The sequence below is a fragment of the Sphingopyxis sp. genome (genome assembly GCF_035944815.1).
In the GTDB taxonomy this organism is placed as follows: domain Bacteria; phylum Pseudomonadota; class Alphaproteobacteria; order Sphingomonadales; family Sphingomonadaceae; genus Sphingopyxis.
The window spans coordinates 1-53778 of the sequence record NZ_DASZAU010000001.1 but is presented as its reverse complement, the minus strand read 5'-3'; the positions used below and the strand labels follow the sequence as shown (position 1 = coordinate 53778).

The 53778-nt window shown below is 63.1% G+C and carries 62 protein-coding genes (1 of these 62 only partly in view); 31 read left to right on the top strand and 31 right to left on the bottom strand.

Features of this window, described 5'->3' with window-relative positions; translation table 11 throughout:
* Positions 1 to 1027: the 5' portion of a glutamate-5-semialdehyde dehydrogenase gene (locus tag VGU00_RS00305; protein WP_327464329.1), read on the bottom strand. 260 nt of this gene lie to the left of the window's left edge; 1027 of the gene's 1287 nt are visible here — the first part of the coding sequence; its start codon is at positions 1025 to 1027; the stop codon falls past the left edge of the window.
* Positions 1028 to 1106: 79 nt separating this feature from the next.
* On the opposite strand from VGU00_RS00305, the gene VGU00_RS00300 reads away from it, so the two are divergent.
* Together VGU00_RS00300 and VGU00_RS00295 are read left to right on the top strand one after the other, a co-directional pair.
* Positions 1107 to 2243 (top strand): DUF3667 domain-containing protein, encoded by a 1137-nt coding sequence (locus VGU00_RS00300; RefSeq protein ID WP_327464327.1) that lies wholly within the window; start codon positions 1107 to 1109, stop codon positions 2241 to 2243.
* Between the two features lie 54 nt (positions 2244 to 2297).
* The gene (locus VGU00_RS00295) at positions 2298 to 3929 is read left to right on the top strand and encodes an alkaline phosphatase D family protein (protein WP_327464324.1); all 1632 of its coding nucleotides are present in this window, start codon (positions 2298 to 2300) and stop codon (positions 3927 to 3929) included.
* Here VGU00_RS00295 and VGU00_RS00290 read toward each other — a convergent pair.
* Entirely contained in the window at positions 3914 to 4816 is a 903-nt protein-coding gene (locus VGU00_RS00290) for a hypothetical protein (RefSeq protein ID WP_327464322.1), read from the bottom strand. The two genes, VGU00_RS00295 and VGU00_RS00290, sit on opposite strands and share 16 nt — an antisense overlap.
* 114 nt (positions 4817 to 4930) lie before the next feature.
* Between VGU00_RS00290 and VGU00_RS00285 the strand changes: the two genes are divergently transcribed.
* Positions 4931 to 5350 carry an Lrp/AsnC family transcriptional regulator gene (locus tag VGU00_RS00285; protein WP_327464321.1) on the top strand — a complete coding sequence of 140 codons (420 nt, stop codon included), beginning with the start codon at positions 4931 to 4933 and terminating at the stop codon, positions 5348 to 5350.
* 7 nt (positions 5351 to 5357) lie between these two features.
* Here VGU00_RS00285 and VGU00_RS00280 read toward each other — a convergent pair whose 3' ends face one another.
* Entirely contained in the window at positions 5358 to 5726 is a 369-nt protein-coding gene (locus VGU00_RS00280; RefSeq protein ID WP_327464319.1) for a RidA family protein, read from the bottom strand.
* A 234-nt stretch (positions 5727 to 5960) separates the two neighbouring features.
* Here VGU00_RS00280 and VGU00_RS00275 point away from each other — a divergent pair, with 234 nt between their 5' ends.
* The 3 genes from VGU00_RS00275 to VGU00_RS00265 are packed head-to-tail and all read left to right on the top strand — an operon-like array spanning position 5961 to position 6943.
* Entirely contained in the window at positions 5961 to 6287 is a 327-nt protein-coding gene (locus tag VGU00_RS00275; RefSeq protein WP_327464317.1) for a metalloregulator ArsR/SmtB family transcription factor, read from the top strand.
* Positions 6284 to 6706, top strand: a complete 423-nt coding sequence (locus VGU00_RS00270) for an SRPBCC domain-containing protein (RefSeq protein WP_327464315.1) — start codon at positions 6284 to 6286, stop codon at positions 6704 to 6706. The genes VGU00_RS00275 and VGU00_RS00270 overlap by 4 nt, the downstream gene beginning before the upstream one ends.
* A 21-nt stretch (positions 6707 to 6727) precedes the next feature.
* Positions 6728 to 6943 carry a hypothetical protein gene (locus VGU00_RS00265; RefSeq protein ID WP_327464313.1) on the top strand — a complete coding sequence of 72 codons (216 nt, stop codon included), beginning with the start codon at positions 6728 to 6730 and terminating at the stop codon, positions 6941 to 6943.
* A 4-nt stretch (positions 6944 to 6947) separates the two neighbouring features.
* On the opposite strand, the gene VGU00_RS00260 is transcribed toward VGU00_RS00265, so the two are convergent.
* Complete coding sequence (locus VGU00_RS00260; RefSeq protein WP_327464311.1) at positions 6948 to 7871, bottom strand: crotonase/enoyl-CoA hydratase family protein; 924 nt, start codon at positions 7869 to 7871, stop codon at positions 6948 to 6950.
* A 210-nt stretch (positions 7872 to 8081) separates the two neighbouring features.
* Here VGU00_RS00260 and purC point away from each other — a divergent pair, with 210 nt between their 5' ends.
* Entirely contained in the window at positions 8082 to 8861 is a 780-nt protein-coding gene (gene purC / locus VGU00_RS00255) for a phosphoribosylaminoimidazolesuccinocarboxamide synthase (protein WP_062177026.1), read from the top strand.
* A gap of 84 nt (positions 8862 to 8945) precedes the next feature.
* Here the strand turns inward: purC and VGU00_RS00250 are convergent, their stop codons facing one another.
* Positions 8946 to 10937: a lipoxygenase family protein gene (locus VGU00_RS00250; protein WP_327464307.1), complete on the bottom strand. Its 1992-nt coding sequence runs from the start codon at positions 10935 to 10937 to the stop codon at positions 8946 to 8948.
* Positions 10938 to 11095: 158 nt separating this feature from the next.
* Here VGU00_RS00250 and VGU00_RS00245 point away from each other — a divergent pair, with 158 nt between their 5' ends.
* Genes VGU00_RS00245 through VGU00_RS00235 form a run of 3 tightly spaced genes read left to right on the top strand, consistent with a single transcriptional unit; the run spans position 11096 to position 15714 of the window.
* On the top strand, positions 11096 to 12241 hold the full coding sequence (locus tag VGU00_RS00245) for a diguanylate cyclase domain-containing protein (RefSeq protein ID WP_327464305.1): 1146 nt from the start codon (positions 11096 to 11098) through the stop codon (positions 12239 to 12241).
* A gap of 42 nt (positions 12242 to 12283) precedes the next feature.
* Entirely contained in the window at positions 12284 to 15178 is a 2895-nt protein-coding gene (locus tag VGU00_RS00240; RefSeq protein ID WP_327464303.1) for a M16 family metallopeptidase, read from the top strand.
* A gap of 17 nt (positions 15179 to 15195) precedes the next feature.
* Complete coding sequence (locus tag VGU00_RS00235; RefSeq protein ID WP_327464301.1) at positions 15196 to 15714, top strand: Slp family lipoprotein; 519 nt, start codon at positions 15196 to 15198, stop codon at positions 15712 to 15714.
* Positions 15715 to 15781: 67 nt separating this feature from the next.
* Here the strand turns inward: VGU00_RS00235 and VGU00_RS00230 are convergent, their stop codons facing one another.
* Positions 15782 to 16732, bottom strand: a complete 951-nt coding sequence (locus VGU00_RS00230; protein ID WP_327464299.1) for a YncE family protein — start codon at positions 16730 to 16732, stop codon at positions 15782 to 15784.
* Between the two features lie 174 nt (positions 16733 to 16906).
* Between VGU00_RS00230 and VGU00_RS00225 the strand changes: the two genes are divergently transcribed.
* Entirely contained in the window at positions 16907 to 17053 is a 147-nt protein-coding gene (locus tag VGU00_RS00225) for a hypothetical protein (RefSeq protein ID WP_327464297.1), read from the top strand.
* Positions 17054 to 17106: 53 nt separating this feature from the next.
* The gene (locus tag VGU00_RS00220) at positions 17107 to 18567 is read left to right on the top strand and encodes a hypothetical protein (protein ID WP_327464295.1); all 1461 of its coding nucleotides are present in this window, start codon (positions 17107 to 17109) and stop codon (positions 18565 to 18567) included.
* Positions 18568 to 18571: 4 nt separating this feature from the next.
* Here VGU00_RS00220 and VGU00_RS00215 read toward each other — a convergent pair whose 3' ends face one another.
* From VGU00_RS00215 to VGU00_RS00195, 5 genes are all read right to left on the bottom strand, one after another.
* A complete protein-coding gene (locus tag VGU00_RS00215) occupies positions 18572 to 18775 on the bottom strand; it encodes a hypothetical protein (RefSeq protein ID WP_327464293.1) in 204 nt (67 codons plus the stop codon).
* 88 nt (positions 18776 to 18863) lie between these two features.
* Complete coding sequence (locus VGU00_RS00210; RefSeq protein ID WP_327464291.1) at positions 18864 to 19106, bottom strand: hypothetical protein; 243 nt, start codon at positions 19104 to 19106, stop codon at positions 18864 to 18866.
* A gap of 10 nt (positions 19107 to 19116) precedes the next feature.
* Entirely contained in the window at positions 19117 to 19563 is a 447-nt protein-coding gene (locus tag VGU00_RS00205) for a hypothetical protein (RefSeq protein ID WP_327464289.1), read from the bottom strand.
* 43 nt (positions 19564 to 19606) lie between these two features.
* Positions 19607 to 19972, bottom strand: coding sequence for a hypothetical protein (locus tag VGU00_RS00200; protein ID WP_327464287.1), 366 nt, complete (start codon positions 19970 to 19972; stop codon positions 19607 to 19609).
* A 43-nt stretch (positions 19973 to 20015) separates the two neighbouring features.
* Positions 20016 to 20570, bottom strand: a complete 555-nt coding sequence (locus tag VGU00_RS00195) for a helix-turn-helix transcriptional regulator (RefSeq protein WP_327464285.1) — start codon at positions 20568 to 20570, stop codon at positions 20016 to 20018.
* Between the two features lie 456 nt (positions 20571 to 21026).
* Between VGU00_RS00195 and lepA the strand changes: the two genes are divergently transcribed.
* Both lepA and VGU00_RS00185 read left to right on the top strand, forming a co-directional pair.
* Entirely contained in the window at positions 21027 to 22850 is a 1824-nt protein-coding gene (gene lepA, locus VGU00_RS00190; protein ID WP_327464283.1) for a translation elongation factor 4, read from the top strand.
* Between the two features lie 268 nt (positions 22851 to 23118).
* Positions 23119 to 23796: a GNAT family N-acetyltransferase gene (locus VGU00_RS00185; protein WP_327464281.1), complete on the top strand. Its 678-nt coding sequence runs from the start codon at positions 23119 to 23121 to the stop codon at positions 23794 to 23796.
* Between the two features lie 240 nt (positions 23797 to 24036).
* Here the strand turns inward: VGU00_RS00185 and VGU00_RS00180 are convergent, their stop codons facing one another.
* From VGU00_RS00180 to VGU00_RS00170, 3 genes are all read right to left on the bottom strand, one after another.
* Positions 24037 to 24330 carry a hypothetical protein gene (locus VGU00_RS00180; protein WP_327464279.1) on the bottom strand — a complete coding sequence of 98 codons (294 nt, stop codon included), beginning with the start codon at positions 24328 to 24330 and terminating at the stop codon, positions 24037 to 24039.
* Positions 24331 to 24525: 195 nt separating this feature from the next.
* Positions 24526 to 24825 carry a DUF1153 domain-containing protein gene (locus VGU00_RS00175; protein ID WP_327464277.1) on the bottom strand — a complete coding sequence of 100 codons (300 nt, stop codon included), beginning with the start codon at positions 24823 to 24825 and terminating at the stop codon, positions 24526 to 24528.
* A complete protein-coding gene (locus VGU00_RS00170; protein ID WP_327464275.1) occupies positions 24822 to 25208 on the bottom strand; it encodes a hypothetical protein in 387 nt (128 codons plus the stop codon). The genes VGU00_RS00175 and VGU00_RS00170 overlap by 4 nt, the downstream gene beginning before the upstream one ends.
* Positions 25209 to 25352: 144 nt before the next feature.
* Here VGU00_RS00170 and mnmA point away from each other — a divergent pair, with 144 nt between their 5' ends.
* From mnmA to VGU00_RS00135, 7 genes are all read left to right on the top strand, one after another.
* Positions 25353 to 26495 (top strand): tRNA 2-thiouridine(34) synthase MnmA, encoded by a 1143-nt coding sequence (gene mnmA, locus VGU00_RS00165; protein ID WP_327464273.1) that lies wholly within the window; start codon positions 25353 to 25355, stop codon positions 26493 to 26495.
* 60 nt (positions 26496 to 26555) lie between these two features.
* The gene (locus tag VGU00_RS00160) at positions 26556 to 26981 is read left to right on the top strand and encodes a hypothetical protein (protein WP_327464271.1); all 426 of its coding nucleotides are present in this window, start codon (positions 26556 to 26558) and stop codon (positions 26979 to 26981) included.
* A gap of 174 nt (positions 26982 to 27155) precedes the next feature.
* Complete coding sequence (locus VGU00_RS00155) at positions 27156 to 27914, top strand: hypothetical protein (RefSeq protein ID WP_327464269.1); 759 nt, start codon at positions 27156 to 27158, stop codon at positions 27912 to 27914.
* 143 nt (positions 27915 to 28057) lie between these two features.
* Positions 28058 to 28198, top strand: coding sequence for a hypothetical protein (locus tag VGU00_RS00150; RefSeq protein WP_327464267.1), 141 nt, complete (start codon positions 28058 to 28060; stop codon positions 28196 to 28198).
* Between the two features lie 32 nt (positions 28199 to 28230).
* Positions 28231 to 28923 (top strand): DsbA family oxidoreductase, encoded by a 693-nt coding sequence (locus VGU00_RS00145; RefSeq protein WP_327464265.1) that lies wholly within the window; start codon positions 28231 to 28233, stop codon positions 28921 to 28923.
* 56 nt (positions 28924 to 28979) lie between these two features.
* A complete protein-coding gene (locus VGU00_RS00140; protein ID WP_327464263.1) occupies positions 28980 to 29291 on the top strand; it encodes a hypothetical protein in 312 nt (103 codons plus the stop codon).
* 221 nt (positions 29292 to 29512) lie between these two features.
* A complete protein-coding gene (locus VGU00_RS00135; protein ID WP_327464261.1) occupies positions 29513 to 30010 on the top strand; it encodes a thermonuclease family protein in 498 nt (165 codons plus the stop codon).
* Between the two features lie 10 nt (positions 30011 to 30020).
* On the opposite strand, the gene VGU00_RS00130 is transcribed toward VGU00_RS00135, so the two are convergent.
* Positions 30021 to 30812, bottom strand: a complete 792-nt coding sequence (locus tag VGU00_RS00130) for a hypothetical protein (RefSeq protein ID WP_327464259.1) — start codon at positions 30810 to 30812, stop codon at positions 30021 to 30023.
* Positions 30813 to 30950: 138 nt separating this feature from the next.
* Here VGU00_RS00130 and VGU00_RS00125 point away from each other — a divergent pair, with 138 nt between their 5' ends.
* Together VGU00_RS00125 and VGU00_RS00120 are read left to right on the top strand one after the other, a co-directional pair.
* Positions 30951 to 31190, top strand: a complete 240-nt coding sequence (locus VGU00_RS00125; protein WP_327464257.1) for a DUF2171 domain-containing protein — start codon at positions 30951 to 30953, stop codon at positions 31188 to 31190.
* 166 nt (positions 31191 to 31356) lie between these two features.
* Positions 31357 to 32922 carry a sulfatase-like hydrolase/transferase gene (locus VGU00_RS00120; protein ID WP_327464255.1) on the top strand — a complete coding sequence of 522 codons (1566 nt, stop codon included), beginning with the start codon at positions 31357 to 31359 and terminating at the stop codon, positions 32920 to 32922.
* Positions 32923 to 33078: 156 nt separating this feature from the next.
* On the opposite strand, the gene VGU00_RS00115 is transcribed toward VGU00_RS00120, so the two are convergent.
* The 5 genes from VGU00_RS00115 to VGU00_RS00095 form a co-directional block, all read right to left on the bottom strand.
* Positions 33079 to 33459: a hypothetical protein gene (locus VGU00_RS00115; protein ID WP_327464253.1), complete on the bottom strand. Its 381-nt coding sequence runs from the start codon at positions 33457 to 33459 to the stop codon at positions 33079 to 33081.
* Positions 33460 to 33604: 145 nt separating this feature from the next.
* Positions 33605 to 33760, bottom strand: a complete 156-nt coding sequence (locus VGU00_RS00110; RefSeq protein WP_327464251.1) for a hypothetical protein — start codon at positions 33758 to 33760, stop codon at positions 33605 to 33607.
* A gap of 75 nt (positions 33761 to 33835) precedes the next feature.
* On the bottom strand, positions 33836 to 34447 hold the full coding sequence (locus VGU00_RS00105) for a hypothetical protein (protein WP_327464249.1): 612 nt from the start codon (positions 34445 to 34447) through the stop codon (positions 33836 to 33838).
* Between the two features lie 71 nt (positions 34448 to 34518).
* Positions 34519 to 34752: a hypothetical protein gene (locus tag VGU00_RS00100; RefSeq protein ID WP_327464247.1), complete on the bottom strand. Its 234-nt coding sequence runs from the start codon at positions 34750 to 34752 to the stop codon at positions 34519 to 34521.
* Positions 34753 to 34986: 234 nt separating this feature from the next.
* The gene (locus VGU00_RS00095; RefSeq protein ID WP_327464245.1) at positions 34987 to 35547 is read right to left on the bottom strand and encodes a DUF4440 domain-containing protein; all 561 of its coding nucleotides are present in this window, start codon (positions 35545 to 35547) and stop codon (positions 34987 to 34989) included.
* A 118-nt stretch (positions 35548 to 35665) separates the two neighbouring features.
* Between VGU00_RS00095 and VGU00_RS00090 the strand changes: the two genes are divergently transcribed.
* The gene (locus VGU00_RS00090; RefSeq protein ID WP_327464243.1) at positions 35666 to 36163 is read left to right on the top strand and encodes a hypothetical protein; all 498 of its coding nucleotides are present in this window, start codon (positions 35666 to 35668) and stop codon (positions 36161 to 36163) included.
* A 35-nt stretch (positions 36164 to 36198) separates the two neighbouring features.
* Here VGU00_RS00090 and VGU00_RS00085 read toward each other — a convergent pair whose 3' ends face one another.
* The 9 genes from VGU00_RS00085 to VGU00_RS00045 form a co-directional block, all read right to left on the bottom strand.
* Complete coding sequence (locus tag VGU00_RS00085) at positions 36199 to 36858, bottom strand: hypothetical protein (protein ID WP_327464241.1); 660 nt, start codon at positions 36856 to 36858, stop codon at positions 36199 to 36201.
* On the bottom strand, positions 36859 to 37914 hold the full coding sequence (locus tag VGU00_RS00080; protein ID WP_327464239.1) for a ParA family protein: 1056 nt from the start codon (positions 37912 to 37914) through the stop codon (positions 36859 to 36861). It lies immediately after the preceding gene.
* A gap of 67 nt (positions 37915 to 37981) precedes the next feature.
* Positions 37982 to 38206 carry a hypothetical protein gene (locus VGU00_RS00075; protein WP_327464237.1) on the bottom strand — a complete coding sequence of 75 codons (225 nt, stop codon included), beginning with the start codon at positions 38204 to 38206 and terminating at the stop codon, positions 37982 to 37984.
* 66 nt (positions 38207 to 38272) lie between these two features.
* The gene (locus VGU00_RS00070) at positions 38273 to 38503 is read right to left on the bottom strand and encodes a hypothetical protein (RefSeq protein ID WP_327464235.1); all 231 of its coding nucleotides are present in this window, start codon (positions 38501 to 38503) and stop codon (positions 38273 to 38275) included.
* A gap of 125 nt (positions 38504 to 38628) precedes the next feature.
* Positions 38629 to 39693 carry a ribonucleotide-diphosphate reductase subunit beta gene (locus tag VGU00_RS00065; RefSeq protein WP_327464233.1) on the bottom strand — a complete coding sequence of 355 codons (1065 nt, stop codon included), beginning with the start codon at positions 39691 to 39693 and terminating at the stop codon, positions 38629 to 38631.
* A 28-nt stretch (positions 39694 to 39721) separates the two neighbouring features.
* On the bottom strand, positions 39722 to 39994 hold the full coding sequence (locus VGU00_RS00060) for a hypothetical protein (RefSeq protein WP_327464231.1): 273 nt from the start codon (positions 39992 to 39994) through the stop codon (positions 39722 to 39724).
* A gap of 1191 nt (positions 39995 to 41185) precedes the next feature.
* On the bottom strand, positions 41186 to 42931 hold the full coding sequence (locus VGU00_RS00055) for a DUF6119 family protein (RefSeq protein ID WP_327464229.1): 1746 nt from the start codon (positions 42929 to 42931) through the stop codon (positions 41186 to 41188).
* A 24-nt stretch (positions 42932 to 42955) separates the two neighbouring features.
* Positions 42956 to 43666 (bottom strand): adenylate/guanylate cyclase domain-containing protein, encoded by a 711-nt coding sequence (locus tag VGU00_RS00050; protein WP_327464227.1) that lies wholly within the window; start codon positions 43664 to 43666, stop codon positions 42956 to 42958.
* 5 nt (positions 43667 to 43671) lie between these two features.
* Positions 43672 to 44175 carry a Pycsar system effector family protein gene (locus tag VGU00_RS00045; RefSeq protein WP_327464225.1) on the bottom strand — a complete coding sequence of 168 codons (504 nt, stop codon included), beginning with the start codon at positions 44173 to 44175 and terminating at the stop codon, positions 43672 to 43674.
* 305 nt (positions 44176 to 44480) lie between these two features.
* Here VGU00_RS00045 and VGU00_RS00040 point away from each other — a divergent pair, with 305 nt between their 5' ends.
* From VGU00_RS00040 to VGU00_RS20080, 3 genes are all read left to right on the top strand, one after another.
* On the top strand, positions 44481 to 45407 hold the full coding sequence (locus tag VGU00_RS00040; RefSeq protein WP_327464223.1) for a TIR domain-containing protein: 927 nt from the start codon (positions 44481 to 44483) through the stop codon (positions 45405 to 45407).
* A gap of 128 nt (positions 45408 to 45535) precedes the next feature.
* Entirely contained in the window at positions 45536 to 47125 is a 1590-nt protein-coding gene (locus VGU00_RS00035) for an adenylate/guanylate cyclase domain-containing protein (protein WP_327464222.1), read from the top strand.
* Positions 47122 to 47895 carry an E2 domain-containing protein gene (locus tag VGU00_RS20080; RefSeq protein ID WP_414713466.1) on the top strand — a complete coding sequence of 258 codons (774 nt, stop codon included), beginning with the start codon at positions 47122 to 47124 and terminating at the stop codon, positions 47893 to 47895. Before VGU00_RS00035 ends, VGU00_RS20080 begins: the two co-directional genes overlap by 4 nt.
* A gap of 12 nt (positions 47896 to 47907) precedes the next feature.
* On the opposite strand, the gene VGU00_RS00030 is transcribed toward VGU00_RS20080, so the two are convergent.
* On the bottom strand, positions 47908 to 48453 hold the full coding sequence (locus VGU00_RS00030; RefSeq protein WP_327464220.1) for a hypothetical protein: 546 nt from the start codon (positions 48451 to 48453) through the stop codon (positions 47908 to 47910).
* A gap of 921 nt (positions 48454 to 49374) precedes the next feature.
* On the opposite strand from VGU00_RS00030, the gene VGU00_RS00025 reads away from it, so the two are divergent.
* Complete coding sequence (locus VGU00_RS00025) at positions 49375 to 49749, top strand: c-type cytochrome (RefSeq protein ID WP_327464218.1); 375 nt, start codon at positions 49375 to 49377, stop codon at positions 49747 to 49749.
* A 483-nt stretch (positions 49750 to 50232) separates the two neighbouring features.
* Here the strand turns inward: VGU00_RS00025 and VGU00_RS00020 are convergent, their stop codons facing one another.
* The gene (locus tag VGU00_RS00020) at positions 50233 to 50562 is read right to left on the bottom strand and encodes an SMR family transporter (RefSeq protein ID WP_327464216.1); all 330 of its coding nucleotides are present in this window, start codon (positions 50560 to 50562) and stop codon (positions 50233 to 50235) included.
* Positions 50563 to 51536: 974 nt separating this feature from the next.
* Between VGU00_RS00020 and VGU00_RS00015 the strand changes: the two genes are divergently transcribed.
* From VGU00_RS00015 to VGU00_RS00005, 3 genes are all read left to right on the top strand, one after another.
* Positions 51537 to 52658, top strand: a complete 1122-nt coding sequence (locus VGU00_RS00015) for an NAD(P) transhydrogenase subunit alpha (RefSeq protein ID WP_327464214.1) — start codon at positions 51537 to 51539, stop codon at positions 52656 to 52658.
* 24 nt (positions 52659 to 52682) lie between these two features.
* On the top strand, positions 52683 to 52964 hold the full coding sequence (locus VGU00_RS00010; protein ID WP_327464212.1) for a proton-translocating transhydrogenase family protein: 282 nt from the start codon (positions 52683 to 52685) through the stop codon (positions 52962 to 52964).
* A 1-nt stretch (position 52965) separates the two neighbouring features.
* Positions 52966 to 53778, top strand: an 813-nt coding sequence (locus VGU00_RS00005; RefSeq protein ID WP_414713465.1) for an NAD(P)(+) transhydrogenase (Re/Si-specific) subunit beta, incomplete at its 3' end; no start/stop codon positions are given.

The window sequence follows — 53778 nt, the reverse complement described above, 5'->3', positions numbered from 1 at the left end:
GCGCGAGCGCGCCGTCGACGCCGTCGACCAGTGCGACCGAGACGATCGCGTCGAGATATTCGGTGTCCCAGTCGGTTGCCGATGCGGGGTCGACATGCGGGCTCAGCGCCGCGACGCCCTTGTCGCCGCGCACCTCGCAGCCCGCCTTGACCAGCGCATCGACGATCGCGAGCGGCGCCGTATAGGCGCGGTCGATCAGGATCGTCTCGGTCGCGCCGCAGACGCCGGTGCGGCGCATCTTGGCATTGACCGCGAGCTCGACGGCTTTGGCGGGATCGGCGGCGCCGTCGATATAGAGATGGTTGATCCCGTCGAGATGCGCGAGAACGGGCACGCGCGCCTCGTCCTGCACGCGCGCGACAAGGCCCTTGCCGCCTCTGGGCACGATGATGTCGATCAGCCCCTGCGCGCGCAGCATCGCGCCGACCGCGGCGCGGTCCTGCGTGGGGACGAGTTGCACCGCGTCGGCGGGCAGGCCCGCCTCGACCAGCCCCGCGGCGAAGGCCGCGTGAATGGCGCGGTTCGAATGCACCGCCTCGCTGCCGCCGCGCAGGATCACGGCGTTGCCCGACATGAGGCCGAGCGCCGCGGCGTCGGCGGTCACATTGGGGCGGCTTTCATAGATGATGCCGACGACGCCCAAGGGCACGCGCACGCGGCTCAGCACCAAGCCATTGGGGCGCGTCACGCGGTCGATTTCGGCGCCCGACGGATCGGGCAGCGCCGCGACGTCGGCGATCGCGTCGGCAATCGCGCCAAGGCGGCTTTCGTCGAGCCGCAGCCGGTCGAGCATCGCGCCCGACAGGCCATTCTTTTGCCCGGCGGCCATGTCCTCGGCATTGGCGGCGAGGATGTCGGCGGCGCGCGCGCGGATCGCCGCTGCTGCCGCGACCAGCGCCGCCGCCTTGTCCGCCGTCGGGGTGAGCGCCAGCGCCTTGGCCGCGGCGCGCGCGCGCGCGCCCATGTCGGCGATCAGGGCGGCGGCATCGCCGGGCATCGGCGGGACGGACAGGACTTCGGCGTTCATGGCGCGGCCACTACCATGTTTTCCGTCCATCTCGAAAGCCCCGTTGCGCGGCGCTGCGCGCGGCTTTAGGCAGGGCGCCATGACAGGGGATATCGAGGCTATCGGCGGCGCCGTCACGGCGGGGCTTGCCGCGCGTGCGGTCGAATCGCGGCGCGGCGGTCCGGCGCACGGCGATGCGCCGCTGCGCTGCCTCAATTGCGGCACCAGCCTTGCCGGGTCGCACTGCCATCATTGCGGCCAGCGCGCCGACGTGCATCGCAGCTTCGGCGCGATCGGTCACGATCTCGTCCATGCGATCTTCCATTTCGAAGGCAAGATCTGGAACACGCTGCCGCTGCTGACATGGCGGCCGGGCGACCTGACGCGCCGCTATATCCATGGCGAGCGTGCGCGCTTCATCTCGCCGCTTGCCCTGTTCCTGTTCGCGGTTTTCCTGACCTATGCGGTGCTCGCGATGGTCGGCAGCGGCGGCGGTTTCGGCGAGGGGCTGAACAAGGCGGCGGCCGAACAGACGCGCACGACGGCGATCAAGGACAGCATGCAGGCCGAGGTCGACCGGATCGACGGCGAACTGGCGAAGACCGGCCTGTCCGCGACCGACCGGCGCGAACTCGAAACCGAGCGCGATGTGCTGCAGAAGAGCGCCGACTATCTCGGCGTCGCGCGCAGCCGCAGCAAGAGCGAGCGCGCCGCCGATCGTGCGGCGGGACCGCCGGTGCTCGACGATCCGGTCAGCCAAGTGACGACGAGCGCCGATTTCATCTCGCGGAACAAGATCGATACGGGTGTGCCCTTCATCGATCATGGGCTGAAAAAGGCGTTCGCGAACCCGCAGCTCGTTCTCTATAAATTGCAGGCGAACGCCTATAAATTCGCCTGGGCGCTGATCCCGCTGTCGTTGCCTTTCATGTGGCTGCTCTTTCCGTTCAGCCGGCGCTTTCACACCTATGATCATTTCGTCTTCGTCACCTATTCGATCTCGTTCATGCTGCTGCTGTTCATCGTGGTGCGGCTGCTCAACCTGACGATTTTCGGCGACCTCGCGACCTTCTTCGCGATGCTCTATGTCCCGTTCCACATGTACCGCCAGCTGCGCGGCGCCTATCGCTCTTCGCGGTTCGGGGCGCTCGTGCGCGCGACCCTGCTCCTCTTTTTCAGCCTGTTCGCGGTGATCTGGTTCATGCTGCTGCTGCTCGCGGTCGGGATCAGCGGCTAGCGCGAAGCTGTAACAAAGACCGGCCACAGACCCGGCGACGCGGAAGGATATGCGATGCACCAGCTGTGGAACGAAATCGATCGCCGTTTGCTCATCAAGCTCGGCACCGCGGGGCTCGCGGCGCTGTCGCTGCCCGGCGCGGCCGCCGCTGCGATGGCGCAGGGCTTTACCCATGGCGTCGCGAGCGGCGAGCCCGGTGCCAATTCGGTGCTGCTGTGGACGCGCTACGCCGCCGCGAACGACAGCGCGCTGACCGCCGAGCTGTCCGAAAACGCCGATTTTTCCCGAATCGCTGCCGGGGGGAGCGTCACCGCGAAGGGCGATCGCGATCATACCGCCAAGATCGTCGTCGACGGGCTCGAACCCGATCGCTGGTATTATTATCGTTTCGTCGCGCCCGACGGGACGAAGTCGGTCACCGGACGCACGCGCACGCTGCCCGCCGGACCGACGAGCGCCTTCACCATCGCGCTCTTTTCCTGTTCGAACCTGCCCTTCGGCTGGTTCAACGCCTATGCCCATGCTGCGGCGCGGAACGATATCGACCTCGTCGCGCATGTCGGCGACTATCTCTACGAATATCCCGTCGGCGATTATCCGTCGCTCAAGAAAGCGGTCGCCGGCCGCGATATCCAGCCGACGCACGAGATGGTGAGCCTTGCCGACTATCGGCTGCGTTACGCCTCCTATCGCGCCGATCCGGACCTCCAGCGTCTCCACGCGCTGTTCCCGATGATCGCGCAATGGGACGATCATGAGTTCGCCAACGATGTGTGGAAGGGCGGCGCCGAGAATCATAACGAAGGCGAGGGCGAATGGGCCGTGCGCGCGGCCGCGGCCGAGCGCGCCTACCGCGAATGGATGCCCGTCGCCGACACGCGCTGGCGCGATTACCAGGTCGGCGACCTTGCGACGATCTTCCTTCCCGAAACGCGCGTCACCGCACGCGACCGCCAGTTCGAGATCGACGAGATCGTCGCGGGCGGCGGCGACCCGGCCGCAAAGCTCAAGCAGTTCGCCGAAGGCGCCTACCGCGACCCCGCGCGCCAGATGATGGGCGGTACGCAGGAAAAATGGCTGTTCGACGGTTTCGCCCGATCGACGAAGGCGGGCACGCGCTGGCAGGTCTGCGCGCAGCAGGTGGTGATGGGCAGCCTGTTCACCCCGCCCGAGACGAAAGACTGGTTCGGCGGCGACCAACCCGACTATGTCCGCCGCCGCGTCGAGACGGGGCAGCTCGCGGCGAAGGCGGGGCTGCCGTTCAATCTCGATGCGTGGGACGGCTATCCCGCCGCGCGTTCGCGCCTGCTTTCCGCGGCGCAGCGCGCCGACGCCGACCTCGTCACGCTGACCGGTGATACGCACAATGCCTGGGCCTTCGACCTTGCCGAAGACAATCGCCCGGCGGGGATCGAGATCGCGGGGCAGAGCGTCACCTCTCCCGGCTATGAAAGCTATACCAAGGATATTTCGGACGCGGCGCGCGTGTCGGCGCTGCGGCGCTCGTCGCCCGAGCTCAAATGGGCGAACACCGAGGATCGCGGCTATGTGACGGTGCAGCTGACGCGCGACCGCGTGACTGCGAACTGGCACAGCGTCGCGACGATCCGTACGCACAGCCCCGCGCTCAAGTCGACCCACAGCATGTCTGCGCAGCGCGGGCGGCGCGCCTACGAGCCCGCCTGACCGCCGCAGTCGGGCGGCCACGACCGGTCGGGTTCGGGGACGAGGTCGATCAGGAACAGTTCGCCCGAACGGTCGCCGTGCCGCTGCGCGAAGAGCAGCCGGTCGCCCTTCGGCGAGAGCAGCGGGCCGACCTGGAACTGGTCGGGGTCGGCCGGGACGCGCCCGACCTCGATCCAGCGGTCGCCGTCGCGGCGATAGCGGTAGAGGTGCGACCGGTCGCCGCGGTCGGACACGGTGATCAGGGTCCGGCCGTCGCGCGAAATCTCGGCCTCATATTCATAACCGCTCCCGCTTACCGGCGGGCCGAGGTTTTCGACCTTCCATTCGCCGGGCCGGACTTCGGTCGCGACATAGATGTCGCCGCCGCCCGCGCTGCCGGCGCGGCTCGATCCGAAATAGAGGCGGCCGTCGGCATCGGTGCGGGGGAGGAGTTCGGCGGCGGGCGAATTGACGGGTTCGGGCAGGCGTTGCGGTTCGCCCCAGCCACCTGTCGCCGTGCGCTCGACATACCAGATGTCGAAATCCTCTTTATCGGGCGCGTGGCGCGACGAGATATAATAAAGGCGCTTGCCGTCGGGGGTGACGAAGGGGTCGGCCTCGATCACCGGCAAGGGCCTGGCGAAGGACGGCGGCGCAGGCTGGCTCCACGCGCCCTTTTCGCAGCGCGACTGCATCAGGCGATAGGTCCGGAAATCCTTGTCGGCGGCGAGGTAGACCATCGTTCGCCCGTCGGAGTTGAAGGACGGCGAGGATTCATAGCCGGGGCCCGAGATGGCGGCGGGGGTCCAGAGTGTCGCAGGGCCGGGCGGCGGCGTTTCCGCCGCGGCGCCGCAGGCGGCAAGTGCGGCAGCACAGACGAGCGTCGGTGCGCGTTTGGCGAACAGCATGGACTTTCTCTCCGGCAAGACGCTAGCAGAAGCGGCGCGGATTTTTACGTGGTCGCGGGCGATTGGCCAGCGTCCGATCGGCGGCGGCGGCGCCAAAGTGGCGGCGGGGAGAGTATGATGGACGCGATCGACCGGCAAATCGTGGCGATGCTGCGCGGCAATGCCCGCCTGCCGCTGAAGACGATCGCGGCGACCGTCGGTCTCGCGCGCAGTTCGGTGCGCGAACGGCTGTCGAAGCTCGAGGCCGCGGGCACGATCGGGGGCTATCATGCGCGCATCGTCGACGAGGGCGGGATCGCAGCGATCCTGCAACTGCGGCTCGCGCGCACGCCATCGCCCGATATCGTCGCCGCGGTCACGGGCATGGCCGAGGTCGCGCGCTGCTATTCGCTGAGCGGCGAGATCGACCTGCTCGTCGAGATCGAGGCGCCCGACGCGGCGACGCTCAACGCGGCGCGCGACCGGATCGCGCTGATCGCGGGGGTCGAGGATACGACGACGGCCTTGATCCTGAAGCGCGACAAGGATCGCTGAGCGGGCGTCAGGCGGCGGCGATCGCCTCGATCTCGAGCAGCCAGGCGTCGTCGTAGATATCGGCGATGATGATCGTCAGCGCGGGCGAATGACCGCCCAATATTTCGTGCCGGATCCGGTAATTCGCCTCGCGGTAACCGCGGTCCGACAGGAAGACGGTGACCTTGACCAGGTCGTGCAGCGTCATCCCGCCTGCGGTCAGCTGCGCCTCGATATTGCGCCAGACGAGCCGGCACTGGTCGTCGAACGCCGCCGGCACCTTGTCCTCCGCGTCGACCGGAATCTGGCCGCTGACGAACAGCCAGCGCGTCGGGTCCTCGACAAGATGCGCCTGCGCATAAGAGACGCCGGTGGGGTTGATTGCGCGATTGGGCATAGGGGGCCTCGTCATTGCGATGGAGGGGACGATCATTCCCGCGAGCACCCCTGCGCAGACCGAGCGGCGCGCGAGGGGCAGGCGAGGGGCGTCCGGTGGGTTCATTGCGTCATCTAACGCGCAGGCTAGGCGAAGCTCCAGCGTTCGATGGGCGGCGCGCCCGCCATAAAGGCGGCGCTTGACACTCATAACTATATGGTTATGGGAAAATCCATAGCCAGTGAGTTATGAATTATGACCGATACATCACCCGACCTTCTCTTCAGGGCGCTCGCCGATCCCAGCCGGCGCGCTTTGTTCGAGCGGCTTTGCATGGACGGCGAACAGACGGTGGGTGCTCTCACCGCAGGCGCCGGCATCTCGCAGCCGGCGGTGTCGAAACATCTCGGCCTGCTCAAACAGGCGGGGCTCGTGCTCGACCGGCATGAAGGGCGCCAGACGCATTACCGCGCGCAGCAACGCGCGCTCGCGCCGCTCGTCGACTGGACAGGGCGCATGAACCGCTTCTGGGAAGCGCGGTTCGACGATCTCGAAGATTTGCTCAAAAGGATGGATCAATGACCGATAGCGACGTGCGCAGCGTGACCGTGGAGCGCGAGATTCCGCATCCGCCCGAAAAAATCTGGCGGGCGCTGACGACGCAGCACCTGATCGAGGAATGGCTGATGAGGAACGACTTCGGGCTCGACCTCGGTCACCGGTTCCAGCTCAGCGGCGACTGGGGCCATGTCGACTGCGAAATCCTCGACGTCGATCCGGGGCGCAGCCTCTCCTACACATGGAATTATGCGCACGACGATCCGGCGTACCGGCTCGACAGCACCGTGACCTTCACGCTCGAACCCACCGCGGCGGGCACCTTGCTGCGCATGGAACAGGTCGGCTTCCGTCCCGACCAGAAGCAGGCGTTCGGCGGCGCCAAGGGCGGCTGGAAGATCCACCTCGAAAATCTCGAGAAGGTCGTGGCGACGCTCGACTGACACTCAAACAGGGAGAAGATTATGAACTGGAGCCTGTGGATCCGGCAGTTTCACCGCTGGGTATCGATCCTCTTTTCGGCGATCGTGCTCGCCATTTTCGTGATGCTCGGCCTCGGCCAGCAGCCGGTCGAGTGGGTCTATTACCTGCCGCTGCCGCCGCTCTTCCTGCTGATATTCTCCGGGCTCTACATGTTCTTCCGGCCCTATTTCAGGAAGCGCGGCGGCGCGGCGGGCTGACCGCTCAGCTATAGGGCGGCGCGTCCTCGAACTCGTCGAACGACGGATAATCGTTCGCGACGCTCGCGGTGAAATTGGGCGCGCGCTTTTCGAGGAAGCTGGTGACGCCCTCGGCGGCGTCGGGGCTGCGGCCGCGCGAAAAGATGACACGGCTGTCCCAGCGGTGCGCGCTCATCGGATGGGCCGCGCCCATCATCCGCCACAGCATGTGCCGCGTCAGCGCGACCGAAACGGGCGCGCTGTCGGCGGTCATCTCGCGCGCCTTGGCGATCGCGGCGTCGATCAGCTCGCCGGGCGCGTGGACCGACTGGACGAGGCCTTTTTCCTTCGCTTCGGCCGCCGAAATCAGGCGCCCCGAATAGCATAGGTCGACCGCGTTCGCGATCCCGACAAGGCGCGGCAGGAACCAGCTTGACGCGGCTTCGGGCACGATCCCGCGGCGGGCGAAGACGAAGCCGTAGCGCGCGGTGTCGCTCGCGAGCCGCGCATCCATCGGCAGTGTCATCGTCGCGCCGATACCCACTGCGGCGCCGTTGATCGCGCCGAGCACGGGCTTTTTCGCTTCGAAGATGCGCATCGACACGCGCCCGCCGCCGTCGCGGATCAGCGGGTGCGACCAGTTGATCGTGCCGTCCTCGGCGACCGGGCTTGCGGGCATGCCCTCGGGCAGCATCGCCAGCTTGTCGCTGCGCTTGTCATAATCGAAGGTCGCGGCGCCGCCGCCGAGGTCGGCACCCGCGCAATAGGCCTTGTCGCCATGTCCGGTGAAGATCACCGCGCGCACGCCGTCGTCGGCGTCGCATTCGTCGAGCGCGGCGATGATCTCCAGCATCATCTCGCCGGTAAAGGCGTTCATCCGGTCGGGACGGTACAGCGTCAGCAGCGCGATACCCTCATGCTTGTCGAGGCGAATCTGGTCGAAGCTCATATTCTCTCTCCTTGGCTTTCGGCCATGGTTGCAAGCGGTACCGGGGATGGCAAGCTCTAGTTGACGTAAACGTCAATTAGCCGATGAAAGGGCGGGGATGACGCGCCCTCGCTTTGTCGCTATAGGCGCCCCGACCGCCCCGGTGCCGCGCTCGCCCATGAGTCGCTTTGCCGGGGTCATTCATTTGGTTCCGACAGAAAGTTTGCGCCCATGGCCCGTCGCCGCCAGATCTACGAAGGCAAAGCCAAGATCCTTTACGAAGGCCCCGAACCGGGCACGCTCATCCAGTATTTCAAGGACGATGCGACCGCGTTCAACGCGCAGAAGCGCGGCACGATCAACGGCAAGGGCGTGCTCAACAACCGCATTTCGGAGCATGTCTTCACGCTGCTCGGCAATATCGGCGTGCCGACGCACTTCATCCGCCGCCTCAACATGCGCGAGCAGCTGATCCGGCAGGTCGAGATCGTGCCGATCGAGGTGATCGTGCGCAATGTCGCCGCGGGCACGTTGTCGAAGCGCCTCGGCATCGAGGAAGGGACGCAGCTTCCGCGCACGCTGATCGAATATTGCTACAAGGACGACGCGCTCGGCGATCCGCTGGTCGCCGAGGAACATATCGCCTGCTTCAACTGGTGCAGCCAGGACGAGCTCCACGACATCCAGGACATGGCGATCCGCATCAACGACTTCATGTCGGGCATGTTCGCCGCGGTCGGCATCCGCCTCGTCGACTTCAAGCTCGAGTTCGGGCGCCTCTATGAGGGCGACTTCAGCCGCATCATCCTCGCCGACGAGATCAGCCCCGACGGCTGCCGCCTGTGGGACATGACGACGAACGAAAAGCTCGACAAGGACCGCTTCCGCCGCGACCTTGGCGGCGAGGTCGAAGCCTATCAGGAAGTCGCACGCCGGCTCGGCCTGATGCCCGAGGGCAGCGAGAATGCGGTGCTCGATCTCGAGAGCCACCGGAAGAAAAAGGGCAGCTGAGCTTTCGTGCACCCCGGCGAAAGCCGGGGCCCAGCCAAGCTGTCATGGACCCCGGCTTTCGCCGGGGTTCGCATTTCCGGGGCCTCAGATATTGATGCTCGTCGGGATCAGGCTCGGCTGCAGATAGGGATAGGGCTGCATCCGCTCGGCGTTGCGTGCGACGATCTCCGCCTCGACCCCCTGCAGCGCTGCCTGGAACCACGCCAGCGGCCCTTCGGCTCCCGTCACGCGCGGGTCCTGAAACCACAGCGGATAGGGAAAGGCGTTGCTGCGATAATCGCCGAGCGGGCGGTAATGCACCGAGCCCAGCAATTCGAGCACGTTCAGTTGTTCGAGTGCGAGCGCCATCGGCGGCATCATCGCGAGCCAGCCCGTCTTGTCGTGCCCGCGCTGCCCGTTCGGCGCCGCCTGCCAGCCCGCGCCGGTCACGGCGGGGGCAAAGGCCATGATATCCTTTTGCGGGAAATTGACCGCGGCGTGCTGTGCGCTCGCGGTGAACATCACCATCGCGCACACCTCGGCAAGCTGCGCGCGCGTCGTGACGGGGCCGAAACCCTTGATCTTCGCTTCGCCGGCAAGGCACGCGGCCCATGCCGTCAGTTCGGTATCGGCGACGACATCGGCGTCCTGCGCATAATAGAGGTCGACATATTGCCGCGCCCATTCGTGGATCGCGTCCCAGACGAGCAGCGCATCGTCGCGGTACGGATAGTCTGCGAGCGCCGAGTCCACCCCGACACCGCGCGCGGCGAAGTCGGCGCGCGGCATCTTGCCGTAAAAGTCGAAGGCGAGCCGCGCATCGACCGCCGCCATCTGGCTCGATGCGATCGTACCTGCGAAAATATGGTCGATTGGACCGTTCGCCGCGATCAGCGAGGTTGCCGCCGCTTCGTTGATGAAGAGCGTGCCCTCGAAATGCGGGACGAGCAGCGCCCAGACCGGATGCACTTCGGCGAGGTGGCGGTGCGTCGCGACCGCGAACCCCTCGATCACCAGATGCGTGCGCGCGAGGTGGGTGAACAGCTCGTGATAATTGCCGTCGGCGACCTGCACGACGAACTTCGCCATTTCCCATCCCCATAGCTTGTCGGCGACGGGCGAGGGGGTGAAGATCGGATACTCGGCGGGGTCCTGCGCGCACTGGATCGCGACGGGGACGAGCGACGATCCGCCCGGCGGCACCGCGAACAGCGCCATCGGTTGCCAGATATATTTTGCCTCGGTGCCATAGGTGCCGGGATCGATCACCGCGAGCGGGGCATAATCGAGCATGAACAGGCGCCCGTCGGCGAGCGCGGCCGCCAGCGTGTCGCCGTTCACGACGGCGGCATATTTCGCGGCGCTCAGCGGGAAATTGGCAGGCAGGGCATCGCCGACGGCGCCGATCAGCATGCAGTTGGGGCCCTGCACACGGAGGCGCGCGAATTCGCTGTCGTCCTGGAACATATAGCTGACGCCCGGAACCGGCAGCGTCGCGAACAGCGCGCGATAGGCTTCGATGCTGCGCGGGGTCTTGCTGCCGAGGCCCGCGGCCTCGTCGATCTTCATCAGTTCTTCGAGCCGGTCCTTATAGCCTTTCAGCAGCGCGACATGAACGTCGCGTTCGGCCGCGGCGACCGCGGTCTCGACCTCGCCGACGATGCGTTCGAAAATATTGCCGCCGCCATGCGCGCCATGCTCCGCCGCAATCTTCGCCGTCGAGGCTTCAATCGCGTCGCATTCGGCCAGCGCGGCCTCATATTCGGCGCGCGGCGTGTCCAGTTCGCCCTTGTCGACCCCGCCGAGCTTCACGGTCAGCGCGTTGCGCACGATGTCGAGCCCGACTCCGATCAGGATCGTGAACCAGGCGATCGTCGGCGTGTCATTCTTTGGCACGTCGGTCGCGAGCGGTACGCCGGGCAACGTCGGAATATCGGTGGTCCAGACATAGACCGCCTGCGTTGCGGCAAGCTGCGCCGCGCGCGCGGTCTGCACTGCGGGCGGATCGTTCTGCGGCAGGGTCGGATCGGCGGACGGCATCGGCGACGCCGGTGCGGCGGGTGTCGGCGACGTCAGCGGCGGCATCGGATAGGACATGCGGAGCTCCTCTCGGGCGCGAAAAAACCGGGCGCCGCTATCGCCCAACATGGTTAATATTTCGCAAGCCAATCCGTCCGGGAAAAGCCCTAGACGGATGATATGCGGCGATTCCGATCCTTAACTTCTGCTTTACCCCCGCTTGCTATCTCCACCCCATGACGGGGGTCTATCACTGGCTGCGCACGCGCATTTTTCCGACGGTTCCGGATGCGATTCGGGACGACTTCGCCATTTTGCGCGCCAATCGCATCGAAACGCTGACCCCGATGCTGTTCCTGATGCTCGCGGCGACGACGCCGACCGCCATCTATGGCGGCGTGGCGAGCGTCCATCCGGTGATCCGGATCGGATTTCCTGTCGTCCTGGCTATCGTCGGGGTGCTCGGATTCCTGTTCCTGGTGAACAATCGCGGCCGGCGGATGAGCCCGCGCCGCGCGCGCCGCATGATCGTCGAGGCCAGCTGGGTTTCGGGGATCACCGGCCTGATGTGCAGCATCTGGACGGTGACCAACTGGCTGGCTGCGCCGCCCGCGACGCACAGCTATTATGCGATGATCATGGCGATGGGGTCGCTCGCGACGGCTTATTGCCTGTCGTCGATCCGCTTCGCGACCTTCCTGAACCTTGGCGTCGGACTCGCGCCCGTCGCGCTCCTGATGCTGACGTCGGGCAACCCGCCCGAAATCGCCGCGGGCACCAGCCTTGTCATCGCGACTTTGTTCCTGCTGCGCATGGTCGTCCAGCAGCATGGGCAGGTGATCGACCTGCTCGAACTGCAGCGGCAGATGCGCGAACTGGCGCATACCGACCCGCTCACCGGCCTCGCCAACCGCCGCGAATTCGACATGCGGCTCGATGAGGAAATCGCGGCCGCGCGCCAAACCAGCCATTTCGCGATCGCCTTGCTCGATCTCGACGGGTTCAAGCCGGTCAACGACCAGCATGGCCATGCGATCGGCGACCTGCTGCTGTGTGAAATTGCCAAGCGGCTGCGCGGCGCGTGCGGCGACCATGCCGTGGTCGCGCGGCAGGGCGGCGACGAATTCGCGATCCTCGTCCATGCCGGATCCCCGCTGCTCGACACGTCGCTCGCCGACCATATCCTTGCGGCGCTCGCGGCGCCCTACCGGATCGGCGGCCGGCCGATCAGCGTCGGCGCGAGCATCGGTACCGCGAACTGGCCCGAACATGGCGCGACGGCGCGCCAGCTTCTCGAAGTGGCCGATACCGCGCTCTACGCCGCAAAAGCCGTTGATCGTTACCCGACGTCGTCGGTCGAAAGCATCGGCCGGATCGCGTGACGATGGCTTGACCGCCCGAAGGGCGGTCGCCAAACCTGCTGCATGACCAAAAGCCTTGTCCGGCGTGCTTCGACCGCGCTGTCGCCCCTCGTCCTCCTCATCGCCAGCACCGCCCCGGCCTATGCGAAGGAGGCGCCCGCAAAAGCGGCGACGCCCGCGGCCGTCAATCCGCAGAGCGCGGCGGCGAAGGCATGGAATTTCGCCGCCAGCGACGTTCCCGTCGATCCGGACATCGTTTTCGGCGTGCTGCCCAACGGGATGAAATATGCGCTGCTGAAGAACAGCACGCCCAAGGACAGCGTCGTGCTGCGCATGCGCTTTGCCGTCGGCAGCTTCGCCGAGGCCGAGGATCAGCGCGGCCTCGCGCATTTTCTCGAACATATGGCGTTCAACGGATCGACCAATGTGCCCGAAGGCGAGATGATCAAGCTGCTCGAACGCAAGGGGCTGGCGTTCGGCGCCGACACCAATGCGTCGACCGGCTTCGACGCGACGGTGTACCAGCTCGACCTGCCCAATGCGTCGGACGATCTGATCGACACCGGGCTGATGCTGATGCGCGAGACGGGCAGCAACCTGACGATCGACCCCGCCGCGGTCGATCGCGAACGCGGCATCATCCTGTCCGAACGCCGCGCGCGCGACACCTACCAACTCCGCAGCCTGATCGACCAGCTCGATTTCCAGATGCAGGGCATGACGGTCGCAAACCGTATTCCCGTCGGCGCCGAAGAGGTGATCAAGACCGCGCCGGCGTCGCGCATCCGCGACCTCTACGACCGCTATTACCGTCCCGAACGCGCGACGCTGGTGATGGTCGGCGACTTCGACCCGGCCGCGATCGAGGCGAAGATCAAGGCGCGCTTTTCGGACTGGAAGGGGCGCGGCCCCGCAGGCGCCGACCCCGACATCGGCAATGTCGACTATGCCCGCGCGGTGGCGGCCGACGATTTCGTCGACCCCGCGATCCAGGATTCGGTGACGATCGCCAGCTTCAAGCCGTGGGTCGATGAACCCGACACCAAGGCGAAGCGCGCGCGTGGCTTGGCCGAGGATATCGGCGAGGCGATCATCAGCCGCCGCCTTGCCAAGATAGCACTGAACGAGGATTCGCCGATCCTTACCGGCTATTTCAGCGAAGCCTCCGGATGGAAGAAGTTCGAACAATTCACCGTCGGCGCGATCGCCAAGGAGGGTGCTTGGAAAGAGGCGCTCGCGCTCGTCGAGCAGGAACAGCGCCGCGCGCTCGAACATGGCTTTACGCAGGCCGAGGTTGCCGAACAACTCGCGAACCGGCGCACCGCGCTCAAAAATGCGGTCGCGGGCGTGACCACGCGGCGCAGCGACGCGCTGGCCGAGGCGCTGGTATCGGCGGCCGAGGGCGATTTCGTCTTCGTGCGTCCCGAGACCTCGCAGGCCCTGTTCGACGCGACGGCGCCGTCGCTGAACGCCGCCACCGTCACCGCGGCGTTCCGTAAGCGTATGGAAGGGGGCAGCCCGCCGCTCGTCCGCGTCACGACGAAAAAGCCGGTCGAGGGCGGCACCGGGGCCATTCTCGCCGATTTGCAAGCCTCGGCAAAGGTGGCCGTCGCTGCGCCGGCCGAGGCCGCGAATGCTGCTTTCGCCTATGACAATTTCGGCACGCCCGGAAAGATCGCGAGCGACGACCGCGTCGAGGATCTGGGCATTCGCCGCATCCGCTTCGCCAATAATGTGATGCTGAACATCAAGAAGACCGATTTCCAGAAGGACAAGGTCATGCTGTCGCTGCGCGTCGACGGGGGCAATCTGCTCGCGACGCGCGACGATCCGACAAAGGTGTCGCTCGCCGGTTCGCTGATGCTCGGCGGGCTCGAGGCGCACAGCCTCGACGATTTGCGTTCGATCCTCGCGGGCAAGACGATCAGCCCGGTCTTCGGCAATTCGACCGATGCCTTCGGGGGTAGCGCGCTGACCTCGCCCGAGGATTTCGCGCTGCAAGCGAAGCTGATGGCGGCCTTCCTGACGCATCCCGGCTACCGCGCCGACGGCCTCGCGCTCATCCGCCGCGTGCTGCCGCAGCAATATGCCGCGAACGATGCGACCCCCGCCGCGGTGCTCGGCCGCGACGTCGGCGGCATCCTCGCGAACGACGATCCGCGCTCGCAGACGCCGCCGCTCGATAAGGTGATGGCGCTCGACTGGGCGCAGCTGAAACCCGCCATCGCCGACAGTTTCGCGCACGGCGCGATCGAGATCGGCGTCGTCGGCGATATCGACGAACAGGCGGCGATCGACGCGATCGCGGCGACCTTCGGCGCGCTTCCCGAACGCCGCGCGGCGTTCGACCCGCGAACCGACGCGCGCATCCGCCAGTTCGCGGCCAACCGCAGCGAACGTACGCTGATCCACAAGGGGCCCGCTGAACAGGCGGAGCTGCGCGTCTACTGGCCCGCCCGCGACGACAGCGACCTCGCCGAAGCGATGCAGCTCAACCTGCTCGCGCGCGTGATGCAGCTCAAGCTGACCGAGGAGCTGCGCGAAAAGCTCGGCGAAAGCTACAGCCCCGGCGCAGCCGCCAGCCTGTCCGACGAGTTCCCGGGCTACGGCCATCTCTTCGCCGCGAGCAACGTCGATTTCAAGGATCTCGCGACGACGCGCGCGGCGATCTTCGCCATCGCAAAGGAACTCCGCGATGCGCCGGTCGATGCCGACCTGCTCGACCGCGCGCGCAAGCCGCTGCTCGAGGCGATGGTCAAATCGCGGCGAGAGAATGTCTATTGGCTGAACTATGTCGGCGAAGCGGCGAGCCACGCCGACCGGCTCGACCGCAGCCGCAAGGGCATCGGCGAAGTCGAGGCAGCGACCCCGGCCGAGCTTCAGGCGCTCGCGAAACGCTACCTCGTCGACGACAAGGCGCTCGTCATCAAGGCGGTCAGCGACAAGGCGGCGAAATAGCGCGCGAGGTCAGGGCGATGTCACTTCTGCACGCCGTTGCGGCCGGGGCGATGCTGTTCGGCACGCCGGTGGCGGCCGCGGAAGCGAGTCCTGATGCGACTGCACGCGAGCTGGAGGAACTGAAGGCCGCCGAGGTTGCCGCGCTCACGCCCGACGCGGCGATGGACGAACGGCATGTCGGCGCGCGCGTGCGCTGGGCCGGCGGCGTTTACGCCATCGACGGGCGCTGCCTGACGATCAATTTCGCGAACAGCGGCGACTATGGCGAGCCGCGCTGGACGCCCGAGCCGACGTACCAGAGCTTCGTCGCCTGCGGTGACGGTGTGTACGATCCGGATCTCGTCCATCCCTACACCAATGTCACGATCATCGGGCGGGTCGCCGGCAAGCGCTATATCGGCATGGGCGGCGGCGGTTCCGATGGCGCGGTCATCGACATCGAGCGGCTGTACCGCTGGTCCGATTGCCTTGCCGGGGACGACAGCCCCGTGTGCAGGCAGGGGTTCCTGACAGTCGAACCGTTTCGCGAGGAATAGACCGGGAAAGACGGACCGAAAGCGGCCTTATGCGCCGCAATGGCCGCTCCCCACCCCGGGGCGGACATCAAGGCGCGATCGCCAGCCCGTCGCCATTCTTGCCCGCCGCGATCCGGCGCAGCACCTGCCCGCTCGCGACGTCGATCTCGGCGACCTTGTCGTGCCCCGTCTCGGCGGCATAGAGCCGCTTCGAATCGGCGCTGAACAGCAGCGTGACCTGTCCCTTGGCCTGCTCGCCCGACACCTTGATCGTCTTGACCGGGGCGCGCGTTTCGGCGTCGAACAGGCTGATCGTGCCCGCCGCGATATTGCTCGTCGCGACCAGCCTGCCGTCGGGGCTCGCCAGCACGCGGATCGCGACCGGGTCGACCGGCCGCTCGGCGATCTTCTCGCCCGTCGCCGTGTTCCACACCGATACGCGCGGCGCGTCGAGGTCACCGACCCACAATTCGCGCCCGCTTTTGGTCAGCGCCAGCCCCTCGGGCTTGCCGCCGACGGTCAGGTCGCGCAGCTTCTTGGCCGTTTTCAGGTCGAGCACACTCACCGTCCCCGACCCGATATTGGCGGTATAGGCGGTGCGGTTGTCGGGGGCGACGACGACCATATGCGTGCCCTTCTGCCCCGTCGAAATCGACGTCAGCTTGCCATCGGGCGCCACCACCGCGACCGACTCGCTGCCCTCGGTCGTCGCGACCAGTCGCCCGTCGGACAGCCAGAGCAGCCCGTGCGGCCGCTGGTTGGGGCTGAGGTCGATCGTCTTCACTTTCGTGCGCGCCGCGACGTCGAACACGTCGATCGTCGTGCTGCCATAAGCGACGACGGCGGCCTGCTTCCCGTCGGGCGACACCGCAATCTCGTGCGGCATCCTCCCCGTCGGCAGCCGCGCCAGTTCCACGCCCGTGCCCAGCGCGACGAGGCTCAGCGTGTCCTCGCCCTTGTTGCCGACCAGCAGCGTTTCGGCGGCCGCCGGAGCGGCGAAAAGCACCGCGGCAAGGGCGGCGAGGGCGGCACGGCGCATGATCATTCTCCCGGTTGCAAGCGCCCACTCTATCGCGCGCCGCCGCCCCGGCAATCGCGCTTCGACCAGCGACATGGGCGGCATTACGATAAGTTAACTCGGCGCGCGCGGCGGGTGCGGCTAGCTTTCCCAAAGGCGGCGGGTCGCGCCGCCGTTTACGACAGGAGGGGGAATATGGAGCTGCCGCCCGTGGATATCGCCGCGCTGCCATTGCTCGACACCATCGTCGGGCTGTTCGGGTCGTTGATGGATGAAAGCGTCCAGTCGGGGTCGTCGGTGTTCGAGATCGCGGTCACCATCGCGACGATCGTCCACAATTGATCGCGGGCGGAGGCGGGCGCGGTTCGGGCCGCCTCCGCCTCCGCGCCCTTCCGATGTCCGCGCCAGCCTCGCGCCACGATCATTTCCCCCGCGCCGATCACGCCCGTCGGCGGCGGATCCGTGCCGCGGTCGCCGCCGCCGAGGCGGCATGGCGCGTCGCCGACCGGGCGCCGGACGGCCTGCTCGCCGCGATCGACGCGCTCGCGGGCGCCCCTGCCGAGGTCGCGATCGCGCGGCTTCTGCCCTGGCTGACCGATAGCGCCTGGCTCGCGGCCCGGCTCGACGCGGCGCTCGCGCTCCTCGCATGCGATCCCTTCGCGCGCCCGCCGCTCCGCCTCGTGGGGGGCAGCGAGGGCGGCGGGCTGGTCCTCGCCGAGCGCGGCGCGATCCGCCTGACGCTCCTCGTCCGTGCGGCCGGCAGCTGCGTTGCGCCGCCCGCGCGCGCGGTCTTCGTTCCCGGCGGCGCGGCGATCCATATCCTCGCGCCCGGCGGCGCGGTGCTGGTGCGCCACGATGTCGCGGTCACCGCCGCCGAGGAAGCGGGCGGCTTCACCGCCGCCGCCGCCGCGCGCTGCCACAGCCGCGCGCCGCGCCCGCTGCGCGCGGGCGAGACGCTGCGGCTCGACACGGCGCGGCAGGGCTACAGCCTCGCCAGCGCGCGCGCCGACGTGCTGCTGCTCGAACTGGTCGTCCAGCCGCCGTCGCGCCTGCCGATCCGTAGCTACGACCTTGCCACCGGCCGCCTCGCGCATATCAGCGCCTCGCGGCGCGACAGCAGCTTTCATGGGCTGGCGCTGACCCTGCTGAGCCATGTCTGCTGCCTCAGGCCCTGTGCGTGGCTTGTTACTATCATTTTGGCACTATTTTTCGCCGCTCCGGACCAAGATGCAGGCGATTCTTGCGCCAAAATGGGGCATAAGGTCTCCGTCACAGATGCGGGGGGATTTATGCAGCATCATATTGGCGACATGCCTAAAACGGCAATCGATCCGGATGCGCGGATCGACTTTCTCGAAAGTGAATTGCGCAAAATCTGTGCTTTGATGGGCTTCACATTGGAGCCGGCATCGCACCAGATCGGGGGCCAAAGCTCATCGGTCGGGACCTTGCCAGTCGCGTTTTCCCGAATGGCGTTTGATCGGACGTATGACGATCGGCACGAGGTAGAGGCGCGCCGAAGGAAGGAACGGGCCCGAATGGCCCGTGCCGAAATCAAGAAGCGGCGCATGCGCGACCGGTTTTTCCAAAGCGACCTGTTCGCCGATCCCGCGTGGGACATCCTGCTCGATCTATACGCCTCGCACTATGAAGGCCGATCGATTTCGGTATCCAGCGCCTGCATCGCCGCCGCGGTGCCGGCCACCACTGCGCTGCGCTGGCTCAAGACCCTGTCCGACGACGGGCAAATCATTCGCGTCCGCGACGATCTGGATGGACGGAGGATATTTGTCGCGATCAGCGAGCAATCGCTGAACCAACTCGACGCCTATTTCGACGAGATCGAAGCGGCCTAGGCGCTCAGTTGTTGAAGTGGCGGTTCGCCAGAGCTGCGATATCCGCTTCGCTGGTTTGCTCGCCAAGGCGCAAGGTCAGATTTTCGATGGCTGCGTTCAGTTCGAGCGCAGCCATGTTTTCACCTAGGCGATCGAGTTCAGCCAATTCAATTTTCAGCCGGTCCCGTACCGCGCGGACGGCATCAGGATCCTGAATTTCCCGCTGCATTCTTGAAACCCCTCATCACCTCCGTCTGGCCGTTGAGGCGTGCGAGGCCGTGCCGTTTATCAAATGCGGGTTGTCGGCGAAACAGAAATCAGTGGAGAGCTTCGGGGAAGCGATTCATAATCATGTGGAATTCCAACTCGCCTCCGACCCACTTTGCCTCCAACAGCGTTTCATCGACCATTTGGGCCGCCACCCGAAGGATCGTCGTCGGGGGCATGGCGGTTGCCTGCTCCAGCTTTGGGAGGCGATGCACGCCAGCCTGTATGCTTCGCATGAGCGCGGTCGCCCGCAGAATGTAATCGATCGTGCGGGAGCCAACGGGGTCTCTCATCAGAATATCCTTAAGCGTTTTCGAGCTCTCGTGTGGTCGATACGTGTTGTAATCGCGCCTTTTTCTCCCAAAAGGCAGCCCACACGACGAGAGCGATCATGGGGTAGGCCGTAAAACCCTGTCCCGCGGAATAGACGCGAGGCACGATCTCCGGCGCTACGAATTTAGCGGCATGAATTGCGCAGGTGACGAGCTGGAGCGCCGGCAGGCATAAAGTCCAATAGCGACGGCTGACAATCGCATGGCCGAAAAATATGGCCAGAACCCCATATTCGAACAATATGATGAGCGGTGTCACCGCCACGAAATACTGTCCCGAAAACCATATGGCGAAGAATGTGAGCGCCGATCCTGCGAACAATGTCATGATGGCCAGCCGGGATTCCCAGCCCCCGATCCGTAGGACGACTGCGGTGCTTGTGACCAGATACGCAATGTAAATGTAACCCCAGATCATGATGGATCCTCCGATCTTAATCACGACCTGGGGTGATCGATGTTTAAGCTGCCTTCACGTCGGCGGCGGGAGCGGCATCGTCGTTCAATCCTTTCGGTTCGAGGATCTTGGCCGCGTCGCCCGTGCCCACGATCCGGAAGCGGCGAAGTCCCATCGCATTGCGGACCTGATCGACCTTGTGGTGGAAGGCGACCATGCTGGATCGCGTCTGAAAAAGTGCGCCGATGGCGGACTGGAGATCGGAATAGGCGCTGTCGCCGACGACCGGCGAAATCTTTGCCGCAACCTGCGCCTCCGGAAGATGGGTCATCAGGGCGCCGACCGCCGCGATGGCATCGTCGATGGCGCGTTCCGCGTCCGAAAGCTTGGCTGCAACGCTGTTCGCGGCGGCAAGACGTTCTTTCAGCATTTTCTTTCCCCTTTGGCGCGCACCCCCCCCGGGGTACCCCCAATCACGGCGACGACAGCGCCCTGGAGATGGCAGCTAGGGCATTGATGAGGATGCCCATCGCTATTGCCGCTCCGATCGACAGTCCAACGATCCATGTCAGCCGCTGGCCGGTCGAAAGCCTGTTTTCGTCCCCGAAGAATTTGGCGATCGGATTGTTTCGCTCGGGCCATGCGGTGTCGCGCCCGGAATCATGTGATGCCGACTTGCGAGAGCTGCGATGGACGAGATCGGCGGGTCCGTCACCTTGCCCCGCCGACACTTCCTTGTCAGCGAGATTGGTGCCGTTCGGAACACCCCAATTTTGAGATACCAATTTTGGGGTAGCTGCCGTGGGCGCTTTGATCACCATATGCGCGGCAAGGCTGCGTTTGCTGACACGAAGCTTCTTGGTCGCGGATTTCAGATAGGTGTCGACCGTGTTGGGCGAAAGGACCATTTCGCGGGCGATGTCTTTTGATGTGAGGCCTTTGGCGACGAGTTCGAGGCAACGGCGTTCCACGGGCGAGAGTCTTGCAATTCGCCTGTCCGTTTCGTCGGGGGAAGCCTCATCTGTCATTTGATCTGTCCGCCCATGCCCCGGCGCATAATGCCGTGATCAGGGGGGGACAATCAAGCTTTGGTTAGGTCGGCCTTAATGAAATTTGGATTGACCCTCTCTAGGTATAAGGGGGCGCGGCCAATATCTGCAAAAAATTCCTTTCCTACATTACCCCGCCATGCCAGCGTTCGCGTTTCCGGCTCTTTGACTCGTCCAAATCCGCTGCCCCGCCGCCCGCGCGAAACATCGCGCCGGCGTGCGACCTTTGCGATGTTTCGCCCATGCGCGCCGTGGGTGACCTTCGCGACCTTTGACCCGTGCTTAAAGCGACAAAGGCGACAGTTTCATCGCGCGCGTCCGTATCCTTTGTCTCCTTAAGGCCACAAAAGCCACAAAACCGGCCCGCTTATGCGGGGCTTTTGTGGCTTTAAGACGCTGCTGACAGCGCCGCTTTCGCCTGCTAGTGCGCCGCGCATGACCACGCCTCTTTCGCACATCCGCAATTTCAGCATTATTGCCCATATCGATCACGGCAAGTCGACGCTCGCCGACCGGCTGATCCAGTTCACCGGGGGGCTGACCGCGCGCGAGATGTCGGCGCAAGTCCTCGATAATATGGATATCGAGAAGGAGCGCGGGATCACGATCAAGGCGCAGACGGTGCGCCTGAAGTATAAGGCGCACGACGGCGAGACGTATGAGCTCAACCTGATGGACACGCCCGGACACGTCGACTTCGCCTATGAAGTGTCGCGGTCGCTTGCGGCGTGCGAGGGCGCCTTGCTCGTCGTCGACGCGGCGCAGGGGGTCGAGGCGCAGACGCTCGCGAACGTCTATCAGTCGATCGAGCACGACCATGAGATCGTGCCGGTGATCAACAAGATCGACCTGCCCGCGGCCGACGTCGACAAGGTGAAGGCCGAGATCGAGGATATCATCGGCCTGCCCGCCGACGACGCGGTGCTCGCGTCGGCCAAATCAGGGATCGGGATCGAGGAATGCCTCGAGGCGATCGTCACCAAGATCCCGCCGCCGAAGGGCGACGCCGCGGCGCCGCTGCTCGCGATGCTCGTCGACAGCTGGTACGACCCCTATCTGGGCGTCGTCATCCTCGTCCGCGTCGTCGACGGCGTGCTGAAAAAAGGCCAGCAGATCAAGTTCATGCAGGCGGGCACCACCCACCTGATCGACCGCGTCGGCTGTTTCACGCCGAAGCGCGAGGAACTGACCGAGATCGGCCCGGGCGAGATCGGCTTCATCACCGCGCAGATCAAGGACGTCGCGCAGGCGCGCGTCGGCGACACGGTGACCGACGCCAAGAAACCCGCCGCGAACCCGCTGCCGGGGTTCAAGGAAGTCCAGCCGGTCGTCTTCTGCGGCCTGTTCCCGACCGACGCGAACGACTTCGAGAAATTGCGCGAGAGCATCCAGAAGCTCCGCCTCAACGACGCGAGCTTCTCGTTCGAGATGGAAAGCTCGGCCGCGCTCGGTTTCGGCTTCCGCTGCGGCTTCCTCGGCCTGCTCCACCTCGAGATCATCCAGGAGCGGTTGACGCGCGAATATGACCTCGACCTGATCACCACCGCACCGTCGGTGGTGTACAAGCTGAAGCTCGGCCACACCAAGAATGAGGCGGCGAAGGAGATCGAGCTCCACAACCCCGCCGACATGCCCGACCCGAACCGCATCGACGAGATCGAGGAGCCGTGGATCGAGGCGGTGATTTACGTGCCCGACGATTATCTGGGGCCGATCCTGAAGCTGTGTCAGGACCGCCGCGGGGTGCAGAAGAACCTGACCTATGTGGGCGGCCGCGCGCAGATCACCTATGAACTGCCGCTCAACGAGGTGGTGTTCGACTTTTACGACCGGTTGAAGAGCATCAGCCGCGGTTATGCGTCGTTCGACTATCACCAGATCGGCCACCGCGCCGGCGACCTCGTCAAGATGAGCATCCTCGTCAACAACGAGCCGGTCGATGCGCTGAGCATGATCGTGCATCGGGGCTCGGCCGAAAGCCGCGGCCGCGGCATGTGCGAGCGGCTGAAGGACCTGATCCCGCGCCACATGTTCAAGATCCCGATCCAGGCAGCCATAGGCGGGAAAGTGATCGCCCGCGAAACCATCGCCGCGCTGCGCAAGGACGTGACCGCCAAATGCTACGGCGGCGACGCGACCCGCAAGAAGAAGCTGCTCGAAAAGCAGAAAGAGGGCAAAAAGCGGATGCGCGAATATGGCAACGTCAACATCCCGCAAGAAGCGTTCATCGCCGCACTCCGCATGGGTGACGACGCTTAATCCGCTTTTTTCGTCAAAGCAGGAAGAGGGCAGGTGGGCGAGTATGGGAATGTGAACATTCTGCAGGAGGCCTTTGTCGGGGCGCTGCGGATCGGGGATGACGCGCGGCGGCGGGGAGCCTCGGCAGGATTTCCTGTCGCATGTCGACACTCCTTGGTTCGCTGAAATTTCACTGAAGAACCATATTGGAACATTGCAGGAAAGGGTGAATCGACGCGGTTGCCAGCCCGGCGCGGCCTTCCTATCGTGCGTGCCGCAGGAGGCCGCGATGACCGGGACGGACAGAGAGGCAGGTGCGGGCATGCGGATCGAGGATATCGTCGTGCATTGTGCGCTCAACGACGGGACCGCGGTGCGCCTGCGCACGATCACCCCCGACGATGCACCGCTGATCCGCGAGGGGATCGCGAAACTGTCGGCGGAATCGCGCTACCTGCGCTTTTTCTCGCCCGCACCGGTGCTGCCCGATGCGGTGGTGCGGAAACTCGCCGATGTCGACGGGCACGACCATATCGCGTGGGGCGCGATCTGCGTTGAATGCCCGGGGCGCCCGCCGATCGGTGCGGTGCATGCGGTGCGCCACCGGGCGGACGGGCCGGTGGGCGAATTTTCGGTCGCGGTGCTCGACGAATTTCACGGGCTGGGGCTGGCGCGGATGATGACCGCGGCGCTGCTCGTCCATTGCCACGCCGAAGGGCTGGACGTGCTCGACGTACATATGCTGTCCGAAAATGCCGCGGCGCGGCGGCTGGTCAAATCGCTCGGCGCGGCGTGGGCGGGCGAGTCGGCGGGCGTCGCCGAATATGAGCTCGACGTTGCGGCGGGGATTGCGTCGCTGCGCGCCGACAGCGATGCGCCGGGGGTGCAGGATGTGCTGCGCGCGCTGGAGCGCGCGGCCGGCGAACGCCCCGATCGGGTGGCGGGGACGGGCGGCCAAGGCTGCTGACCCTAGTCCCCTCCGCCGCCGCGGGTCGCAGACGGCGGCGGAAGGGTGGGGCCGTGGAGCGGGTGCAGAAGCAGTCCCGGCCCACATGAACCGAATAGCCGTCCGCGCGCGTCGCGGCGGTGACCGCGGTCACATCGCGCGGGGCGCTGGGTAAAAAATATCGCGCGCACGATAAAGGGCGCCGGAATCGACCGGCGCCCTTCACCCTGCCCTTTAGGGGAGGCAGCCCTTGTTTCGGCCTTACTTCTTGGCCGGATCGGCCGGCGGGGTGGCCGGAGCCGCGCCGGTTTCCGACGGGGCGATCTCGCCATTGTCGTCCATCGCGTTGGCCTTTTCCTCGCCCGCGGCTTCGACGGCGTCGGCCTTGGCTTCGGTCGCGTCCTTGGCGGGGCCTTCGGGCATTGCGTCGGCCTGAGCGTCGATCGCGTCGGCCTGGGCTTCGGCCTGATCCTCGACCTTGTCGGCGGCCGGGCTCTGGCAGGCGCCGAGAGCGAGGGCCGAGGTGGCGGCGAGGGTAATGAACATCTTGCGCATTTCGAGTGACTCCCAAAGTTGACTCGGGGGCTTAACGCGGGATGAACGCGAGGGTTGCAGGGAAATTGTCATGATATTGTAATCATACGGATTTTCTTTGGGTTTCCGGGCGCTGTGCCGCGCTGGACTGCGGACGGAGGGCAAAAAAGAGGGCGCCTGAAGCGCCCTCTCCCGTCTCTGGTCCGGTCCCGCGGCTCAGAAGCGCTGTTGGCGCTCGTAGAGATCGCGATAATGCTGGATGCGCGTCACGCGCAGTCCGGGCATGCCGCTGCGGTCGATCGACCGCTGCCAGCCGGCAAATTCCTCGAGGGTCAGCCCATAGCGTTCGCACGCTTCGTCGACGGACAGGAGCCCGCCGTTAACCGCCGCGACGACCTCTGCCTTCCGGCGAACGACCCAGCGGGTCGTCGTGGCAGGAGGCAGCGAGTCCAGCGTCAGCGGTTCGCCCAAGGGGCCGATGACCTGTGCGGGCCGGATTTTCTGATTCTCGATCATATTGATTCCACATTCTTACCGTCGGATGGGGGTGTGTCCGACGTTTTTCGATCTAGAGCAGCGGGATTCAACATCGGCTGAAGCCCTCTGGTAAACAGGCTGTTCATAGTTTCGGGCAGGGCGTTCACATCGTCGGACAGGTCGAGGAACCGAACGACGCGCGGCGCTTTTTGTTCCGTCATCGGGCGCGTGCCGCCGAGCATGTGGCGAAGCGCGTTAAGCGTTGCCGCATGCGATTCGCGCACCGCCTCCGCCCGCACCAGCCGCGTGGTCGGCAGCATCGCCTGACGCGCGCCCGACACCGCCATGATGATGTCGAAGCCGGGCTTCGACAATCGGGCGGCACCGGAGAGGCGCGGAAATTCTGACGGGGCGACATTCATGATGCCGGTGTAGCGCAGAGGAGCTAAGGTCCCGTAAATGCCCGTTTCAGTCCCTGTTAGCGAAGCTTAACCCCCGTCAATATCTTGACATGTCCGGCGGAAAAGCTGGTATTTTGGACCGCGCATCCCTAGATGGCGCCGATCATGATCGAGACGATTTCTTCTCCTGCCGGGTTCGACCGGGCCGACTTTCAGCTCGCTTCGCCGCTGAAGGACCGGCGAATCGTCGTCGCGATGTCGGGCGGAGTCGACTCGAGCGTCGTCGCCGCGCTCGCCGCGCGATCGGGCGCCGAGGTGATCGGCGTGACGCTGCAGCTTTACGATCATGGCGCGAAAGCGAAGCGCGTCGGCGCCTGCTGCGCCGGGCAGGATATCCGCGACGCGCGCGCGGTCGCCGACCGTCTGGGCTTCGCGCATCATGTCTATGACCATGAAAGCCGGTTCCGCGACACGGTGATCGACCAGTTCGCCGACGAATATCTGAGCGGGCGGACCCCGATCCCCTGCGTGCGCTGCAACATGGGGGTGAAGTTCACCGACCTGTTCCGGCTGGCGAAGGAACTGGGCGCCGATTGCCTTGCGACCGGCCACTATGTCCGCCGCGTCATGGGCCCCGCGGGCGCCGAGCTGCACCGCGCGGTCGATCCGGCGCGCGACCAGAGCTATTTCCTGTTCGCGACGACGCAGGATCAGCTCGACTTCCTGCGCTTTCCCCTGGGCGGACTCGAAAAGAGCGTGGTGCGCGAAATTGCGCGCGACCTCGGGCTCGGCGTTGCGGGCAAGCCCGACAGCCAGGACATTTGTTTCGTTCCCGACGGCGACTATGCGACGCTGGTGAAGAAGCTGCGCCCCGAGGCCGACGATCAGGGCGCGATCGTCCATGTCGACGGCACCCTGCTCGGCGCGCACAAGGGGCTGATCCATTATACGGTCGGCCAGCGGCGCGGGATCGAGATCGGCGGGCAGGCCGAGCCGCTCTATGTCGTGCGGCTCGACGCCGCGAAGAAGGAAGTCGTCGTGGGGCCACGGAGTGCGCTCGCCGTGTCGGGCGCGCGGCTGGGCGAGGCGAACTGGCTGGCGGCGGTCGAAGGGCGTGAGGTGCTGGCCAAGGTGCGCAGCATGGCGAAGCCCGTCCCCGCGCGCGTCGCGGGCGACCGGCTGATCTTCGCGGCGTCCGAATATGGCGTCGCGCCGGGGCAGGCGGCGGTGCTGTACGGTGCGGCCGACAGCGCGCGCGTGCTGGGCGGCGGCTGGATCGAAGAGACCTTCTCCTCCGACGATCTTTAACGCGGAATAGATTGAACTTTCTTCCCCGATGCCGCAGCTTGCCGGCAAACAGGGAGAAGAATGATGGTCAACATGGTCTTGCGCGGCGCCGTCCTGTTGTGGGCGGCTTTCTTTGCGATCGTCGGCGCACGCGGGCTGTTCGACCCCGCCACCTATACCGAGACCTTCGGCTTCACGATCAGCGGCGTCGCGATCAACACGCTGCGCGCGGACCTGTCGTCCTTCTTCCTCGTTTCGGCCGCCGCCGCGGCTTTGGGGGCGCTGGTCCCGGCATGGGTGCGCGCGTTGCTGGTGCCCGCCGCGCTGTATGGGACCGCGCTGGCGGGAAGGCTGCTCGGCGTCGCGATGGGCGATCCGACCAATTTCGGCATCGTGCAAGGCATGATCGTCGAGGCGCTGTCGGTGCTGTTGATGATCGGAAGCTGGTGGGTGCTGTCGCGGCCGGCGCCGGCGGCGTCCGATACCGCGGCTGATGTGCGGTTCTAGTGCGGCGCGATTGGCCGATTTCGACCGGTAACGTAGATTATGCAATATGCCGGTCGAAAGGGCTCCGAAGGAAGGTGGGGGATACCGGGTGCTACACGCATGATATTCCCGCTTGCGCTTTTGTGCCTTGTCGGCTGCTCCCCCTCCTCCGGCGCCCCCGGGGGCGAACAGAAAATGGTCGTGCCCGAAGCAGGTCAGGTCGCGTTCTTCGAACGACCGTTGACGCTTGCCGCAGCCCGGCAATCGAGCGTGCCCGGTCCGCTGGTCGTATTGCTCGAAAGCGACCCTTGGGCGGAGGTGATCGGATCGGACTCCCCAAGGTTCGCGCTTTATGTCGATGGAACCGTCATTCAGAAAACGGCGAACGGCTTCAGTACCGTCCGCTTGACCGGCGAGGAGCTCGACCGGTTTCTCGATCGACTTGACCTTGAAGCTCTAGCGCCATCTCACGGGCGTTTCGAGGTCGAGAATGCGACAGACCAGCCTGAACAGGACCTGCTTGTCTATCGGACTGCAAAGCCCGTCTTTGTGTCGGTATATGGCTCGCTTGAAGACCGCGATGTCCGTGCGAAGATACCGAGGGAAATCGCCGCCGCATACGACATGCTGACCAAATTTCGGCATCCCGGAAGCCGGACCTGGCTACCGGAAAATATAGAAGTGATGATCTGGCCATATGACCATGCGCCCGAACCGTCGGTGAGATGGCCGAGGGAATGGCCCGGCCTTTCCGATCCCCAGACCATCAGGCGGGGAGAGGATTCGTTCAGCCTCTTCATGCCGTCGTCCAAACTGGCCGAACTGCGCGGTTTCCTGAAGCGCCGGAATGAGAAGGGCGCCGTTGAAATAGACGGTAAAAAATGGGCGGCTTCAATCCGCTTTCCTTTTCCGCATGAAAAGCTCTGGATGGCACCCAATCCCGAACCGAAATGAGCCGGCGAATGATGTCCACTGCTAACGCGCCCAACGGCGCACCGATATTCCACGGATTTCGGCCATTACTTGTCTTTTTGACCATTATGTGAGTTACTGTACGCCGGGTCGCTTCTGTTTTCCTTTGGGTGGGGAGGAAGCATATGGCAGACAATGAAGACAAACGGGAGCGGTCGGACAGGCGCGCGGGCGACCGGCGCAAGGGCGACGACCCCGATTACAACGGACCGGATCGCCGCAAGGGCGACCGGCGAACGGGCAAGGATCGCCGCGCGGCCGATTGAGCGCGGCGCGCCGCGCCGGCAGGAGATCGGCTTTGACTGAACCGCGCGTCCCGCGCCTGGGCGTCGACATCGTGTCCGACGTGATGTGCCCCTGGTGCATCATCGGCTGGCTGAAATTCCGCAAGGTGATGGAGCATTTCGAGGGGCGGCTGGATTTTCGTGTCCAGTGGCACCCCTTCGAGCTCAATCCCGACATGCCGGCGGCGGGCGAGGATGCCGCCGAACATGTGATGCGCAAATATGGCATCAGCGCCGAGCAGAGCCGCGCGAACAGCGGGAAGATGGCCGGGGTCGCCGCCGAGCTGGGTTTTGCCTTCAACCGCGGGCCCGGTTTCCGCATGCGCAACAGTTTCGACGCGCACCGCCTGCTGACCTGGGCGGGCGCGAGGGAAGAGCCAGAGCAGGCCGGGCCGACCGGGGTTCAGACGGCGCTGAAGATCGCGCTGTTCACCGCGCATTTCACTGACAATCGCGATGTCGGCGATCGTGAGGTACTGGCCGACGTTGCGGTATCGGTCGGGCTCGACCGCGACCGCGCCGCAGCGATCCTCGCGTCGGGCGAGTTCGGCGAGATGGTGCGCACCGAGGAAGCCTATTGGGCCGACCAGAATATCACCGGTGTGCCCGCCTTCATCTTTGGCGGGCGGATGCTGATCCCCGGGGCGCAGGACCCCGAGGTCTTCATCCGCGTGATCGAGGCGAAGGTGCTGGCGGCCGCCGCCTGAGGAACGTCCGCACGGCGCCGTGCGTTTCCCGGCGACCCCCTCAAAAGGAGCCGGCCATGATCGACGATCCCCGCAAACCCGAAGCCGACGCGCCCGAGGCGCACAACCGCGAGCAGGATGACGAGGCGGCGCAGGCGCAGAGCGTGGCGGAGGCCGCGCGGCGCGAGGCGCGGCTGGCCGACAGCGACCAGAAGCCGGGCGGCGGCGAAAGCGACGATGTGCAGGATCTGGTCGACCATATGCGCCAGATGGAACGATCGGGCCGGATCGACATGGACGCCTATCGCGGCGAGCGCAGCGACGATGACGAGGACGACGAGCTGGGCCCCGGCGGGGTCGAAGACGACGCGCCGCGCGGCGCGCCCTGACCGGGCGATACAGGTGCTGAAATGGCGCCGCAGTGAATGCGATTGCCGCGCTTTGTCCGTCATTGCGGAGCGGCCTTGTTGAGATTTCGCTAAGCCTCGCTCGCTAGGGTCGGGGCATGTCCGGTCCCGATTTCCAGCACAGGCAGCGGCGCGCCCCGCGTCGCCGCAAACCCGTCTCGCGGCGCCGCGCAGCGCGGTCGAATTTGTGGCTGGCGCCCGTCATGGCAGTCGCGTTCGTCGCGGCGCTGGCGACCTTCCAGCGCTTTCCGGTGGAGGTCGACGGCGTGGCGACGCCGGTCGCGACGCTGTTCGCGGGCGACGGTCCCGCGGCGGTGCCCGACAGGGGCGAGACCGATACGCTGTCGGCGCATTTCTCTTTCTGTCACAGCGGCGGCGGAAGCAATTGTGTCGTCGATGGCGACACCTTCTGGTTCGCAGGGGAAAAATATCGGGTCGCCGACATCGACACCCCCGAAACGCATCCCGCGCGATGCGCCGAAGAGGCTGCGCTGGGCGGCGCGGCGACCGAGCGGTTGCAGCAATGGTTGAACGACGGCGCCTTCAGCCTCGAGAGCATGGGGCGCGACAGCGACCGGTACGGGCGCAAGTTGCGGATCGTCACGCGCGGCGGGGCAAGCGTCGGATCGATGCTGGTCGACGAGGGGCTGGCGCGGCCCTGGGAGGGCGCGCGGCGCCCATGGTGCGGAGGGGCTTCCTAGAAACCCGACGCTAGTCGCGCGGTTCGTCCGCGGGATCGGTGCCCTCGGCATCGGTTTCGGTCTCGGTGTCCGCCTCGTCGGCGATCGCGGCGGCATCGGCGGCGGCTTCGACCGCCGCTGCGGCGCTTTCGGCATCCGAAGCGTCTGGCACGGGCGGCAGTTCGCCGCGCAGCGGCGGGTTCGGTCCCGCGAGCTGGCGATCGATATCGGCCGCGAGCAGCTGGGCGACCGGATCGTCGCCGAGCGCCCCCAGTTCGTCGCGGCGCGCCGCGAGCGCGGCGGCGCGTTCCTCCTCGGGAAGCTTCGCGACGCCGATATAGAAGCGGACGAGTTGCAACCAGGGCGCGTCGTCGGTCAGGACATCTTCGGCCCAGCGGCTGAACGGGCCGCCGGCCTCGCGCCACCGGCCGTCCTCGCGATCGAGGAAGAAGAGGACGCGCGACCCGCGCGGGAAGACATAGCGCGTACAGGCGCCCGCGAAGCTCTGTGGATGCGCTTCGCGGAGCTCATAGGGATTGCTGAGCAGCATTTCGGCGCCGGTCGCGATCGTGGCGGGCAATGCCACCGGGCCACTGGGCGTGGCGCCTTTGAGCGCCTCCACCGGTTCGACCGCGATCATCTGTTCCTCGCCGCTGTCGGGCGCGAAGTCGCCCGCGGTGACGGTACCGAGCAGGATCAGGTCGGCGCGCTCGACGAGTTCGAGGTTGGTCGGGACGCGGTAGCCCGGCGCGACCGAGCAGGCGAAGGCCGGGACCGGCGCAGCGAGACACGCGAGTGCGGCGAGCGGGATGAGCAAACGCATCGGCGAAACCTAGCGCCGCATGGCGCGCTTGGAAAGCGGGCGCGGCTTTGGGGCAGCCCGTCCTGGTCTATGGAGCCGACTCGCTTTCGATGCGTATGGTGGCGAGGCTCCCCCTCCCGGAGCGCAAGGAGAATGACGATGGCAGAGCATGACCATAGCGCGATCAAGGAAGATATGAACGTCATCGGCGCCGACGGCGTCCATATCGGGACCGTCGACCATCTCGACGGCGAACGCATCAAGCTGACCAGGGCCGACAGCGTCGACGGCAAGCATCATTATCTGCCCGCCGGCCTTGTCGCTGCGGTCGAGGGCGACACGGTCCGCCTGTCGGCGAACGCGGCCAACGCGGTCGACCTGTTCGAAGAAGCCGAATAGCCGAAACAACAGAGGGCCGGCGGCGTAATCCGGCGCGCCGGCACCGAACTGGCCCGTCCCCTGTGCGGGGGCGGGCCATTTTCTTGCGCGCCTTCGCGCCATTTGTGATTTTTCAAGGCCTTGGCCATAAGGCGCCGAGGCGATGGGTATCGGGCAACGGGACGGGATGCCGCGTGCGAGGCGCGCAGGGCTTTGGCGGCTGGCAGCGGCAGTGCTGCTGTTCGCGCTCGGCTATGCGGTCGCCAACCGCTTCCAGCTGATCCATGGGGTCGCTTATCGCTTTGCCGCGGGCGATGTCAGGGGATCGGTTACCGCTTTCCTGTTCCTGTCGTTCCAAGCCCTGACTTTCATGGGCGCATTGTTTCTCTTTCCCCGGCGCTGGGCGGTATTGCTGCTCGCGCTCGCCGGCGCATCGATCCTTGCCAATATCGGCTATACGCAGATCATCCCCGAATTGCTCGACGCGGGATCGCTCGCCTGGATGGTCGCCGAGATGCGGCAGGCGGGCAATGCGGCGGGTGAATTTGCGGGGGATTTCCTGTGGATCGTCGCGCAGCTGCTGATCGCGCTGGCGTTGTTCGTCGCGGCGCGGCGGCTGGCGCGCGGGGCGATGCCGATGCCGTGGGGCAAGGGTGTGGCCGCGCTGTTGCTGGTCCTGCTGATCGCGCCCGGTCCGATCTATCGCCATAGCCCGGTGTGGCCCGAGGGCGCCGAGCGCAGCCTGTACGGGCTGGTCTGGGACATCGCCCGGGCGCCGCCGCCGCCGCCGCGCGCGGCGCCCGCGATCACGCCCGACCGCGCTATCGCGACCCCGCGGCACATCCTGTGGGTGGTCGACGAGAGCGTCGCCGAGGCGCCGTTCCGCCGCCTGATCGCGCCGAAGCTGACTGGCGTGCCGCATGAGGACTTCGGGATCGCGGCGGCGCTCGGCCATTGCAGCGCTCCGGCGCAGGTCGCGCTGCGGTCGGGGGTCGACGTCCGCCGTGCCTCGCCGCGGACCGACCTGCGCGCGACGGCGCCGATCTGGGCCTATGCGAAGGCGGCGGGGTACCGGACGACGCTGATCGACGCGCAGACGTCGGGCGCGCCGCAGAATCTGATGTTGCCGCCCGAGCGCGCGCTGATCGACGAATATCGCCCGATGGTCGGCGGGATCGACGCCGACCTGCAGATCGCCGATGCGCTCAATGCGCGGCTGAAGGCTGGCGGGCGCAGCTTTACCTATGCGGTGCTGCGCGGGGTGCATTTCCAGTATCGCGATCATTATCCGGCGGGCGCGATTCCTGCGCGCAGCCCGGTCGCGCTGCAATATGACACCGCGCTGACCTGGTCGAAGGGGCGGTTCTTCGGGCGCCTGCTCGCGGGGGTCGACCGCGAGGCGGTGGCGATCGTCTATACGTCCGACCATGGGCAGAATCTGGCGCCCGGCGCGCTGCCGCATTGCAGCCGCGAGGCGGTCGCCGACGAATTTCGCGTGCCCTTGCTGACCTTCCTGCCCGCGGTGTCGGCGGCGCGCTATGCGGCGGCGCCGCGCGCGGGGCATTCGGCAAGCCAGATCTTTCCCGCGACTTTGATCTGGATGGGGTATGATCCGGCGGCGGTCGCGGCGCGATACGACAACGACCTGACGCAGCCTACCGCGCGCTTCGTGTGGTTCGGGCGGACGGTGATCCCGACGGGCGGCGACGGACGGATCGACGTCACCGCCGGCCCCGATTTCCCCGGACGCTGAAACGGCGCCCGGCCCCGAACGGCGAAAGGGAGCCGGCATCCCGGCTCCCTCCCCGATCGCTGGCGCGATGCGGTCTGCTGAGGGGAGCCGGGTGCACCCGGCTCCCCGAGCGCGGCAACATCCCTCGCTGCGAGGGGTCGCCGCCGCTGTTGCTGGCTAGCGCGATTCGACGGCGGCCGTCGTGCGCGCTTCGATCTCGGCGCTCGACAATTTGGTGACGAGGCCGTGCGAGGACCCGACCGCGCCATGGTAGATGGCGGCGAGCGGGACGTTGTAGAGTTTGCCTTCGCGCACGACGATCGCGGTATCGCCGTCGACGCTCTGGACGGTGCCGATGCTCTGGCCGTCGGTGCCGTAAATCTCGGCGCCCGCGCGCACCTGTTCGCGCGTGGCGAGGGTGAGGTTCGCGGCGTCGACTGCCTTGGCGGCGGCACTATCGACCGGCTGCGCCGCGCTGGCGGCGGGGTCGGCCGCGGGCTGGGCCAGCGCGGGCACGGCGAAAAGGGCGAGCGCGATGAGGGCGGGGGCGTTGCGCATGTCGGTCTCCATCATCCGGCATCGATTCGATGCTTCGATGGAGAAACCGGCAGCTTGCCCGCTTGTTGCTTCCGCCCCCGCGTGCTTGCGGCGGACGGCGGCGCGGGCGCGACGAGCGGCCGACGGATGCGCCTGTGGGGTGCGCTTAGTGCGGATTTTGGCGCGGCGGCCCGGCGATCAGCTTGTTGAGCGTCGCGAGGCGCCGGCGCGCCGCGGTCCAGTCGCGTTCGGGATGCGCCTGGATCTGGTCGAGGAGGGTGCGGACCTCCTTGCGGCGGTCGCCTTCGGTTACGGCCTGCATGGGCTTTCTCCTTTCGCGGCGACTATAGCAGCGATCGCCGGGGCGCGGTACCGGCCTGCCGCGCGCGCGGCCCGGTTAGTCCTTTCCGGGGACGACGACGGCGACCGGCGCCTCGGGATCGACCGCGCCGCGGCAGTCGGTCGCCTTGTCGAAGCCGAGTATATAAAGCTCGTCGGCCTCGCGCAGGCTGACGACCTGGTTGCCGCGAAAGCCGACGAGCCATGTGTGGTGCGCGGTTTCATAATGCGGGTCGGGTTTGTAGATCGGCATCAGCATGCCGTCGTCGCCCGCATAGCGATGCAGCTCCCAGCGTTCGCGCTCGACTCGCGCGACATAGAGGGCGACGGTCTCTTCGTTGCGATCGTCGATGCGGCGGAGCGCGATCAGGCGCATCGGCAGTTTGTCGGGCTTGCCATTGTGCGTGCGCAGTCCCGCGAGCAGCGCGTCCCATTCGGTCGTCTGCACGCGGCCGAGCGCATCGGTCGTCACCTGCATGCCGGGCAGGAGGTCGGTAAGATCGCGGCGTTCGGCGGTTGCGAGCCGCGCGAGCACGCCCGCAAGCACCCCGCACGCGCGCTCGGCCTTGTGCGGCGGAAAGGGGACGATCGTGGTCGCGGCGGCGGGTGGTGCAAGCGCGGCGATGGCGGCGGCGGTCGCCGCGACGATAATGCGATGACGCGACAGCATGTGGCGACCCTCCCCCGGCTCTGGGTGCGCGCGGCGGTGCGGACTGTCAAGCGCGTGCGGGCGGCCGCCCGTCAATCGGCCCAGTCGGCGGGTGGGACGAAGGCCTCGCCGCGCGCGCTGGCGGCGGCCGCCTGTTCGGCGATTTCGATCTTGCGCGCCAGCCGTTCCTGCTGTGCGGCTTCCTCTTCGGCTGGTTCGCGCGATTGTTTGCACAGATCGACGAAGATGCCGATCGGGTCGTGGAGCACGGCGCCGACCATCAGGATCGCGCAACCGATGACGATATAGGCGATCAGGTCGGTCATGCGGGGCCTTTTCGATAGGATCGCGCGCCGGTTTAGCGCGGCAGTCGTTAAGGAGGCGTTGGGACCGCCGGCGCCCGACCAAAGATGGCAAAGATCGCGCGCCGTGCGATGTTTGGCGCGGCGCGGGGCAAAGGATTCGACAGGTCAAAGAGCCAGCGGCGGAAGGCTGGCACGCGGCGGCAATGTAGGAAAGGGGGCGCCGGTCCTATTTTGCACCGGCGGGCGTCGCGCGCTTCAGGGCGTGGCCGTTTCCGTCCCCGCCGGCGGATAGGGCGCGGCGGGGGCGTGGTCGTAGCTGAGGCTCTCCGCGAGGCGAAAACGGCCCTCGGCGGGGATCCATTGCCAGACATTCATATATTTGGCGCCGCCGACGAGCGTCCAGCGCGGCGCGCGCGGCGTCCATTCGAAAAAGACATGCGCGCCCTCCTCGAGCGCGCCCCAGTCGCCCATCGGGCGGACGATGCGCGATCCGGGGGCGATCTGGCGGCGGTTCTTGTACCCCGCGTCCGCGCCGCCCGGCCGCCGCCGCGCGCATTGCCGTTCGAACCCCGCGACCATGTCGGCGCGGTCCTTCGCCGACAGCCCGCCCTTGTCGTGGATCATGCGGTAATCGGGGGTGAGCAGGTCGGTCAGCGCCTGCGGCGTGCAGCCTTCGAACGCCGCCCAGAACAGGCGCGCGTCCCCGTCGGCAATCGCGTTCGTCAGCGCGTCGCCTGTCGGCATCGGGGCGGGAGCGGTGGGCGCGGCCGGGGTGGTGGCGGAGAGGGCGGCGGCGAACAGGAGCGAGACGGGCATGGCATCATCCTTACTGTATCGGTGATATAATACAGCAAATCGCATGCGGAGCAAATCCCGATCGCGCGGCGGCGGGGAAGGCTGGCGCGGCGCGGCGACCGTCCCTATCTGTGCCGCGATGACGAATGCGGACCGGAATATGGTGGTGGTGGCAAGGCTGCGTGCGGCGCCGCTGGTGGCGTGGCAGGCGCTGTGCGCGCTGCTGCTCGGCATGTTGCTGACGCGGCTCCACTGGGGCGGCGATCCGCTCGACGCGCTGCGCAACATGGTGTTCGGACAGCCGCTGGTCCTGCTCGGGATCGCCGCGGTGCTGACCCTGTGGGCCTATTGGATCGGCGTGTGGCGCCGCCGCCACGCCTATGTGCGCCACGACGGGGTGATGCTCTATCGCGGTTCGAGCGCGCGCTGGCCGCTGTCGCTCGTCCGCGACGTCGTGGTGGCGCGCGGCAACAGCGGGCTCGAGTCGCTGCGGCTGGTCGTCGACGACGACAGCGAGGTCACGCGCGAACTGGCAAAGCTCTACCTGCTCGACGGCGCGCCCGAGGTGGTGCGCGACGGGGTGATGTTCGCGGTGGCGCGCGTGGGCGGCCGGTTGGAGCCGGTTACGGTGCATTGAGGGGGCTAAGCATTTTTAGCCGAATTGACCAATCGTCAGTGATGGAAAGCGATGCTCTTTGGGGCTTCCGTTGCAACATCCGGGAACACCGACCTGCAATAGTCAACGAGCCAGCGCCCCTTAGCTGCTACTCGAGCTCCGCCACTTTTCGTGGCGCTTAGCGCATTCGATAAGAGGTCGTCTATCTCGGCCGGCTCTATACCAAGGAGGTAATTAACGAACGTCAGGCCATCCGTATCGGTTGCCAAGGGAAGTCCATTAGGAGAAAATAAATTCAGAAGATCGTCAGAAATGACAACTCTGGGGAACTGGGCGATGGAGTTCTCAATTCTATATGCCTCGACGAGCGCTTGGCTGAAAATGATGTCATCGTCCTCCGAGTGCTTTCCGTGTGCAATTCCTCCGCGACAAAGTATTCCTTTCCTGAATAGGAGGCATTGAAGGAGAGAAATCGAATTAAGAAATTCTTTGAATGCCCCGGAATCTGGTTTGAATGGGCGTGATACAATAATAGAATCAGAAAACTGAATTAGTTTCTGATTTTCAGATAGTTGAATTTTCCTAGCTTCAGATAAGGTTTCTTTTATCAATGGAAGAAATATAGGTCCAGAATTTCCAGAATGGCAGTCTGACTTTACCATTTCTGAAAATCCTAATATGTCTATAAATGACAAGAAGTAATAATCGAGTTTCATTTATATTTTTTCTGAAATTTCAGCTAGTATGTCAAATTCTTTGCTGAATTCTTCCATTCTTGCAACTTTGTCTGTCCAGACGTTCCCTTGCCACTGGGGCCCAATGGCCTTCGAATCAGCCTGCTCTATGCCAAAAACGGGCTTTCCAAGCTCTTGCATTAGCGGAGCAAGGCTTACGAAATCAGGAATGGCAGCGACCGCGCAATTTGAGGCATCGTACCCGGAGGTCAGATCTACACCATCCTTGGAGTATTTTTCCAACGTGGGCTTGAGTTTGTCTGCAAATTTTAGCGGCAGCTTGTCCATCCAGAACTTATATCCCTTTTTTGGGACACCGCTAAGTTTCTTAAAGTTTTGTACGATCATTCCAAGAAACTTAGGCCGGCCGGGTCGAACAGGGAGGCCGAGTGCCATAAAGTCATCAACAATTTGGCTGTGCTCCTTTAACCAGCGATCAAAAATCGCCGAGAGCGTGCCCAATGCTTGGACGTTAAAGCGATCCGGAACTGTCGGGACAAAGAAGCCGTCGCATGTCAAAAAGCACGCGCGCGTAATCGCTCCAGAGCTAGGGCCTACATCGATCAGAATAAATGAAAAACCCAATTTATCAGAAATTCGCTCGAAAAAATCTCCGATCGCTACATAGGTCCTTTTTTCATGAATTTTGTCAGAGAATCTTTGGCTATGGGCTTCTGACAAAGCGTCTTCAATATCGCTCAGCCCTACGTCTCCTCGTAGCAAAAACAAATTTTCTTTTGTTTCGATGAGTTCTACGGCGTCGATGTCAATCTCCGAGGTTGTTCCCTCTATTCGAGGTTTGAGAGCTTGAAGAAGAGTGGTTCCTTCGAGTTGATATTCTTGACCTGTTTGTTCAGATTTCTCATCTAATTCGGTTATTCTCTGAGCAAGCATTAGTTCTGTCATATTGCACTGCGGGTCAGCGTCTACCACTAGAACCTTGTGGCCTCGGTCCCGAAGTTTGTGGGCTAAATTGAAGGTGGTCGTGGTTTTAGAAACGCCGCCTTTATGGTTGTAGAGAGACAGAATTTTGACCACTTACGCGCTCCTTACGGTCGACTGGATGCTGCACGACTAGGGATTTTTATTGATTAGAACGTGGTGATCAATCAGAAAGCACGACGTTCCCTTTTCCAGCGGCAGCCAATCTCCATAAATCATCTGTCGCGCGATCACCTACTTTCCTAAGTGTTAGTTTCGCTCCACTATTACCGGCGGCAGCTGCCAAACGCCAGAGTTGGTCAGTACTGTATCGACTTGCATCGAAATCTAGCCCGCCACCCGCCGCAGCCACGCGCCAGAGATCATCAATGGGTTTGTTTGAGAGCATATGTAAAACTCCGCTAAATTTGCTGAGTTGTCACTAGCGATCGCTTGGAAAAGTTTGCTCCAATACTCAAACCGAAAACCCGCCCGAGTTGCGCCGGTTCGAGCTGGCTGCCAGCACCTTCTTGCCCGTCGGGGTCAGCGCCCATTTGGCGCCCTGCTTGACGACGAGGCCCAGCGTGACGAGTTCGTCGCGGACCGCGTCGGTTGGGAGTTGGGGGCGGCGGTTCGAGAGGCCTTCGAGGGTCGCGCGCTGCGGCTGGCTGAGGATCAGCAGTTTTTCTTTTTTCTTTTCGGTCATTTTGGGCCTCTGACTCTTTGCGTTGCGCGGGGGTGGCGGCGTTGCTGGCCCTCCCCGCTGCAACTAGCGGACGGAGCCCGCAAGTTTCGCTGCCCCTCCCGCAGGCGGGAGGGGTTTGAAAGGGCTTACTCGGCGGCGATGCCGGCTTTGGCGAACATGTCTTCGCCGTCGTTTTCGGCGTCGCTAGCGGGGGCGGCTTCGTCGCCGGTCTTCGCCTTCTTGCGGTTGTCGAAGCTCGACCACACGGTGTTCCAGTCGCCGCGCGTCGCGCCCTTGCTGTACTCGGTTGCGCGCGTTTCGAAGAAGTTGGCGTGCTCGACGCCGTTGAGGAGCGGGGCGAGCCAGGGGAGGGGGTGTTCGTCGATCATGTAGATCGGCTGGAAGCCGAGCTGCCCGAGGCGCCAGTCGGCGATGTAGCGGATGTAGCGCTTGATCTCCTTCGGCGTCATGCCGGGGACGGGGCCCTGTTCGAACGCGAGGTCGATGAACGCATCCTCGAGCCGCACCGTTTTCTGGCAGGTGTCGATGATGTCTTCCTTCACCGCCTTGGTCAGGCAGCCGCGTTCCTTGGTGAAGGTGTGGAACAGCTTGATGATGCCTTCGCAGTGGAGGCTTTCGTCGCGGATCGACCAGCTGACGATCTGGCCCATGCCCTTCATCTTGTTGAAGCGCGGGAAGTTCATCAGCATCGCGAAGCTGGCGAAGAGCTGGAGCCCCTCGGTGAAGCCGCCGAACATCGCGAGCGTGCGCGCGATATCCTCGTCATTCTCGACGCCGAAGGTGCCCATATAGTCGTGCTTGGCGCGCATCTCGTCATATTCGAGGAACATGCCGTACTCGCTCTCGGGCATGCCGATGGTGTCGAGCAAATGGCTGTACGCCGCGATGTGCACCGTCTCCATGTTGCTGAACGCGGTCAGCATCATCTTGATTTCGGTCGGCTTGAACACGCTGCCATATTTTTCGTGGTAGCAATCCTGCACCTCGATATCGGCCTGCGTGAAGAAGCGGAAAATCTGCGTGAGCAAGTTGCGTTCATGATCGCTGATCTTTTGCGCCCAGTCGCGGCAATCCTCGCCCAGCGGCACTTCCTCGGGCACCCAGTGGATCTGCTGCTGGCGCTTCCAGAAATCGAACGCCCAGGGATATTCGAAGGGCTTGTAGGTCTTGCGGGCTTCGAGAAGAGGCATGGCGGTTACACTCCAGAAATTCGGGCGGTCAAAGCGACCGTAACATGGGCATCACGCCGGCGAGGACGAACCCCGTCCCGGCGATCATGAACAGGAGGCTCGAGAGCTGGCTCTTTTTCGCTCCGGGCTCGTCGGCTGTCTTGCGCGCGCGCGTCGTCATGACGGCGCTGAGCGCGAAGAATACCGCGGCGAGTGCGATGTATGTGACGTTCACATTCATCGCGTGATCTCCGCACGATCCATCACTGACAATATGGGACGCTCGCGGGGTAAACATCCTGCCGAAGGCATTGATTTTCATTTATTTTTTCTCTAAATTTCAACTCGTGCCAAGGCAAAACGTAAACTTTCATGAGCTAATCCCCCGTATCAACGCCAATTCAGACCGAAGTCTGTGCATCGCCGTTTACGCTATCTGAATCGGGCTCGTCTTGCTATGCCGAAACGATCAAGTGAGGAAAAAAAATTCGGACCTTCTGCACAATATGTTGCGGATAGCTGCTTCCGCACGTGCCATATGTCGATTTTGGCGTGTCGGTGGGAAATTCCTCACGCTGCCTCGCATTAAACGCGTTCAACCGTGAAGAAGACTGCAACCAACAGCGATTCTGGCATCAGCCACCCGCGAACAATTTTTGGGCGTATCGGCGAGTTGCAAAGCGCTACTGCACTTTGCAACTCGCCGATGCGCAACGCCGAAGGCGCCTCACGGCGTCCTACGATCTGCTTTACGCAAGCTGGATATCGCTTGGAGCGCTTGGTACGTGTTCGACAGATGCTGATGATATTACGTGTTGCGCTACTGCGTAACTCGGGACTTATCCGTCGACCGAGAGGTGTACTTGTCCGGCTATCGATCTCAAGCAGGGAACCTTGATCACCGAGGATTATGACGGTGCGCTTATCAGCGTCTATTCGTTCGGCGGCAATGGTGGCGACGACGCGCAGGGCGGTTCAGGCATGCGTGCGCTATAGCGCGAGTCCGGGACGTGGCAATATTTCGCGCTTCCGAATGTGAAGAAGCCTATGTTTGTTGCCAGCATACATCACCGCTCAGAAATTCCGTTACGGCATTGCGAATCTACTGGCGGTATTGACGCGTTGCTTTATGCGCCTAGCTGCGACCCGAATGGAGGGGCTCCTTTCCATTCACACTCCTTGGCGGCCCTTCGGGGCCGCTTTTTTGTGGGCGTTGATACGAGTAAGCGGGGAACTGTCCCGCTTTGCTTTTCCAATGTCCCCCAACGTCGGCAGTGCGCCCGATGTCGGCCATTGCGTTCGGTACTTATCTGACCTTGAAAGCTGACACTAGAATTTCAAAGATAATTGGTACCTTCGCTGCGCCTTGTTGCTTGGCCATATGAACATTTTTGGCGCCGTGATTGACATCCGTCAGCCGAGTGACAGCCGCCTTCGCTACAATCCGCGCTAAAGTCCAATCATCCGAAGGCCGGGAGTCCCGTCGCTTGAGGTCGTGATTCTCTGCGGACCATTATGCAAGCGGCTTGTTTTTTCGTGACTGTGTGTAGCGTTTCGTCTTCACTGGTATGAAGCGAATGATGATGTCCCGGAACTTGCAGATGCGCCGCAAGTGGTCGTGCATCAATTTGAGTTCATACTGTGCGATGAGGGGTATATCGCTCTTGTCTGGTTGAGGCTTCTTGTCGCAGTAGAGAAGCCAAAGGCAGAGGCTGTAGTCTCGGCCATGATTATCTTCGATCGCCGGTTTGATATAGGCGAGATAGGCATCGGTTTGGGCGCAGCCGCTGTCCGAGATATGTCCACGAATTTCTTTGAGAAAGACATCGTCGGTGAGGAAGGCTTCGCAGTAAAATTTCGCCTGTGAGAAGAGATAATTGATTGAGGAGGCATCCTTATACTGCTTCGCATTGATGATCCGGATGCGTCCATTGCCCTCAAGATCGAGGATGTCGCAGAATTCCTTATTTTTTAGCCCCGTCCCAATTTTTAGTTTTGCCTGATCGAAAAGTATGGTGGAGGGTCGGCGCGCGACGACTTCGCGATTGAATTTCGCCTCACTGTTAATCTTCCGACCGTCGTCGCTAATGTCGATGCCGCTATACAAAGCTTCGGCCGGTTCTTCGCGAACTCGGTTTGCCATGAAATCAAGAATGGACTGGTGGAATTCGGGGTCGACCTTCGTCCATCGGCCGCTGCTGAGTACGAAATAGTCGCCGCCGATCGCATGTTCATAGATCAAACAATCGTAGATGGGCCAACGCTTGAATCCCAAGATACGATCCTCGGCTGGCGAATAGGCATGGATGCGCTTCGTCTGCAGCCGGTCGACGGTGATGTCGGATGAATCTTTAAAGACCTTCTCGATCTGCGCCGGCTCGAGAAAGGAGTAAATGATGTTCTCTTTTTGCGGCTTATTCGAATAGGAATAGCCGTAATCCTCGTCGGCCAGAAACTCCGGAATGCTGAGATCGATGCGTGCGTAGTCCTTTGCTCGAAGCGCATTGATCAGAAATCCATCGAGTGTTTCTACTTCAGCTTCCGAAGCAGGTTGGAAATTGCGGTAATTTGGAAAGAGGTCGATATAGTCGCGCGCGCCGAAGCGTTCGAGAAACGTCTGGCACTTCTCAACCAGGCTGTCCCAGCCAAGTTTCTCCTCCCCGATGACCTTCACCGTCAGGGAATCTCGCCCTTGAAGAGTCGTATGCTTCTGGCCTTTTATGTGCGCCGAAATGTAGCGGAGGTCTTCGGCTTCGCTGAGGCCGAAGACGAAAGTGTCGGAGGGTTTGCTCGCCTGTCGGTCAATATGCGTTGGCGTGATTGCATTGCTCTGTGTCCGGGTTTGCCGAATTTCTTCATTACCGCACATGTTCATTGCAGTCTTAATACCGAAATCGGGTTCGAGCATTTTCTTGTTGAGGCAGCTAGCCGCGCTTCGCCCAAAAACCGCAGCGAAGAGGCGGTCTCCGGTCTGGAGTAGAAGTATGCCGTTTGGACTACGGCTCGCGTCGGCGAACTCGAATGGTAGGTCAGCACCCATCTGCTCGTTGACGAACTCTAGCCATGGCGGATTTTTTCGTGCGGAGTATGTCTCGAAATAAGCGAAGCGGCAAACGGCGTCTTCGATCTCAAAATCGACCGTCCGAGCGGCGAGCTTCGTATCAACACCCGCGTCGTCGTCGAAGATCGATTCGAACGTCACCTCGCTCTTTGCAAGATAGAAGGTGATTTGCCCAATCTCTCCGCTATTTTCAGCCATCTTGCCTCGTTCGTGTGCGCACAGCTATTTTGGTTCCCACCAGTAACTTGATCTATAACACATCTCGTCGATACCTGCGAATTTGGTGCTCCGATTTTCCCACATGTTCGTTCCATTACTGAACTTCGTTTCGTCATTGAGTCGATCGTAGACATCTCCTGAAATGAAAGTGCAATACGGGTACTCCCGAATATCGGACAGCTTCGCTGCGAAACTTGGAGGGCGTCCGATCCAGATCAGGTCATTATTATTGCGAATGCCCGCGCGGACAGCCCGGCTCGTCCCGACATCAACTCCACAGGCTTGGCGGATTTTGACATCGTTATTCTTCACTGAGTTGAAGCGCGACGTTGCTGCGGGCTCGATGACGTGTCGGGTGGCCCACTGGATCTGCAAGGCTGCCTTTACCGCGCTGCTTCGCTTTGCATCTCCGATGAAGACGCCCATTACACGGTCGCCGTCGAAACTTCTGATCTCGCCACCTCGAGCACGGATGATCCTAGTGGCGCAGTCGAGATAGGCGCGGATGATTTTGGCTGTAGTGTCCCACGGACACTGTTTAGCTATCAGTCCCGAACCGGCTAGGTCGGCGTAGAGAAAGGCAGCGTCGAGCTTCACAGCTCCGTCGGTCAGTGAAACATCTGCAGAGGTCGGAATCTTCTGCCCATCTCTTTCCTTGAAAGCTGTCCCAAGGATGGCCTCAACCGACGTCTCGAGCTCGCTCTTTAGTGCCATTCCGGTCAACCGTGCATCACGGGGAGGCGTGTATGCTCGATCGCGGTCATTACAAGGAAAATTGAAAATGGGATCAAGGTGGCAAGTGTCATTCGTATGGCCATCGCAACCGCCTTGTATTTGTCATCGAGGATATGTGCATTTCGCCAGATCTGGCCAAGGATGTCCGAGCGATAGTCCGCGTCACTAACAGCTTCGAATTCAGCTCTATAATTCGATTCTGTACGTGTTCGGATCGCGCCAAAGAAGACAAGGCTGCCTTCGCCGCCCTTCAAATCGGGAAAGTTGCAGCGGTAAAGGTAGCCAAACGACGCGATCAATCCAAGGATCAGAAAGGCGCCAGGGACCGTAATGTACCAGCGGGCAAGATCTCCTGCCTCCACGTTGAGCGCGCTTATAGTCAAGATGGCGGAATTGACCGTAAATAGTCCCGCCACCTTCGTGTCGACACGCGGAAAGAAGCTCAGTACGCGTTCAAGTTGAGCCTCGATGACCTGCAAGTCTTTCATTGTGCACCCCCCGGAGCGAAATAATATCAAGGCATCGGTTGCGCGCAACCCATGAGAGAGGAAACACAGCTCCCTTCGCAATCATCCGCAACCTCGTGAAGCCTCCTAATCATGCCGGTCCCAATAGCGCGCTACTATGCGCCGTTCGATCCGAACAATTTCATCCGGTTCGGTATCGACATCTGGATCGGCAGCAGTCCGTGAATATATTGTGGGGGTCCAGAGCTTCCGTCAACGGAAGCGAGAGCAGGAAGGGAGCGGGACGCGATGGCGAGCAGCAACAATCTGCATATTTCAGGAGGCAAATGGTGACAGCCATCATCGATCGCTTCCGCGGGGACGCCGGACGCGACAATCTGATCGATGCTCTGATGGAGCAGGCGATCGTAGGAGGAAGCCGCGATATCGCCAAAGAGTTCGCCGATCGACTCGACCTCGTCGCGGTTGCGGAAGGAGAGACTCTCATCACGCAGGATGCCGATGACAATGATCTCTTTTTGATCATTGTTGGTTCGTTCCGCATTCTCATCAACGGCCGCAACGTCGCGGTGCGGGGACGCGGCGATCATGTCGGCGAGATGGCGCTGATCGAGCCGACGCAGGCGCGGTCCGCGAGTGTGACTGCCAGCGAGCCGTCTATCGTGGCCAAGCTAACCTATGCACAAGTGACGGATCTCGCGTCGCGCCATCCAGAAATCTATCGGGCCATTGCACGGGCACTTGCGCGACGTCTGCTCGAGCGCAATCGCCTAGTTGGCGCGCACCGCGAGGTGATCAAGGTCTTTATTATCTCGTCCGCCGAAGCACTACCTGTCGCCCGCATCATCCAAAATAGTTTCGAGCATGATCCGTTCCAAGTGATCCTGTGGACCGACGGGGTCTTTCGCGCCACCAGTTACGCGTTGGAGGCTCTTGAGAACGCAGTCGATGAATCGGATTTTGCCATCGCTGTCGCGCACAATGACGATCTGACTCTTTTTAGAGGGCAGGAATGGCCGAGCCCACGCGACAATGTCGTATTCGAACTCGGTCTCTTCATGGGACGGCTTGGGCGCAAGCGCGCGATTCTAATGGAACCGCGAGAAGACAAGGTAAAATTGCCTAGCGACCTCAGTGGGATAATGACGATCCCTTATAGCTATGCAGCAGGTCGCGAGGCCGCGGCGATGATGGCCCCCGCCTGTAATCATCTACGCGACCATATTAATGAGTGGGGACCTTTCAACGGGTAGTGGCTGGCATTGGCGTGCCGCCATGTCTTCACAAAATCACTTAGCAGGCGGATGATGTTCTGCTAACGTTCTTGGTTCGATGAACTCGCTGGCACAACAGATTGAGACCTGAAAAAGGAGAATGATGGATGGCTTGGGACGAAGATCGGGCGAAGGGCCGGATCCGCAAGTTCATGGACGGCGTTCCACAAGGTGAGATTAAGGTCGAGGATTTCCGTACCTTCATCGCCGAGGCGCGGATGCAGAAGGCAAGTTTTGCGGACGCGTCGGTTAAGGCAGGCCTCATTGATATCCCGCGCAACCGGGCGATCACGACGGACGCGGTGCATATTTATGCGAACCTTACGGACTTCAACGATGTCCTAACCGACGCTGGGCGGGAAACAGAGGCCAGTCATCGGCGGGCACTGGAATTTTTGCATGCTCATTATCGCGCCTGTGACGAACTCATCGACGAGTTCGACATGCAAAGGGTCGATTTTCATGGGTCAAGGCTGCATGCCGTGGTCCTTTCGCCTGAGGGGCAAGAAAATGAAGGCGAGCGGGTCCGCGTGGCGGTTTCTTTCGCGGCCGCATTTCGTGAGATGGTCGAACGCCTCGGCGACGATCATCCCGAATTCCAAACAGCCGTGTGCATCGGTATTGATAGCGGGCCAGCGGTTGCTATCGATTCAGGTCGCAGCGACGAACGCGAGCCGTTGTTCATCGGGAGCCCGGCCAATCATGCCGCAAAATTGGCGGCCGGCGAGGAGGGGCTGAACCTTAGTCCGCGCGCGGCGCGCGCTTTAGGCCAGACACCTGACCCACTAACTAAGACGGTTGCCTTGGGGAATGTGCTCGAACATCGTTATCTTGCAGATGAGCTGACAACCTCCGGGATGAAGGCAAGCGGTAATGCGCGACTGGAAAAGGCATATGCGGCAGTTCGCGAGAGCCTCGAGGATCGCAAGAGTGCAGACGGCAGCGACGCCGTCTTTCGATTTCATCATAAAGAGCCACCGCTAAAGGATCTCAATTATTCTGAGCATCCGCCCAGCAATGCCGTCCGCATGGATCTGGCCTCAATCTTCGCCGATATCGACAATTTCACCGTCTATATCGACAATGCAATTTCGACCGGCCAGATTGCAGAGGCTGTGGCCAATCTGCATGTCATTAGAGCAGAATTGGGCGCCGTCCTGCGGGACGATTTCAATGGGCGCAAGGTTCGCTACATTGGCGATTGCCTCCATGGACTGCTTGCCGAAGGTACCAGAACCGAAACCGACGCGATGGCGACGATGAAGACCGCCATCAATGCTGCTGCCGGCTTGCGATCCTCGTTTGAGCTTTGCCGCGACATGTTGCCCGGGATCGACAGTCTCGGCCTTGCCATCGGTATTGACTATGGCGTGACTCCGATTTGCAGGATCGGGCTGAGGGGAGAGGCGAGCGTGCGTGCAGCGGCGAGCCGCGCGACGTGTGTATCCGAAGCAGAGCAGCAGCGCTGCGACGGTACTGAGACCGCCCTCGGCGAGCGCGCATACCGGGTGTCACCCGCGAGTGTACGCGAGGCCTTCTCCAGCGATCGTGTCGTCCCCAATCTCGACGTCGAGACGGCCGAGGTGTTGCTCGGGACAATGGCTTCACCATTTGTCGTGACAAATTCGGAACCTGAACCGATGCGCGCACATCATCCTGAAATCGCGCCTCCTATGCGAGCGCACGACCGTAAGTGAAAAATGCGATCCGTCACCTGGCCGACAATGCGCCAGCTTGGTTTACCGTAAAGAATGCTACCAACGCGGCACTCGTCGGTCGCGCCCGCGTCCCTAAGACGCCTTGGACAGAACGCGGGTTGGGGCTGCGGATATTCGGCGATCCCAAGCCGCGCGTGTCAGAAGATGTCCCTGGGACTGACCTGCCGGCGCGCTGCCCCGAGCGACACATTCAGTATGACGAGAGCTTCTGCCTCGGCCTAAGGTATATCGATGTGCGCTCGCCGAACGACGCGGCCCAATGGTGGGAACAGCTTCGCCAGTTTCTCGTTTGCCAAAGCGTGGCCGAGCGAACCCGAGTCTGGCCGCCATCGCACGCCCTCGATCACGGCGATGCGGGCAAGTATCATGAAAAGGCGCTGGCATTGGCGGCAGAGGCTGGCGTCGAAGAGGAATATGCTTCGGCACGGTTAAACGAGCCCTCTTGGCTTACCGATCGGAGCATCCGACTCTTCGATAAGCGAGGAAACCCAATTAATGGCCGCTCTCTCTGTCCACGCGGCTGTATGCGACGCGCTCGCGGTCGCGCGGTTAGAATTCTGCGCGTTGATTGCCCGAAGCGCGTGATCTTGGTCGAGCTTGCTCATACTGAAAGCCTCCGCCGAAAAGCGCTGGCGGACTATTGGAAGCATGTATTTAGTGAGGGGACACGTTGCTGCAGGACGATGCGATCGTGCCCTCTTGGCCAGCATGAAGACGAAGCAAATTCGGCGACCAGTGCTATGGCATAGTGTGTTTGCTTTCTAGATGATTGCATTCTTTCGGAGAAATTCTGCAACCTTCGGATCGAGATCGTCGGTCGGGAAAAGCAGGCTATAGGCTGTGACGGCAAAGCTCGTTGCTTCCATCGCCTTCACGTCGCCCTCATCAAGTGAGCCGTCGGGATCCCTGTCGGCATGCTTCAGAAAATTGAACGGCACAGTTAGGAATTTCAGCGCATCTAGCTCGGCCTTTGGCGCATCTTTAATGTTGATATCTTCGGGAGATTTGACATCTCCCGCGTCAATTGCTCGCGCAATTCCTTCCACCCACTCGGCGACGATAGGATGTTCAGGGAGTCCATTTTCTTCCCCCTTCAGTCTCTTAGTCGCACCGTCAAAAAGAACGGAGCGGAACACGCGCTCGAAAAACGAGGTGCCACCGACCTTCGAAAGTTCCCGCAGGAGATTGAAAGCCGAAGATCCGACAACGTGGATCGCGAGAGGATCTGCATTGACCTCGAACATGTCGACTGCAGCATGTATCAGCCGTCGAGCAACGTCTTGTTTACTGAGACCATGTTGAGCCATCTGTTTGTTCCCGTACGCGGTGAGGCAGCTGTTACCGATATTTGAGGGGTCTTGAACTTTGTCCAGACGTTCCTGGCATAGGAACGTCCGCTACCTCCTATCCCAAAGCCAGAAGCTGACGGTCCGCCATCGGCCATTCCGATACTTGCGGCCAAGGAACGGACCTCCGATCGACAAAATAGTATCCTGCGAAGGGAAGCGATCGATCAGGGGAGATAAAGGAAGAGGCAGAAACCTTGGTTCGCAATCAGCCTTCTCGCAGCAAGGTCATCACCCTCGCCATTGAGGTCGATTTCGCAACTGCGTTTCCATGGACCATAGCGGTGCGGCAGATTGGTGCCTCGCCCGTCGCGTGTCAGCGCGCCGCGCTCTCCGGGGGCCGTGAAGCACCAGACTTTCATCGAGCCGCATAGCTCCCGCAGCATGTCATGCCGATCCTCCCGCCGTTTCCTGATCGAGGGAGACTCGTCAGGATCGCGAAGCCAACGTGCGATATATTACACTTCGTGCGTCATTATAATGGGCAGCCAGATTTGTGCAATATGACCATTCAGAAGGGCTGCAAGGACTCTACAGCGGCCGATTATGGGCTCTGGCTATCGATCGCGATCCCGCTTTGGATCAGCGCTTTTGCGAGCGAAGTCGTCATTATGCATTGATAAATAGTGATAATTTATAAGGTTCCTCCTCTGCGGCGGTGGGGCGCGCGGGTGTGGAAATCTCGATTGACATAAAGATTGCGCGTGTTACGAATAATAGTGGTTCTGGGGACGGTGTCTGATTCTTCGGTCAATGGCTGATCTTGAAGGTTTGACAGGTCGGGCCTCGGCACCGGGCGTTGTATTCTGATCGGCTGGACGAGCATCTCGAAGATTACGGCAATCCGCGAATACCGAAGTGCACATCAAAGGAAGCGTTCCCATGAAACTTTTTGCTGTCTCTCTATTGTCCGCTGCCGCAATCGGATTGGCCACCGCCGGCCCCTCTGGGAAGGCCATGGCGCAGGCGGCGCCGCCCGCATTCGCCGTATGTGCGGCTTGTCACAAGGTTTCGGCAGATGGCGCCAATTCCGTCGGCCCGAATCTCCGCGGGATTGTGGGGAAGAAGGCGGCCAGCAAGCCCAAATATGCCTATTCGCCGGCCTTGAAAAAGTCGGTCCTGGTCTGGAACCCGGAAAACCTCGATCGCTGGCTGGCCGGACCCACCAAATTGGTGCCCGGCAGCAAGATGGTGACGGCCGTCCCCAACGCCGCGAACCGGAAGGCGATCATTGCATATCTTGCCACACTGAAGTGACACGCTGATCGCGGATCGGCGTTTGCCCTAATCGGTCTTCCGATCAGCTGCGCGGACCGCCTCGGAGGCGCGGGACATCAAGCTGGCTTTTTGTCGGCTTGAGCGCGCGCTCTGCTCGCTCGGGAGCAAAGCACTTGGGCGTGACGAATAATGTCGCGTCAGCCGCCACTTGGATGATGGGGGTGATCAGTTCGGCCAGAATATCCGCGGGCTGTCGCCGCGCCCGCCTGCTTCTCTGTCGGATGGTCGATAATTTCGACCGCCCGCCGAGGCGAGGTGGCGATTTCTACCAGGGCAAGATTTCCGCGTGCTGCCATTTCTTTCGGTACGAGACCCCATCGTCTATCCGCGCATCGCGCTCGTCGTGAGGGCTTGCCGGCCGTTGCCAAGGTGCCGGGAATATCGGTCCGCCGGTCTGAATGGTCGCCTGACCAAGACCCGCGTTGTGGGACACGTCGACGCCAAGCAGATCGGCGCAGGTGGTCAGTGGGCGATCGATTTCGAGAAGAGATTCATGACGACGACTCCGGCCACGATCAGCCCGATTCCCGCCACTGCCGGGCGATCGAGCGCCTGGCCCTGTATCGCCCACGCGATGAGCGCGATGAGGACTATGCCCACACCGGACCAGATCGCGTAGGCAATGCCGACCGGGATGCTTCGTAGCGTCAGCGACAGGAAGTAAAAGGCAATCGCATAGCCGGCCACCGTTATCGCGGTCGGGCCGATGCGCGTGAATCCCTCCGATTGTCGGAGAAAGGAGGTCGCGACGACCTCTGCGAGAATCGCTAGGGACAGATGAAGATAATGCATGAGGCCTCCGCTAATTTACATTGCGTATGTTACCTTATCTCGACCGTTGGACGGAAGCTTTTTCAGAGTTGGAATGTCGCGCTTCGCTTGGCATCAACGAGCTTATCAAATGGCCGACGGTCCTTTTCCGATCGCTTCATCGCATTTGTCCTTGCGACCTACCGGACTGACGATCAGTCAAACGCGGTCAGCCAGGCGCAATATATCCAGCAGCGGTTTGGCGTAAGCGGTCGGTTCTCGTCGACTCCATCGTGCCTCTGCTCCGAAATAATCCGGTGGCCGGGCGCCGAAATACCTCTTACGTCTGTGTCTAAATTTAGATATCGGTTGTTATGTCAACGCGAAGGTGCTTCGCGTTGAGAGTGGGCACTCTCCCCGCTCCCAGACGGGGTGGCGCTTTCGCGTCCGATGCGCGACCATCGGCACGGGGAGGCGCCACTTTCCTTATGTCAGATGCCAGCCATGCCTATGTGACGGCCGCTCCGGACTTGCCCGGTCCTGTTCCATTGCATGCAAGGCATGCCTTGTTCGACGTACGACCGGCCTATCTTGAAGCGGCCTATGCCGAGTTCGAAAGAAAATAGGGGACGTTCGACGATTTTCTCCATCGGGGGTTGGGACTGACCAGCGCGGAGGTGGATCAGTTGCGTTCGAAATGGCTGATCGCCGCCACCGAGGTTTCTTGAATACCGGGGCGCTGTTCCGCGAACTAATCATCAAGTGATGCCCCATCCTACGCTGCTGCCAAGTACTCGGTGCCGTGATTCCCGGAGGTTCCGGTTACACGCAGCGGCGCTTCATATTTATGATGACAAATGCGCTGTAAAAAATTATGGCGCCCCGTCCGCAAGACAGGGGAATCTATTTACCAGCCGCATCCCTTGGATGATGGCCGATGGAAACCGCCCCGGAGCCGGACTCGCGCGCGGCTGCGTTCATCCCGTCGCGATCTCGCCAAGTGATTGGAGCCGAATATGCGTATCGCAGTTCTGAAGGAGTTAGCCGAGGGCGAGGCCCGCGTCGCCGCGACCCCCGAAACGGTGAAGAAATTCATCGGGCTGGGCGCAGAGGTTGCCGTTGAAGCGGGGGCGGGGGAGGCCGCGTCGATCGCCGATGCCGACTATGCCGCCGCCGGTGCCAGTGTCGGCAGCCTCTCGGATGTGCTGAAGGGTGCAAACATCATCCTCGGCATCCAGGGGCCCGATCCGAAGGGGCTCAAGGGCTTCGCCGACGGTGCCTGGCTCGCCGCCGGGCTCAATCCGTTCGGTGAGCGCGCGCGCGTCGACGAATATGCCAAACTCGGCCTCGAAGCGCTGGCGATGGAATTTATGCCGCGCATCACGCGCGCGCAGTCGATGGACATTTTGTCTAGCCAGGCGAATCTCGCGGGCTACAAGGCGGTGCTGATGGCGGCGAACGCCTATGGCCGCGCCTTCCCGATGATGATGACCGCCGCAGGCACCGTCAGCGCCGCCAAGGCGTTCGTCATGGGCGTCGGAGTCGCCGGGCTTCAGGCGATCGCGACCGCGCGTCGCCTCGGCGCACAGGTCAGCGCGACCGACGTGCGCGCCGCGACCAAGGAGCAGATCCTCAGCCTCGGCGCCAAACCGATCTTCGTCGAGACGGTCGCGGGGATCGAGGGCGAAGGCGCGGGCGGCTATGCTACCGAAATGTCCGACGAATATAAGGCGGCGCAGGCCGAACTCGTGTCGTCGCACATCGCCAAGCAGGATATCGTCATCACCACCGCGTTGATCCCTGGGCGCCCCGCGCCGCGGCTGATCTCGGACGCGCAACTCGCGACGATGCGCAGCGGCAGCGTGATCGTCGACATGGCGGCCGAGAGCGGCGGCAATGTCGAAGGCTCGGTTGCGGGCGAAGCGAAGAAGTTCCACGGCGTCACCGTGATCGGCGCGAAGAATATTGCCGCGCTGATGCCCGCCGACACCAGCGCTTTGTTCAGCCGCAACCTGTTCAACTTCCTCTCGGCCTTCTGGGACAAGGAAGCGGGCAAGCCCGTGCTCGACGAGGAAATCGGCAATGCCGTGCGCCTGACGCACGGCGGCAAGGTCGTCAACGAACGGCTGCTCGCCTGATCGGCGGCTAGCGGGAGATACGCAATGGACTTCATTTCCATCTTTTCGATTTTTCTTCTGGCCTGCTTCGTCGGCTATTTCGTCGTCTGGTCGGTGACCCCGGCGCTGCACACGCCACTGATGAGCGTCACCAACGCGATTTCGTCGGTCATCATCGTCGGCGCGCTGATTGCCAGCGCGGCAGCGGGTTCGGCGACTTCGACGTGGCTCGGCCTCGCGGCTGTGGTGATGGCCAGCATCAACATTTTCGGCGGCTTTGCGGTTACCGCACGCATGTTGGCGATGTACAAGAAGAAGGGGCGCTGAGATGAGCATGCAATTCATCCTTTTCGGCGCCGGAACTGGCGATGGCGCGATACCCGCGTGGGCTGCCATCGCCTATCTGGTAGCGGGCGTCCTCTTCATCCTTGCATTGCGCGGTCTTTCGAGCCCCGCGACTGCGCAGAGCGGCAACCGCTTCGGCATGATCGGCATGACCATCGCGGTCGTCACGACGCTGCTGACGCATGCCCCGGTCAGCACCACCGGCGCTCTCGACACCATCGGGCTTGTCGAAATTCTCGTCGCGATCGGCATCGGTGCGGTGATCGGCATCGTCATGGCGCGGCGCATCGCGATGACTGCCATGCCGCAGCTCGTCGCGGCTTTTCACAGCCTTGTCGGCCTTGCCGCGGTCGCAGTGGCCGCCGCCGCCTATCTTAACCCGGTCGCCTTCGGCATCGCCGATGCCGCGGGTCAGATCCATGTCGTCAGCCGCATTGAAATGGGCCTCGGCATTGCGATCGGTGCGATCACCTTCTCGGGATCGGTCATCGCCTTCCTCAAGCTCAACAGCAATATGTCGGGTTCGCCGATCATGCTGCCGGGGCGGCACGTCATCAATCTTGGCACGCTCGCCGCGATCGTCGCACTGACCGCCTATTTCACGCAGGACCAGTCGCCGTGGGTGTTCTGGACGATCACCGGCCTCAGCTTCGTCATCGGCTTCCTGCTGATCATCCCGATCGGCGGCGCCGACATGCCCGTCGTCGTGTCGATGCTCAACAGCTATTCGGGCTGGGCCGCGGCGGCGATGGGCTTCACGCTCGGCAACACCGCGATGATCATCACCGGCGCGCTC

Coding starts and splice junctions, on each gene's coding strand:
- VGU00_RS00300 (WP_327464327.1), top strand. CDS start 1,107: ATGACAGGGGATATCGAGGCTATCGGCGGCGCCGTCACGGCGGGGCTT.
- VGU00_RS00295 (WP_327464324.1), top strand. CDS start 2,298: ATGCACCAGCTGTGGAACGAAATCGATCGCCGTTTGCTCATCAAGCTC.
- VGU00_RS00290 (WP_327464322.1), bottom strand. CDS start 4,816: ATGCTGTTCGCCAAACGCGCACCGACGCTCGTCTGTGCTGCCGCACTT.
- VGU00_RS00285 (WP_327464321.1), top strand. CDS start 4,931: ATGATGGACGCGATCGACCGGCAAATCGTGGCGATGCTGCGCGGCAAT.
- VGU00_RS00280 (WP_327464319.1), bottom strand. CDS start 5,726: ATGCCCAATCGCGCAATCAACCCCACCGGCGTCTCTTATGCGCAGGCG.
- VGU00_RS00275 (WP_327464317.1), top strand. CDS start 5,961: ATGACCGATACATCACCCGACCTTCTCTTCAGGGCGCTCGCCGATCCC.
- VGU00_RS00270 (WP_327464315.1), top strand. CDS start 6,284: ATGACCGATAGCGACGTGCGCAGCGTGACCGTGGAGCGCGAGATTCCG.
- VGU00_RS00265 (WP_327464313.1), top strand. CDS start 6,728: ATGAACTGGAGCCTGTGGATCCGGCAGTTTCACCGCTGGGTATCGATC.
- VGU00_RS00260 (WP_327464311.1), bottom strand. CDS start 7,871: ATGAGCTTCGACCAGATTCGCCTCGACAAGCATGAGGGTATCGCGCTG.
- purC (WP_062177026.1), top strand. CDS start 8,082: ATGGCCCGTCGCCGCCAGATCTACGAAGGCAAAGCCAAGATCCTTTAC.
- VGU00_RS00250 (WP_327464307.1), bottom strand. CDS start 10,937: ATGTCCTATCCGATGCCGCCGCTGACGTCGCCGACACCCGCCGCACCG.
- VGU00_RS00245 (WP_327464305.1), top strand. CDS start 11,096: ATGACGGGGGTCTATCACTGGCTGCGCACGCGCATTTTTCCGACGGTT.
- VGU00_RS00240 (WP_327464303.1), top strand. CDS start 12,284: ATGACCAAAAGCCTTGTCCGGCGTGCTTCGACCGCGCTGTCGCCCCTC.
- VGU00_RS00235 (WP_327464301.1), top strand. CDS start 15,196: ATGTCACTTCTGCACGCCGTTGCGGCCGGGGCGATGCTGTTCGGCACG.
- VGU00_RS00230 (WP_327464299.1), bottom strand. CDS start 16,732: ATGCGCCGTGCCGCCCTCGCCGCCCTTGCCGCGGTGCTTTTCGCCGCT.
- VGU00_RS00225 (WP_327464297.1), top strand. CDS start 16,907: ATGGAGCTGCCGCCCGTGGATATCGCCGCGCTGCCATTGCTCGACACC.
- VGU00_RS00220 (WP_327464295.1), top strand. CDS start 17,107: ATGTCCGCGCCAGCCTCGCGCCACGATCATTTCCCCCGCGCCGATCAC.
- VGU00_RS00215 (WP_327464293.1), bottom strand. CDS start 18,775: ATGCAGCGGGAAATTCAGGATCCTGATGCCGTCCGCGCGGTACGGGAC.
- VGU00_RS00210 (WP_327464291.1), bottom strand. CDS start 19,106: ATGAGAGACCCCGTTGGCTCCCGCACGATCGATTACATTCTGCGGGCG.
- VGU00_RS00205 (WP_327464289.1), bottom strand. CDS start 19,563: ATGATCTGGGGTTACATTTACATTGCGTATCTGGTCACAAGCACCGCA.
- VGU00_RS00200 (WP_327464287.1), bottom strand. CDS start 19,972: ATGCTGAAAGAACGTCTTGCCGCCGCGAACAGCGTTGCAGCCAAGCTT.
- VGU00_RS00195 (WP_327464285.1), bottom strand. CDS start 20,570: ATGACAGATGAGGCTTCCCCCGACGAAACGGACAGGCGAATTGCAAGA.
- lepA (WP_327464283.1), top strand. CDS start 21,027: ATGACCACGCCTCTTTCGCACATCCGCAATTTCAGCATTATTGCCCAT.
- VGU00_RS00185 (WP_327464281.1), top strand. CDS start 23,119: ATGACCGGGACGGACAGAGAGGCAGGTGCGGGCATGCGGATCGAGGAT.
- VGU00_RS00180 (WP_327464279.1), bottom strand. CDS start 24,330: ATGCGCAAGATGTTCATTACCCTCGCCGCCACCTCGGCCCTCGCTCTC.
- VGU00_RS00175 (WP_327464277.1), bottom strand. CDS start 24,825: ATGATCGAGAATCAGAAAATCCGGCCCGCACAGGTCATCGGCCCCTTG.
- VGU00_RS00170 (WP_327464275.1), bottom strand. CDS start 25,208: ATGAATGTCGCCCCGTCAGAATTTCCGCGCCTCTCCGGTGCCGCCCGA.
- mnmA (WP_327464273.1), top strand. CDS start 25,353: ATGATCGAGACGATTTCTTCTCCTGCCGGGTTCGACCGGGCCGACTTT.
- VGU00_RS00160 (WP_327464271.1), top strand. CDS start 26,556: ATGATGGTCAACATGGTCTTGCGCGGCGCCGTCCTGTTGTGGGCGGCT.
- VGU00_RS00155 (WP_327464269.1), top strand. CDS start 27,156: ATGGTCGTGCCCGAAGCAGGTCAGGTCGCGTTCTTCGAACGACCGTTG.
- VGU00_RS00150 (WP_327464267.1), top strand. CDS start 28,058: ATGGCAGACAATGAAGACAAACGGGAGCGGTCGGACAGGCGCGCGGGC.
- VGU00_RS00140 (WP_327464263.1), top strand. CDS start 28,980: ATGATCGACGATCCCCGCAAACCCGAAGCCGACGCGCCCGAGGCGCAC.
- VGU00_RS00135 (WP_327464261.1), top strand. CDS start 29,513: ATGGCAGTCGCGTTCGTCGCGGCGCTGGCGACCTTCCAGCGCTTTCCG.
- VGU00_RS00130 (WP_327464259.1), bottom strand. CDS start 30,812: ATGCGTTTGCTCATCCCGCTCGCCGCACTCGCGTGTCTCGCTGCGCCG.
- VGU00_RS00125 (WP_327464257.1), top strand. CDS start 30,951: ATGGCAGAGCATGACCATAGCGCGATCAAGGAAGATATGAACGTCATC.
- VGU00_RS00120 (WP_327464255.1), top strand. CDS start 31,357: ATGCCGCGTGCGAGGCGCGCAGGGCTTTGGCGGCTGGCAGCGGCAGTG.
- VGU00_RS00115 (WP_327464253.1), bottom strand. CDS start 33,459: ATGCGCAACGCCCCCGCCCTCATCGCGCTCGCCCTTTTCGCCGTGCCC.
- VGU00_RS00110 (WP_327464251.1), bottom strand. CDS start 33,760: ATGCAGGCCGTAACCGAAGGCGACCGCCGCAAGGAGGTCCGCACCCTC.
- VGU00_RS00105 (WP_327464249.1), bottom strand. CDS start 34,447: ATGCTGTCGCGTCATCGCATTATCGTCGCGGCGACCGCCGCCGCCATC.
- VGU00_RS00100 (WP_327464247.1), bottom strand. CDS start 34,752: ATGACCGACCTGATCGCCTATATCGTCATCGGTTGCGCGATCCTGATG.
- VGU00_RS00095 (WP_327464245.1), bottom strand. CDS start 35,547: ATGCCCGTCTCGCTCCTGTTCGCCGCCGCCCTCTCCGCCACCACCCCG.
- VGU00_RS00090 (WP_327464243.1), top strand. CDS start 35,666: ATGACGAATGCGGACCGGAATATGGTGGTGGTGGCAAGGCTGCGTGCG.
- VGU00_RS00085 (WP_327464241.1), bottom strand. CDS start 36,858: ATGAAACTCGATTATTACTTCTTGTCATTTATAGACATATTAGGATTT.
- VGU00_RS00075 (WP_327464237.1), bottom strand. CDS start 38,206: ATGCTCTCAAACAAACCCATTGATGATCTCTGGCGCGTGGCTGCGGCG.
- VGU00_RS00070 (WP_327464235.1), bottom strand. CDS start 38,503: ATGACCGAAAAGAAAAAAGAAAAACTGCTGATCCTCAGCCAGCCGCAG.
- VGU00_RS00065 (WP_327464233.1), bottom strand. CDS start 39,693: ATGCCTCTTCTCGAAGCCCGCAAGACCTACAAGCCCTTCGAATATCCC.
- VGU00_RS00060 (WP_327464231.1), bottom strand. CDS start 39,994: ATGAAAATCAATGCCTTCGGCAGGATGTTTACCCCGCGAGCGTCCCAT.
- VGU00_RS00055 (WP_327464229.1), bottom strand. CDS start 42,931: ATGGCTGAAAATAGCGGAGAGATTGGGCAAATCACCTTCTATCTTGCA.
- VGU00_RS00050 (WP_327464227.1), bottom strand. CDS start 43,666: ATGGCACTAAAGAGCGAGCTCGAGACGTCGGTTGAGGCCATCCTTGGG.
- VGU00_RS00045 (WP_327464225.1), bottom strand. CDS start 44,175: ATGAAAGACTTGCAGGTCATCGAGGCTCAACTTGAACGCGTACTGAGC.
- VGU00_RS00040 (WP_327464223.1), top strand. CDS start 44,481: ATGGTGACAGCCATCATCGATCGCTTCCGCGGGGACGCCGGACGCGAC.
- VGU00_RS00035 (WP_327464222.1), top strand. CDS start 45,536: ATGGCTTGGGACGAAGATCGGGCGAAGGGCCGGATCCGCAAGTTCATG.
- VGU00_RS00030 (WP_327464220.1), bottom strand. CDS start 48,453: ATGGCTCAACATGGTCTCAGTAAACAAGACGTTGCTCGACGGCTGATA.
- VGU00_RS00025 (WP_327464218.1), top strand. CDS start 49,375: ATGAAACTTTTTGCTGTCTCTCTATTGTCCGCTGCCGCAATCGGATTG.
- VGU00_RS00020 (WP_327464216.1), bottom strand. CDS start 50,562: ATGCATTATCTTCATCTGTCCCTAGCGATTCTCGCAGAGGTCGTCGCG.
- VGU00_RS00015 (WP_327464214.1), top strand. CDS start 51,537: ATGCGTATCGCAGTTCTGAAGGAGTTAGCCGAGGGCGAGGCCCGCGTC.
- VGU00_RS00010 (WP_327464212.1), top strand. CDS start 52,683: ATGGACTTCATTTCCATCTTTTCGATTTTTCTTCTGGCCTGCTTCGTC.